Origin of the sequence: Glycomyces sambucus (assembly GCF_900102815.1) — a bacterium.
Lineage (GTDB): Bacteria > Actinomycetota > Actinomycetes > Mycobacteriales > Micromonosporaceae > Glycomyces > Glycomyces sambucus.
Window position 1 is genome coordinate 1 of the sequence record NZ_FNGF01000007.1, and the last position, 56,720, is coordinate 56,720.

50 protein-coding genes (1 of these 50 running past the window's edge) are annotated in these 56,720 nt (G+C 71.9%); 19 read left to right on the plus strand and 31 right to left on the minus strand.

Annotated features, from left to right (window positions below; genetic code table 11):
* Positions 1-397: 397 nt before the first annotated feature.
* A complete protein-coding gene (locus BLS99_RS20285) occupies positions 398-1,153 on the plus strand; it encodes an alpha/beta hydrolase (protein WP_176953457.1) in 756 nt (251 codons plus the stop codon).
* 7 nt (positions 1,154-1,160) lie between these two features.
* On the opposite strand, the gene recO is transcribed toward BLS99_RS20285, so the two are convergent.
* Positions 1,161-1,901: a DNA repair protein RecO gene (gene recO, locus BLS99_RS20290; RefSeq protein WP_218126755.1), complete on the minus strand. Its 741-nt coding sequence runs from the start codon at positions 1,899-1,901 to the stop codon at positions 1,161-1,163.
* 82 nt (positions 1,902-1,983) lie between these two features.
* Between recO and BLS99_RS20295 the strand changes: the two genes are divergently transcribed.
* Positions 1,984-2,625: an MOSC domain-containing protein gene (locus BLS99_RS20295; RefSeq protein WP_091053561.1), complete on the plus strand. Its 642-nt coding sequence runs from the start codon at positions 1,984-1,986 to the stop codon at positions 2,623-2,625.
* Positions 2,626-2,633: 8 nt separating this feature from the next.
* Here the strand turns inward: BLS99_RS20295 and BLS99_RS20300 are convergent, their stop codons facing one another.
* The 3 genes from BLS99_RS20300 to BLS99_RS20310 all read right to left on the minus strand — a co-directional run bounded on the left by BLS99_RS20300 (position 2,634) and on the right by BLS99_RS20310 (position 4,234).
* A complete protein-coding gene (locus BLS99_RS20300; protein WP_091053562.1) occupies positions 2,634-3,104 on the minus strand; it encodes a hypothetical protein in 471 nt (156 codons plus the stop codon).
* A 103-nt stretch (positions 3,105-3,207) separates the two neighbouring features.
* On the minus strand, positions 3,208-3,837 hold the full coding sequence (locus BLS99_RS20305; RefSeq protein ID WP_091053827.1) for an endonuclease V: 630 nt from the start codon (positions 3,835-3,837) through the stop codon (positions 3,208-3,210).
* 88 nt (positions 3,838-3,925) lie between these two features.
* Positions 3,926-4,234 (minus strand): hypothetical protein, encoded by a 309-nt coding sequence (locus BLS99_RS20310; RefSeq protein WP_091053563.1) that lies wholly within the window; start codon positions 4,232-4,234, stop codon positions 3,926-3,928.
* A 158-nt stretch (positions 4,235-4,392) separates the two neighbouring features.
* On the opposite strand from BLS99_RS20310, the gene BLS99_RS20315 reads away from it, so the two are divergent.
* Positions 4,393-5,475 carry an NAD-dependent epimerase/dehydratase family protein gene (locus BLS99_RS20315; protein WP_176953458.1) on the plus strand — a complete coding sequence of 361 codons (1,083 nt, stop codon included), beginning with the start codon at positions 4,393-4,395 and terminating at the stop codon, positions 5,473-5,475.
* 58 nt (positions 5,476-5,533) lie between these two features.
* Here BLS99_RS20315 and BLS99_RS20320 read toward each other — a convergent pair whose 3' ends face one another.
* The 5 genes from BLS99_RS20320 to BLS99_RS20340 all read right to left on the minus strand — a co-directional run bounded on the left by BLS99_RS20320 (position 5,534) and on the right by BLS99_RS20340 (position 11,738).
* Entirely contained in the window at positions 5,534-6,250 is a 717-nt protein-coding gene (locus BLS99_RS20320; RefSeq protein WP_091053564.1) for a hypothetical protein, read from the minus strand.
* A 75-nt stretch (positions 6,251-6,325) separates the two neighbouring features.
* On the minus strand, positions 6,326-7,474 hold the full coding sequence (locus tag BLS99_RS20325; RefSeq protein WP_091053565.1) for a uroporphyrinogen-III synthase: 1,149 nt from the start codon (positions 7,472-7,474) through the stop codon (positions 6,326-6,328).
* A complete protein-coding gene (gene nirD, locus BLS99_RS20330) occupies positions 7,474-7,830 on the minus strand; it encodes a nitrite reductase small subunit NirD (protein WP_091053566.1) in 357 nt (118 codons plus the stop codon). Before nirD ends, BLS99_RS20325 begins: the two co-directional genes overlap by 1 nt.
* Before the next feature lie 6 nt (positions 7,831-7,836).
* Positions 7,837-10,320 (minus strand): nitrite reductase large subunit NirB, encoded by a 2,484-nt coding sequence (gene nirB, locus BLS99_RS20335; RefSeq protein ID WP_091053567.1) that lies wholly within the window; start codon positions 10,318-10,320, stop codon positions 7,837-7,839.
* A complete protein-coding gene (locus BLS99_RS20340) occupies positions 10,317-11,738 on the minus strand; it encodes an FAD-dependent oxidoreductase (protein ID WP_091053568.1) in 1,422 nt (473 codons plus the stop codon). Before BLS99_RS20340 ends, nirB begins: the two co-directional genes overlap by 4 nt.
* A gap of 298 nt (positions 11,739-12,036) precedes the next feature.
* Here BLS99_RS20340 and BLS99_RS20345 point away from each other — a divergent pair, with 298 nt between their 5' ends.
* The 5 genes from BLS99_RS20345 (at position 12,037) to ispH (ending at position 19,386) form a co-directional block, all read left to right on the plus strand.
* The gene (locus BLS99_RS20345) at positions 12,037-14,493 is read left to right on the plus strand and encodes a terpene synthase family protein (RefSeq protein ID WP_091053569.1); all 2,457 of its coding nucleotides are present in this window, start codon (positions 12,037-12,039) and stop codon (positions 14,491-14,493) included.
* 502 nt (positions 14,494-14,995) lie between these two features.
* Positions 14,996-15,790: a bestrophin-like domain gene (locus BLS99_RS20350; RefSeq protein WP_091053570.1), complete on the plus strand. Its 795-nt coding sequence runs from the start codon at positions 14,996-14,998 to the stop codon at positions 15,788-15,790.
* A gap of 97 nt (positions 15,791-15,887) precedes the next feature.
* Positions 15,888-17,303 carry a family 2B encapsulin nanocompartment shell protein gene (locus BLS99_RS20355; protein WP_091053571.1) on the plus strand — a complete coding sequence of 472 codons (1,416 nt, stop codon included), beginning with the start codon at positions 15,888-15,890 and terminating at the stop codon, positions 17,301-17,303.
* A gap of 113 nt (positions 17,304-17,416) precedes the next feature.
* Positions 17,417-18,430 (plus strand): polyprenyl synthetase family protein, encoded by a 1,014-nt coding sequence (locus BLS99_RS20360; RefSeq protein WP_091053572.1) that lies wholly within the window; start codon positions 17,417-17,419, stop codon positions 18,428-18,430.
* Positions 18,431-18,456: 26 nt separating this feature from the next.
* A complete protein-coding gene (gene ispH, locus BLS99_RS20365; protein WP_245712340.1) occupies positions 18,457-19,386 on the plus strand; it encodes a 4-hydroxy-3-methylbut-2-enyl diphosphate reductase in 930 nt (309 codons plus the stop codon).
* A gap of 347 nt (positions 19,387-19,733) precedes the next feature.
* Here the strand turns inward: ispH and BLS99_RS20370 are convergent, their stop codons facing one another.
* From BLS99_RS20370 to BLS99_RS20380, 3 genes are all read right to left on the minus strand, one after another.
* Positions 19,734-20,873 carry an alpha/beta hydrolase family protein gene (locus tag BLS99_RS20370; RefSeq protein WP_091053574.1) on the minus strand — a complete coding sequence of 380 codons (1,140 nt, stop codon included), beginning with the start codon at positions 20,871-20,873 and terminating at the stop codon, positions 19,734-19,736.
* Positions 20,874-21,204: 331 nt separating this feature from the next.
* Positions 21,205-23,166, minus strand: a complete 1,962-nt coding sequence (locus BLS99_RS20375) for a molybdopterin oxidoreductase family protein (RefSeq protein WP_342761290.1) — start codon at positions 23,164-23,166, stop codon at positions 21,205-21,207.
* A 255-nt stretch (positions 23,167-23,421) separates the two neighbouring features.
* Positions 23,422-24,831, minus strand: coding sequence for an MFS transporter (locus BLS99_RS20380; protein ID WP_091053576.1), 1,410 nt, complete (start codon positions 24,829-24,831; stop codon positions 23,422-23,424).
* A 309-nt stretch (positions 24,832-25,140) separates the two neighbouring features.
* On the opposite strand from BLS99_RS20380, the gene BLS99_RS20385 reads away from it, so the two are divergent.
* Both BLS99_RS20385 and BLS99_RS20390 read left to right on the plus strand, forming a co-directional pair.
* Positions 25,141-26,058 (plus strand): ABC transporter ATP-binding protein, encoded by a 918-nt coding sequence (locus BLS99_RS20385; RefSeq protein WP_176953459.1) that lies wholly within the window; start codon positions 25,141-25,143, stop codon positions 26,056-26,058.
* A complete protein-coding gene (locus tag BLS99_RS20390) occupies positions 26,055-27,149 on the plus strand; it encodes an ABC transporter permease (RefSeq protein ID WP_143034888.1) in 1,095 nt (364 codons plus the stop codon). Before BLS99_RS20385 ends, BLS99_RS20390 begins: the two co-directional genes overlap by 4 nt.
* A gap of 84 nt (positions 27,150-27,233) precedes the next feature.
* On the opposite strand, the gene rsmI is transcribed toward BLS99_RS20390, so the two are convergent.
* Complete coding sequence (gene rsmI, locus BLS99_RS20395) at positions 27,234-28,097, minus strand: 16S rRNA (cytidine(1402)-2'-O)-methyltransferase (RefSeq protein ID WP_218126776.1); 864 nt, start codon at positions 28,095-28,097, stop codon at positions 27,234-27,236.
* A 298-nt stretch (positions 28,098-28,395) separates the two neighbouring features.
* On the opposite strand from rsmI, the gene BLS99_RS20400 reads away from it, so the two are divergent.
* The gene (locus BLS99_RS20400; protein WP_176953460.1) at positions 28,396-28,953 is read left to right on the plus strand and encodes a restriction endonuclease; all 558 of its coding nucleotides are present in this window, start codon (positions 28,396-28,398) and stop codon (positions 28,951-28,953) included.
* Positions 28,954-29,019: 66 nt separating this feature from the next.
* Here BLS99_RS20400 and BLS99_RS20405 read toward each other — a convergent pair whose 3' ends face one another.
* From BLS99_RS20405 to BLS99_RS20415, 3 genes are all read right to left on the minus strand, one after another.
* A complete protein-coding gene (locus tag BLS99_RS20405; RefSeq protein ID WP_091053580.1) occupies positions 29,020-30,441 on the minus strand; it encodes a S1C family serine protease in 1,422 nt (473 codons plus the stop codon).
* 161 nt (positions 30,442-30,602) lie between these two features.
* Positions 30,603-32,138 (minus strand): sensor histidine kinase, encoded by a 1,536-nt coding sequence (locus tag BLS99_RS20410; RefSeq protein ID WP_143034889.1) that lies wholly within the window; start codon positions 32,136-32,138, stop codon positions 30,603-30,605.
* On the minus strand, positions 32,135-32,854 hold the full coding sequence (locus BLS99_RS20415) for a response regulator transcription factor (protein ID WP_091053582.1): 720 nt from the start codon (positions 32,852-32,854) through the stop codon (positions 32,135-32,137). The genes BLS99_RS20410 and BLS99_RS20415 overlap by 4 nt, the downstream gene beginning before the upstream one ends.
* A 313-nt stretch (positions 32,855-33,167) precedes the next feature.
* Here BLS99_RS20415 and BLS99_RS20420 point away from each other — a divergent pair, with 313 nt between their 5' ends.
* The 5 genes from BLS99_RS20420 (at position 33,168) to BLS99_RS20440 (ending at position 40,892) form a co-directional block, all read left to right on the plus strand.
* Positions 33,168-33,521, plus strand: a complete 354-nt coding sequence (locus BLS99_RS20420) for an STAS domain-containing protein (RefSeq protein ID WP_091053583.1) — start codon at positions 33,168-33,170, stop codon at positions 33,519-33,521.
* Between the two features lie 227 nt (positions 33,522-33,748).
* Complete coding sequence (locus BLS99_RS20425) at positions 33,749-37,468, plus strand: multifunctional oxoglutarate decarboxylase/oxoglutarate dehydrogenase thiamine pyrophosphate-binding subunit/dihydrolipoyllysine-residue succinyltransferase subunit (protein WP_245712342.1); 3,720 nt, start codon at positions 33,749-33,751, stop codon at positions 37,466-37,468.
* Between the two features lie 244 nt (positions 37,469-37,712).
* The gene (locus BLS99_RS20430; protein WP_091053585.1) at positions 37,713-39,035 is read left to right on the plus strand and encodes an extracellular solute-binding protein; all 1,323 of its coding nucleotides are present in this window, start codon (positions 37,713-37,715) and stop codon (positions 39,033-39,035) included.
* A 23-nt stretch (positions 39,036-39,058) separates the two neighbouring features.
* The gene (locus BLS99_RS20435) at positions 39,059-40,000 is read left to right on the plus strand and encodes a carbohydrate ABC transporter permease (protein ID WP_091053586.1); all 942 of its coding nucleotides are present in this window, start codon (positions 39,059-39,061) and stop codon (positions 39,998-40,000) included.
* Position 40,001: 1 nt separating this feature from the next.
* Positions 40,002-40,892, plus strand: a complete 891-nt coding sequence (locus BLS99_RS20440) for a carbohydrate ABC transporter permease (RefSeq protein ID WP_091053587.1) — start codon at positions 40,002-40,004, stop codon at positions 40,890-40,892.
* A 110-nt stretch (positions 40,893-41,002) separates the two neighbouring features.
* Here BLS99_RS20440 and BLS99_RS20445 read toward each other — a convergent pair whose 3' ends face one another.
* Both BLS99_RS20445 and BLS99_RS20450 read right to left on the minus strand, forming a co-directional pair.
* Entirely contained in the window at positions 41,003-41,491 is a 489-nt protein-coding gene (locus BLS99_RS20445) for a hypothetical protein (RefSeq protein ID WP_143034890.1), read from the minus strand.
* Between the two features lie 179 nt (positions 41,492-41,670).
* Positions 41,671-42,636: a zinc-binding dehydrogenase gene (locus BLS99_RS20450; RefSeq protein ID WP_091053589.1), complete on the minus strand. Its 966-nt coding sequence runs from the start codon at positions 42,634-42,636 to the stop codon at positions 41,671-41,673.
* Positions 42,637-42,794: 158 nt separating this feature from the next.
* On the opposite strand from BLS99_RS20450, the gene sodN reads away from it, so the two are divergent.
* Positions 42,795-43,205, plus strand: a complete 411-nt coding sequence (gene sodN / locus BLS99_RS20455; RefSeq protein ID WP_091053590.1) for a superoxide dismutase, Ni — start codon at positions 42,795-42,797, stop codon at positions 43,203-43,205.
* A gap of 86 nt (positions 43,206-43,291) precedes the next feature.
* On the opposite strand, the gene BLS99_RS20460 is transcribed toward sodN, so the two are convergent.
* On the minus strand, positions 43,292-45,040 hold the full coding sequence (locus BLS99_RS20460; protein WP_091053591.1) for a D-glucuronyl C5-epimerase family protein: 1,749 nt from the start codon (positions 45,038-45,040) through the stop codon (positions 43,292-43,294).
* Between the two features lie 215 nt (positions 45,041-45,255).
* Here BLS99_RS20460 and BLS99_RS20465 point away from each other — a divergent pair, with 215 nt between their 5' ends.
* Positions 45,256-45,702, plus strand: a complete 447-nt coding sequence (locus BLS99_RS20465) for an ATP-binding protein (protein ID WP_218126758.1) — start codon at positions 45,256-45,258, stop codon at positions 45,700-45,702.
* A gap of 301 nt (positions 45,703-46,003) precedes the next feature.
* On the opposite strand, the gene BLS99_RS20470 is transcribed toward BLS99_RS20465, so the two are convergent.
* The gene (locus BLS99_RS20470; protein WP_091053593.1) at positions 46,004-46,267 is read right to left on the minus strand and encodes a WhiB family transcriptional regulator; all 264 of its coding nucleotides are present in this window, start codon (positions 46,265-46,267) and stop codon (positions 46,004-46,006) included.
* An 848-nt stretch (positions 46,268-47,115) separates the two neighbouring features.
* Positions 47,116-48,069, minus strand: a complete 954-nt coding sequence (locus tag BLS99_RS20475; RefSeq protein ID WP_091053594.1) for a diacylglycerol/lipid kinase family protein — start codon at positions 48,067-48,069, stop codon at positions 47,116-47,118.
* A 32-nt stretch (positions 48,070-48,101) separates the two neighbouring features.
* Here BLS99_RS20475 and BLS99_RS20480 point away from each other — a divergent pair, with 32 nt between their 5' ends.
* The gene (locus tag BLS99_RS20480) at positions 48,102-48,545 is read left to right on the plus strand and encodes a hypothetical protein (RefSeq protein WP_091053595.1); all 444 of its coding nucleotides are present in this window, start codon (positions 48,102-48,104) and stop codon (positions 48,543-48,545) included.
* 60 nt (positions 48,546-48,605) lie between these two features.
* On the opposite strand, the gene BLS99_RS20485 is transcribed toward BLS99_RS20480, so the two are convergent.
* The 10 genes from BLS99_RS20485 to lepB all read right to left on the minus strand — a co-directional run.
* Positions 48,606-49,343: a sirohydrochlorin chelatase gene (locus BLS99_RS20485; protein WP_091053596.1), complete on the minus strand. Its 738-nt coding sequence runs from the start codon at positions 49,341-49,343 to the stop codon at positions 48,606-48,608.
* The gene (locus tag BLS99_RS20490) at positions 49,336-50,046 is read right to left on the minus strand and encodes a phosphoadenylyl-sulfate reductase (RefSeq protein WP_091053597.1); all 711 of its coding nucleotides are present in this window, start codon (positions 50,044-50,046) and stop codon (positions 49,336-49,338) included. Before BLS99_RS20490 ends, BLS99_RS20485 begins: the two co-directional genes overlap by 8 nt.
* 6 nt (positions 50,047-50,052) lie before the next feature.
* Positions 50,053-50,277, minus strand: coding sequence for a hypothetical protein (locus BLS99_RS20495; RefSeq protein ID WP_091053598.1), 225 nt, complete (start codon positions 50,275-50,277; stop codon positions 50,053-50,055).
* Positions 50,274-51,947 carry a nitrite/sulfite reductase gene (locus tag BLS99_RS20500; protein WP_091053599.1) on the minus strand — a complete coding sequence of 558 codons (1,674 nt, stop codon included), beginning with the start codon at positions 51,945-51,947 and terminating at the stop codon, positions 50,274-50,276. The genes BLS99_RS20495 and BLS99_RS20500 overlap by 4 nt, the downstream gene beginning before the upstream one ends.
* A gap of 50 nt (positions 51,948-51,997) precedes the next feature.
* A complete protein-coding gene (locus BLS99_RS27815; protein ID WP_408612230.1) occupies positions 51,998-52,099 on the minus strand; it encodes a putative leader peptide in 102 nt (33 codons plus the stop codon).
* 148 nt (positions 52,100-52,247) lie between these two features.
* A complete protein-coding gene (locus tag BLS99_RS20505) occupies positions 52,248-53,681 on the minus strand; it encodes a choice-of-anchor A family protein (RefSeq protein WP_091053600.1) in 1,434 nt (477 codons plus the stop codon).
* Positions 53,682-53,787: 106 nt separating this feature from the next.
* Positions 53,788-55,266 (minus strand): sensor histidine kinase, encoded by a 1,479-nt coding sequence (locus BLS99_RS20510; protein ID WP_091053601.1) that lies wholly within the window; start codon positions 55,264-55,266, stop codon positions 53,788-53,790.
* Positions 55,267-55,323: 57 nt separating this feature from the next.
* Positions 55,324-55,626 carry a DUF2469 domain-containing protein gene (locus BLS99_RS20515; RefSeq protein ID WP_091053602.1) on the minus strand — a complete coding sequence of 101 codons (303 nt, stop codon included), beginning with the start codon at positions 55,624-55,626 and terminating at the stop codon, positions 55,324-55,326.
* A gap of 112 nt (positions 55,627-55,738) precedes the next feature.
* Complete coding sequence (locus tag BLS99_RS20520; RefSeq protein WP_091053829.1) at positions 55,739-56,365, minus strand: ribonuclease HII; 627 nt, start codon at positions 56,363-56,365, stop codon at positions 55,739-55,741.
* A gap of 26 nt (positions 56,366-56,391) precedes the next feature.
* Positions 56,392-56,720: the 3' portion of a signal peptidase I gene (gene lepB, locus BLS99_RS20525; RefSeq protein ID WP_245712344.1), read on the minus strand. Its footprint extends 370 nt past the window's final position; only the last 329 of its 699 coding nucleotides appear in the window; its start codon lies beyond the right edge, outside the window; it ends in the stop codon at positions 56,392-56,394.

Here is a 56,720-nt window from a genome sequence, read left to right on the forward strand (position 1 = left end):
GCCGCGAAGCGGCTCGGCCGTGCCGGACGCGCACACGCTCATGTACGCCGCCCCACGGCCTGGCTGCGAAGCCGCTCGGGCCTCACCCGGTCGTGCACACGCTGCCGTAGGCCGCCCGGTGCCCGGTGCCCGTTGCCCGTTGCCCGTTGCCCGTTGCCCGTTGCCCGTTGCCCGTTGCCCGTTGCCCGTTGCCCGTTCGCGTTCGCGTTCGCGTTCGCGTTCGCGTTCGCGTTCGCGTTCGCGTTCGCGTTCGCGTTCGCGTTCGCCAAGTATGGTGCCGTCCCGATGTCGGACCCTTCGGGCACTGTTAAACGGGGGCGACTGCGAATGCGCCGGGTCCTCGCGTTCGCCGCTGCGGGTCCTGGCGCCCGGGTGTGGGCTCTGTTACGTTCGGCGCGTGGAACCTCTCAACGTGGAGCACCGCGGCCGCACCCTCCGCGGCGTCCTCCACCTCCCCCATCCGCACCGCGAACCCGTCCCCGCCGTCGTGCTGTGCCACGGGTTCGGCGAGAACCGGATGGGGTCGCGCGACGAGTTCGTGCGCCTCGCCCGCATCCTCTCCGGCGAGGGCGTGGCCGCCTACCGCTTCGACTTCGCCGGGTTCGGCGAGTCCGACGGCGACCCGGTCGAGTTCGCCATCTCCGACCAGGCGTCGCAGCTCGACGCGGTCCTCGACCAGCTCGCGCGCAACCGCGCGCTCCTCCCCGAGCGGATCTCGGTCCTCGGCTTCAGCATGGGCGCGCTGACGGCGGTCCTGGTCGCGGGGCGCCGGCCGGTCCCGTCGCTCGCGCTGTGGGCGCCCTCGGGCGGCCCGCTCAACCTGCCGTACTGGAACCGCGGGCCCTACCGCGACCAGATCCGCGACTGGGGCTACGCCGACTACCGGGGCGTGCGCTTCGGCAGCGCGTTCCTCGACGACCTGCCGGGCCTCGACCAGTTCGCCGCCGCCGGGCGCCACGCCGGGCCGGCGCTCATCGCGGGCGGCACCGAGGACGGCCTCATGCGGGCCGAGTTCCTGGAGCCGTACCGGGAGGTCTGGGGCGACCGGCTCGAGATGCGCACCGTCGCGGGCATGGGCCACAGCCCGGGGACGCTCGCGCAGCGGCAGGAGCTGCTGGACCTGACCTCGGCGTTCCTGCTGCGGACGGTGTGAACGCGCGCTAGTGCGGCACGTACTTGAGCGTCCGCAGTGGACGTTCGGAGTGCCATTGGAAGTGCGCCGCGATGAGCCCCGCGGCCTCGCCCCGCTGGCGGGAGTCCGCGCCGACGGCGTTGGCCCAGTCGCCGGACTCCAAGGCGCGCATGAGGTCGAGCGAGGCGGTCGCGGGCACGGAGGCGCCGCCGGGGCGGCAGTCGCCGCAGACGGCGCCGCCGGCGGCGACGGCGAAGGCCCGGTGCCGCCCGTCGGCGCCGCACACCGCGCACTGGTCGAGCGAGGGCGCCCACCCGGCGGACTTCATGCCGCGCAGGAGGTACGAGTCCATGACGAGCACGGGCGGCAGCTCGGTCTCGGCGAGGGCCCGGAACGCGCCGAGGGTGAGCTGGAAGACGTCGATGTCGGGCTGGTGGTCCTCGGGGACGAGCCGCTCGGCGGCCTCGGCGATGACGCACGCGGCCGTGTACGTCGCCCAGTCGCCGCTGATGGCGCCGCCCGACAGGTGCAGGCCCACGGCCTGGGTGACGGTGTGGAGCTCGGCGCGGCCCTCGATGAGCTGGAGGTCGACGTGGCTGAAGGGCGCGAGGCGGGCCCCGAACTTCGAGGAGGTGCGGCGCAGGCCCTTGGCCATGGCGCGGTATCGGCCGCGGCCGCGGCCGAGGAGGGACACGATCGCGTCGGCCTCGCCGAGTTTGAAGGTGCGCAGGACCACCGCGTCGTCGCGGAACAGCTTCCGAGTGCTCACCCCCACCCGGCAAGCGTAGCCGGGACCCCCGACACCGCGAATCCGGTTGAGGCGCGCGCCCGGCGCCGATAGGCTCCGGCGCGTGAAGATCGTCTCCGTGAACGTCGGCCGGCCCCGGGAGAACCCGTGGAAGGGCCTCGCCGCGACCTACATCGACAAGCGGCCCGTCGCGGGCCCGGTCGCGGTGACCGCGCCGGGGCCGAAGGGCGACGGCTCGGTGGGCCTGGCGGGCGACCGGGTGGGCGACGTGCGGAACCACGGCGGCACCGACCAGGCCGTGTACGCCTTCGCGAGCGAGGACTACGCGCACTTCGGGGCGCTCGTGGGCCGCGAGTTCGGGCCCGGCGCGTTCGGGGAGAACCTGACGCTCGCCGGGTACGACGTGAACGCGGCGCTCATCGGCGAGCGGTGGGCCGGGCCCGGCGGGCTCGTGCTCCAGGTGACCGGCGCGCGCATCCCGTGCGGCACGTTCCGCGGCTGGATCGACGAGCGCGGCTGGCTGAAGACCTTCACCCGGGAGGCCCGGCCGGGCCCGTACCTGCGGGTCGTAGAGCCGGGCCGTGTCGAGGCCGGGGCGGACCTGGAGGTGGTGCACCGGCCCGGGCACGGAGTCACGACCGCGATGTTCTTCCGGGCGGCCATGGGCGAACGCGACCTCGTGGAGGAGGTCGCGTCCGTCCCGGACCTGGCGCCCGGCGACGCCGAGTGGCTGCGGGGGCGCTAGGACAGGCCCTAGGCCCCGACCGGCTCGGGGGCGGCGTCCTTGAGGGCGGGCCTGCGGAAGTAGGCGTTCGCGCTGGGGCTGAACATGACGGCGGTCGCGAGCAGCACGGCCGCGATGTGCGACATGCGGGCCACGAAGATGCCCATCATGAGGTCGCCGTCGCCGCCGAACGCCTCGATGAACGGGGTGCCGTCCATGAGGAGCCGGGCGGGCTCGACGACCAGTGAGGCGAGGCCGATGACGGACAGGAGCCCGGCGAGGGCCCAGCGGGCCCAGCGGCGGCCGGACGCGAAGATCAGGATGAGGACCATGACGGCGAGGTAGATCCCGCCGCGGACGGCCAGCGCCGTCCACGTGCCGGAGTCGATCCCGCCGTCGCGGTTCATCTCGCTGACGACGAACAGGGCTTCGATGACCCCCGCGACGACGGCGGTCGTCCACAGCAGGGCGGCGTTGGTGACTGAGTGGGGTTTCTGCATGCTCTCGACACTAGGGTCCAGACCCCCTGTTCTCGATCCTGCGGGCGGGCCGGTCCGGGGTGGGGTGGGCCCTACCCCCCCCGGGCGCCGCGGGGCGCGGCCGTCAGGCGGGGGCGGCTTCGGCGAGTCGCTTGCGCCCCAACTGGTCTGCGGCGCGGATCGGCTCGGGCAGGCGGTAGCGGGGGGCGAGTTCGAGGACGAGGTCGCGGGCGGTGGCGAGGGTCGCGCGGTGGCCGACCGACACGTACACGGGCTTGACGCCGTCCTGGGTGCGCAGGGCGCAGCCGACGGTCTCCTCCCCCGCGCTGATCGGGGTCCACGCGCCGCGGTCGGGCCCGGGGGCCTCGACGGGCAGGTGCGGGGGGTTCTTGGCGACGCCGATGGCGGGCGCGTCGAGGACGACGCCGAGGTGGCAGGCGAGGCCGAACCGCCGCGGGTGGGTGAGGCCGTATCCGTCGCACACGTACAGGTCGGGGGTGACGGTGAGCGCGTCGATCGCCTTGAGCAGCAAGGGGAGTTCGCGGAACGCGAGGAGGCCGGGCACGTACGGGAAGTCGGAGGTGCCGCGCACGACGGTCTGGTCGAGGACGGCGAGGTCGCCGCGGCGCAGGACGACCGCGGTGGCGACGGCGACGTCGGAGTCCTTGCCGTAGGCGATGTCGAGGCCCGCGACGGTGTCGATCGGCCGGTCGTCGTCGGCGACCACAACGCAGCCGGCGAGTTCGGTCTGCATCGCGACGGCCTCGGCCTCGTCGTGCGGCAGGCGGGTGTAGGGGGCGCGCTGCGGGGCTGTTTCGGAGTCGCTCACACCGGCAGCCTAGTCAGCCCTCGCCGCCGAGCTCGAAAGGGAAGTCGTCAGGGTCGAAAGCGCCGTCGAAATCGCCATCGGAATCACCGTCGAAAGCGCCGTCGAGGACGTCGCTGGAATCGTCACCGGCGGCGGTGTCCGCCTCGGCGCCGGTCTCGAAGCTGCCGTCGCCCTCGGCCTCGTAGTGGAACTCGCCGGGGCCGCCGGCGTCCGCGAGGAGGTCGTCCGCGGCGTCCTCGGCGGCGGGGTCCGGGGCCGCCTCCAGGGTCGCGAAGAAGTCCTCGCCGAACTCGTCGTCCCCGGTGTCCAGGTCATCGGTCATGGCGGCCTCCCCGCGTCTCCTTCCAGCATATTGAGCCCGCGCGGGCCCCGCCGCAAGTCCGCGCCCGCGGCAAGCGCCCGACCGCGCGCTGCCGAGAGCGGATATGCCGAGGGCGAACGGGGCTTGCCAGCCGACCGGCAGGCCGCCATGCTCAGGGCATGAGCACGCAACCGAAGCGCATCCTCGTCCTCGGCGGAACCGTCTACCTCTCCCGGACCATCGCGCAGCTCGCGATCGCGCGCGGCGACCGGGTGACCGTCGCCGCCCGCGGCTCCAGCGGCGAACCGCCCGCGGGCGCCGAGTTCGTCCCCATCGACCGCAGCGTCTCCGGCGGCGTCGATCCCCTGCGCGGCAGGGAGTTCGACGCGGTCTTCGACGTCGCGCGCATCCCCGCGCAGGTCGGCCCGGTCCTCGACGCCCTCGCCGACGGCGCCGGTCACTGGTCCTTCATCTCCTCGATCTCGGCCTACTCCGAGCACGCGGCCGTCACCGACGACCTGTACGAGCCGGCCCCGGACGACTCGACCGACCCGTCGGTGGAGGTCTACGGCGCCAGCAAGGTCGCCATCGAGAACAGGGTACGCGAGCGCCTGGGCGACCGCGCGCTCGTCACCCGGCCCGGCCTCATCGTCGGCGCCGGCGACCCCGTCGACCGGCTCGGGTACTGGCCGCTGCGCTTCAGCGAGGGCGGCGAGATCCTCGCCCCCGGCCCGAAGGAGCGGCCCGTGCAGTGGATCGACGTCGAGGACTACGCGAACTGGCTCCTCGACGCCGCCGACGCGAAGCTCACCGGCACCTTCGACGCGATCGGCGGCCACATCGGCATGGGCGCGTTCTTCGACGGTATCGCCGACGCGCTCGTCGACGAGGGCGTCATCGCCGAGCGGCCGCACCTCACGTGGGTGTCGCAGGAGTTCCTGCTCGAACAGGAGGTGACCCCATGGGCCGGGCACGAGTCGCTCGGCTTCTGGGTGCCCTCCCCCGACTACGACGGGCACGGCAGCCGCCCGCCCGGGCCCGCCGTCGCCGCCGGGCTCCGGCTCTCCACGCTGGAGACCACGGTCAAGCGGTGGTGGCGCGCGAACGCGGCCGCGCCCACGCTGCGGGCCGGCATGAGCCGCAGGCGCGAAGGCGAGCTGCTGGCCGCCTGGCACGGGACCGAGGCCGACACCGCGGCCCTGGAGCGGTACGACCGGGAGCGGGCCTTCGCGGTGCCGCCGGTGACCGCCCCGCCGGGGTAGGTCCCGCGGACACGGCAACGGCCCCGCCTTCCGGTGGGGCCGTTGCGATGTCGTGACGTTACTGCGCCGGGGGCGGGGGCGGCTGCTGCCCGTAGGGCGGCTGGCCCGGCTGCTGGCCGTACGGCGGCTGGCCGCCGTAGGGCGGCTGCCCCTGGTACGGGCCCGCGCCGAGGTCCTCCTTGCGGAAGAACTCGTTCGAGGCCGGCACCGCCAGCAGGATGATGATGATGAGCGAGCCGACGATGAACACGATGAGGGTCGCCCAGTCCAGAGCGGACACCCAGCTCGGGGTCGCGTCCTCGACCGCCTGCGTCATCTCGTCCTGGTACTCGGTGCCGTTGACGTTGTAGGTGGTCTCGCCGACCTGGCCGATGAGGCCGCCGAGGCCGCAGCACGCCAAGGCGATGCCCGACAGCACCCACGAGAGGATGCGCCCGGGGCGGTTCCCCTTGTTGTTCAGGATGCCGAGGATCACGTAGAACACCGCGAACAGCAGGTACACGCCCGCGACGGCCGCGAACGTGATCGTCATGATCGTGCCGATGTCGTCGGCGGTGATGCCCGAGCCCTCGAGGGACGGGTCGGTCTGGATCTGGTCGGTGACGACGTCCTTGACGCTCGCCTGGACCGCGAACATCGAGATGCCGGTGATGACGAGCAGTGCGGCGGTGAGGAACTGGGTCCACACCACCGCGGAGACCGTCGACGGCCTGGTCTTCGGGCCCGAGGGCAGGGGCTGCTGCGGCGGGTACTGCGGCGCTGGCGGGTACGCCATGGCGGCCTCCGATTCAGATTTCGCGTGGTGCGGGCTCCCTCATCGTACAAAGGGAAACCGGTTATCGCACGCCGCTCACACTTCGAGGTTCAGGCGGTAGCCGCGCTTGATCACCGTCTCCACACAGGACCGGAGGTGGACGGCGTCGCGCAGCCGCGTCACCGCCATCTCCACCGCGTGCCCGTCGGCGCCGCGCGGCAGGTGCCCCAGCAGCTCGGTGCGGGACAGGACGCGGCCGTTCGCGGAGGCGAGGGCCCGGATGACGGCCATCGGCGCGGGCGGCAGCTGGAACGGCTGGTCGTCGAGGAGGACCATGTGGCCGCGCAGCTCGATGTGGTGCCCGGTGGCCAGGAGCAGGCGCCGGGAGCGCTTGGGCAGCGCGGAGGCGACGGTGCGCACGAGCGAGCCGAGGCGGGCCCGCTGCGGCTGGGCCGTCTCGACCCCCAGGCGCTCCAAGGGGGCCGCGGTGACGGGGCCGACCGCGACGGGGAGGACGCCGTTGTCCTCCGCGGGCGCGCGGAACGCCTCCAGCATGTCGGCGGCCTGGTCCCCGGCGATGCGAAGGAGGGCGTTCGCGGCGGGCGCCGACGTGAAGGTGACCGCGTCGATGCGGCGGGCGCAGATCGCGTCCACGAGGCGCTGCACCGGCGTGATGTCGGTCGGGAGCGTCCACCGGTAGACCGGGACGGGGACGGCCGCGCCGCCGCCGGCGCGGACGGTGCGGATGAAGTCCTCGGCGGGGTCGCCGTGGAGCTGGATGGCGACCCGCTGGCCGCCGACGCCGCGTTCGCGCAGGTACCGGACGACCTCGTCGCCGGTCTCGGAGGGCGCGGTCCACTCCTCGGTGAGCCCGGCGGCGCGCACGGCGCCGAGGGCCTTGGGGCCGCGGCAGAGGATGCGGGCGCGAGCGAGGACTTCGAGGAGGTCCTCGCCCATGCCCCAGCCCTCGGCGGCCTCGAGCCAGCCGCGGAAACCGATGCCGGTGGTGGCGACGACGAGGTCCGGGGCCTCCCGGATGAGTTCGACGGTGGCCGCGCGGAGGGCCTCGTCGTCGGGGAGCGGGACGATGCGCAGCGTCGGGGCGACGATGGTGCGGGCGCCGCGGCGCTCCAGCAGGGTCGCGAGCTCGTCGGCGCGGCGCTGCGCCGTGACGGCCACGGTGTAGCCGGTCAGCGGCGCGAGCGACGTCCCGGCCTCTTGGACGGGGGCTCCGGCGGCGGCCATCAGGCGCCCGCTTTCGCTTCCGCGAGGGCGCCGACGCGGATCGCGCCGTCGGCCACCTCGACCGCGTAGACCTCCAGCGCGGCGGACTCGTCGTCGAGGCACGCGCCGGTCTTGAGGGAGAACGCCTGCTTGAGCAGGGGGCTGACGACGACCGGGTCGCCGCCGCGGTCGCCCACGAGGCCGCGGCTGATGACGTTGGCGCCGGTGAACGGGTCGCGGTTGGCGACCGCGTAGAGGCTGTCGTCGGGGAGCCGGAACACGGCGACCTGCTCGCCGCCGGGGAGGAGCGCGGCGACGCCGCGGCCGGGCACGAGCCGGTCGAATGCGCAGATTGCCTGGAGCGGAGGCGAGGTCATTGCGGATCACTTCCCTTGGGACGAGCGGATGACGGGCGTGCCGAGCAGGACCGGGCGCGAGCGCTCGGCGGACCCGGCCGGGAACTTCTGGCCGCGGACCTCTTCGAACTCGATCGAGGGGTCCGGGGTGTCGGGGGCGTTGACGAAGGAGACGAACCGCTGGAGCTTCTCGGGGTCGTCGATGACGCCCTTCCACTCGTCGGCGTAGGTCGCGACGTGCTTGGCCATCATGGCGTCGAGGTCCGCGCAGATGCCGAGCCGGTCGTCGACGATGACGCCGCGCAGGTAGTCGAGGCCGCCGTCGAGGCCCTCGACCCACTTGGAGGTGCGCTGGAGGCGGTCGGCGGTGGAGATGTAGAACATGAGGAACCGGTCGATGGTGCGCACCAGGGTCGCGGAGTCCACGTCGGACAGGAGCAGGTCGGCGTGGCGGGGCGTGAAGCCGCCGTTGCCGCCGACGTACAGGTTCCAGCCGTGCTCGGTGGCGATGACCCCGAAGTCCTTGCTGCGGGCCTCGGCACATTCGCGCGCGCACCCGGAGACGGCGGACTTGAGCTTGTGGGGGCTGCGCAGGCCCCGGTAGCGCAGTTCGAGGTCGATCGCCATCTTGACCGAGTCCTGGACGCCGTAGCGGCACCAGTCGGTGCCGACGCAGGACTTGACGGTGCGCAGGGCCTTCCCGTAGGCGTGGCCGGACTCGAAGCCGGCGTCCACGAGCCGGCGCCAGATCTTCGGCAGGTCCTCGACGCGGGCGCCGAACATGTCGATGCGCTGGCCGCCGGTGATCTTGGTGTACAGGTCGAAGTCCTTGGCGACCTGGCCGATGACGATGAGCCTGTCGGGGGTGATCTCGCCGCCGGGGATGCGCGGGACGACCGAGTAGGTGCCGTTGCGCTGCATGTTGGCGAGGAAGTGGTCGTTGGTGTCCTGGAGCGCGGCCTGCTCGCCGTCGAGGATGTGGCCGTTGGACAGCGACGCGAGGATCGAGGCGACGGCGGGCTTGCACAGGTCGCAGCCGGAGCCGGTGCCGTGGCGGGCGATGAGCTCGGAGAACGTGGTGATGCCGGTGACCTTGACGGTGTCGAACAGCTCGGCCCGGGACTGGGTGAAGTGCTCGCACACGGCCTTGGAGACCTCCACGCCGCCTTCGGAGAGGAGCTGCTTGAGCATGGGGACGCAGGAGCCGCAGGAGGTGCCGGCCCTGGTGCAGGACTTGAGCTCGGCGACGTCGTGGCAGCCTTCGTGGATGGCGCCCATGATCTCGCCCTTGGTGACGGCGTTGCAGGAGCAGACCTGCGCGCCGTCGGGGAGCCCCCCTTCGACCTCGCCGCCGCCGAGGAGGTCGGCGAGCTTGCCGGGGACCTTGCCGCCGACGCTGGCGCGCAGGAGCGGGTAGGGCTCGGCGTCGCCGACGAGCATCCCGCCGAGCAGGGTGGTGGCGTCGTCGGAGAGGACGAGCTTCGCGTAGGTGCCGTTCGCGGGGTCGAGGTAGGTGGTGGCGAGGGGGCCGTCGAAGGCGCCGAACTGGGCGACGTCGACGCCGAGGAGCTTGAGCTTGGTCGACATGTCGGCGCCCGGGAACGTCGCCTCGCCGCCGGCGAGCCGGTCGGCGACGACCTCGGCCATCGCGTAGCCGGGGGCGACGAGCCCGTAGCAGACGCCCTCCACGGCGGCGACCTCGCCGATCGCGTACACGTCGGGATCCGAAGTGGCGCAGGAGAGGTCGGTGAGGATGCCGCCGCGCTCGCCGACCGCGATCCCGCAGTCGCGGGCGAGCTGGTCGCGGGGGCGCACGCCCGCGGCGAAGACGATGAGGTCGGTGTCGTAGGCGACCCCGTCCTTGTTCGTGTCCATGCGCAAGCGCCCGTCGACCGCGTCGATGCGGGTGCCGCCGGTGCCGCAGTCGACGCCGATCCCGAGGGATTCGATGTGCTGCTTGAGGACCCCGCCGCCGGCCTCGTCGAGCTGGCGGGCCATGAGCCACGGCGCGAACTCGACGATCTGCGTCTCCAGGCCGAGGAGCTTGAGGGCGTTGGCGGCTTCGAGGCCCAGGAGGCCGCCGCCGATGACGGTGCCGTGGCGCCGTCCCGCGGCGCGGGCCTTGATGGCCTCCAGGTCCTCGATGGTGCGGTACACGAACACGCCGGGGAGGTCCCTGCCCTCGACCGGGGGCACGAACGCGTAGGAGCCGGTGGCGAACACGAGCTTGTCGTACGGGTACTCGCCCGTCGCGGAGCGGACCACCTTGGCCTCGCGGTCGACCGCGGTGGCGGGCTCGCCGAGGCGGACCTCGACGCCGGGGAGGTCCGAGGCGAGCGACAGGTCCTCGGCGCTGGCGCCGTCGAAGAACGCCGAGAGGCGGACCCGGTCGTAGGCGGGCCGGGGCTCCTCGCACAGGACGGTGACCTCCCAAGAGGGGTCGCGCTGGGCGACGGCCTCCAGGAAGCGGCGCCCGACCATGCCGTCGCCGATGACTACGAGTTCGCTCATGCTGACACCTCATCGAGTTGTGCCGCGGCCCGGCCGAGGCCGTCCGCGGTGCCGTTCAGCCACTTGCAGAGTCCGGCGACGTCCTCGGAGCAGGTCCCGCAGCCGGTGGTGGCCTGGGTGGCGTCGGACAGGGCTTGGGGAGTGCGCGCGCCCGCGAAGAACGCGTCGCCGAGCTCCCGCTTGGTGACGTTGTTGCAGCGGCAGACCACGACCTCGTCGGGCATGGACGCCGGCGTCGCGGGGGCCACCGAGACCGATTCGCCCGGGCGGCCCATGAGGAGGGTGCGGCGGTCGTGCGGCACCGGGTCGCCGGTGTCGAACAGCTGGACCACCCGGCCCACCATGGGGTTGTCGCCGAGCATGACCGCGCCCGCGAGGCGGCCCTCGGCGTCGATCACCAGCCGCGCGTACGTGCCGCGGGCGGGGTCGGCGAAGGAGACGACCTCGTCGCCCTCGACCCGGCCCATCGCGGCGAGCTCGATGCCGGACGCCTTGAGGCGGGTGACGAGCCGCGAGCCCTCGTAGGCGGCGTCGGGGTTGACCCCTGAGAGCCGGTCGACGACGACGTCCGCCTGCTCCCAGGCGGGCCCGACGAGCCCGTAGGGGATCCCGCGGTGCTCGGCGCAGTCGCCGACGGCGTACACGTCCGGGTGCGAGGTGCGGCAGTCGTCGTCGATGACGACCCCGCGCCCGCACTCGATCCCCATGGCGCGCGCCAGGTCCGTGTTCGGGCGGATGCCGCACGAGACGACCAGGAGCTGCCCGGTGACGGTGCGCCCGTCGGCGAGGACGAGCGTGAGCCCGTCGTCCCCGTGGAGGACCCGGGTGGTCTGCGCGTCGACCACCGACTCGACGCCGACCTCGGCGTAGGCGTCGGCGAGGACGCGCGCGCCGAGCGGGTCGAGCTGGCGGTCCATGAGGTGGCCGGCGGCGTGGACCACGGTGACGTCCATGCCGCGCTTGGCGAGTCCGCGGGCGGACTCCAGGCCGAGCAGGCCCCCGCCGAGGACGATCGCGGAGGCGCGGTTCGCGGCCTCGCCGAGGATCGCGCGGGCGTCCTCGATGGTCCGCAGGACGTAGGCGCCGGTGGGGAGCGGATCGAGGCCGGGGATGGGCGGGACGAACGCCTCCGCGCCGGTGGCGAGCACCAGCTTGTCGAAGGCGGTGCCGCCCACGGTCTTCGCGTCGAGGTCGACCGACTCGACGGCCTCGCCCAGGCGCAGCTCGACGTGGTCGGGCGGGACCGGCAGGGCGATCTCGGCCTCGGTCTGCTTGCCCGCGATCATGCTCGACAGCAGGATGCGGTTGTACGCGGCCTCGGACTCGGCGCCGAACACGGTGACGTCGACGCCGCGGCGCCCGAGCTCGCGGGCGATGCGGGCCCCGGCCATGCCGTAGCCGACGATGGCGACCTTCACGCGCTGGACCTCCAGGGTGCTGGGCTGACTGCGGACGCGGCTCCGGGGGTGCTTCCGCGCTCCCGGCGCCGCGCCGTCGGAGCGACGGCGCTGTCAGCCCCCGACTGGCGTCTAGGTTCACCCGGGCCTGTTTCGCGATCGAGCGGCCAATGTTTCGCGTGTGCTAAGTAGTCCGCACGCCCCGGGAGCCGCGCCTCGACAGCTCGTGCACGGCACCCGACTGGGGGTAGCGGCCCGGCCCGGAAACCCTTACAGTGGGACCGCCTGCATTCCACCGGTTTCGCCGATAGGGAGCGCTATGTCAAAAAATCACCCGTTCGTGTTGCCCACGTTCTACCTGCCGTATCCGGCGCGGCTGAATCCGCACGTCGAGGGCGCCCGCGTCCACGCGCGCGCGTGGGCGAAGGAGATGGGGATGCTCGACGCGCCCGCCGAGGGCGGCGGCGTGGTCTGGGACCTGGCCGAACTCGACCGGCACGACTACGGGCTGCTGTGCGCGTACACGCACCCCGACTGCGACGCGCCGGCCCTGGACCTGGTCACCGACTGGTACGTGTGGGTGTTCTTCTTCGACGACCACTTCCTCGACGCCTTCAAGCGCACCCGCGACAAGGCCGGCGCGAAGGCGTACCTCGACCGGATCCCCCTGTTCATGCCCGTGGACCTCGGCGGGACCCCCGAGCCGGAGAACCCGGTGGAGCTGGGGCTGCTGGACCTGTGGGGGCGCACCGCCCCGGCGATGTCGGCGGGCTGGCGCGAGCGGTTCCTGGCGTCCACGGTGAACCTCCTGTTCGAGTCGCTGTGGGAGCTCGACAACATCACGTCCGCCCGCGTGGCGAACCCGATCGAGTACATCGAGATGCGCCGCAAGGTCGGCGGCGCCCCCTGGTCGGCGGGCCTGGTCGAGTACGCCGTCGGGGCCGAGGTCCCGGCGAAGGTGGCCGCGTCCCGGCCCCTGGAGGTCCTGCGCGACACGTTCGCCGACGCCGTGCACCTGCGCAACGACCTGTTCAGCTACGAGCGGGAGGTCACCGACGAGGGCGAGAACGCGAACGCGGTCCTCGTCTTCGAGCGGTTCCTGGGCCTGGCGACGCAGCCGGCCGCCGAACTCGTCAACGACATCCTCACCTCGCGGCTGCACCAGTTCGAGAACACCGCGCTCACCGAGATCCCCGTCCTCAGCGCCGCCGAAGGGGTCACACCGCCCGAGCAGGCCGCAATCGCCCTGTACGCCAAGGGGCTCCAGGACTGGCAGGCCGGCGGGCACGAGTGGCATATGCGGTCGAGCCGGTACATGAACGACGCCGCGCAGCGGGTCCTGGGCGGCCCCAACGGGATCGGCACCTCGCAGGCGCGGATCGCGGCCTCGGCGCTCAAGCAGCACTCGCGGGCCCCGTTCCGCAAGGTCGGGCCGACCGCGATGCCGGCGTTCCGCCAGCCGTTCGAACTGCGGCTCAACCCGCACCTCGACGAGGCCCGGCGCCACGGCACCGAGTGGGCCGCGAAGATGGGCTTCCTCGCGCCCGACCCGGCCCTCCCGGGCTCGGGCCTGTGGCACCGCAAGCAGTTCGAGGGCTTCGACTTCGCGCTGTGCTCGGCCGGGATCGACCCCGAGGGCACCGCCGAGGAGCTGAACGCCTCCGCCGACTGGCTCGCGTGGGGCACCTACGGCGACGACTACTACCCCGCGGCCTTCGGCCGCGGCAGGCACCTCGGCGCCGCCGTCGCGCAGCACCGGCGCCTGCTGGAGTTCATGCCCGTGGACCTCGGCCCGGTCCCGGCCCCGGCCAACCCGGTCGAGCTCGGGCTCGCCGACCTGTGGGGCCGCACGGCCGCCGGGTTCGACGAGCGCGCCCGCGGCGAGTTCCGGCGGGCCGTGGAGAAGATGCTCGAAGGCTGGCTGTGGGAGCTGCACACCGAGGGCCAGAACCGCGTCCCCGACCCGGTCGACTACGTCGAGATGCGCCGCGACTCCTTCGGCTCGGACCTGACGATGTCCCTGGCGCGCCTGCGGAAGGGCCGCACGGTGCCCGACGCGGTGTGGCGCTCGCGCCCGCTCGTGTGGATGGAGGCCGCCGCGATGGACGCGGTGTGCCTGCTCAACGACGTGTGCTCGTACCAGAAGGAGGTCGAGTACGAGGGGCAGCTGCTCAACGGGGTCGTCGTGGTCGAGGAGTACCTGGAGGTCGGCCGGGAGGAGGCGGTGCGGATCACCGCGGCCCTCGCCGACGCCCGGATCGAGCAGTTCGAGATGGTCGAGGCCAACGACGTGCCGGGCCTGGCCGCCGAGCACGGCCTCAACACCGGGGCGCAGGCCGCGCTCGCGTCCTATGTGGCCGACCTGAAGAACTGGATCGCGGCGATCCACAAGTGGCACCTGGACGGGACCGACCGATACCGGGAGTCGTCGCTGCGGCGCCTCGGCGACGCCGGACCGGGCTCGACCGCGGCCCACGGGGTCGGCCGGTTCCTGGAGGCGGGGGCGCCCGACGCGGCCCCGGTCCCGGCCGAGCGCCGGATCCCGGGGCCCGCGACATGGCGCACCTACCTGCCGGCCCGGCCGGAGAACGCCGCCCCGGCGCCGATGGCGGCGACGAACGCGAGCACGGTGGCGGCGAGCCGCTTCTTCAAGGTCGCGGAGTCCTCGTCCTCCTCGTGGGGGACGGCGGCCGCGTCGTCCACCAGCAGCCCGTCGGGCAGCGGACCGGGGTCGGCAGCAGGGTCGGGGAGCGGCGCCTCGGCCGCACTCGACTGAGGCGCTTCGGAACTCGGTTCCGCGGCGGGATCGGGCGAGGGCGCCGGGGAGGCCGCCGCAGGGGACTCGGGCGCGGGCTCGGTCGTGACGGGCCCGGGCTCGCTCGGCTCGGGCGGCGAAGGCTCGGCGGGCGTGGTCGGCGGCTCCGGTGACGGGGGCGTCGGCGGCTCGGGCTCGGTCGGCTCCGGCGGCGGCGTCGGGGAGGGCGGCGGGTGCGACGGGCACTCCAGCAGCGGCGGCAGGTCCGGGAGGTCGATGATCGGCAGCTCGATGCAGATCGTGAGCAGGAGCCCCCGACCGCCGGTGCCGTGCTCGGGCTCGGCCTGGGACGCCTCGGCCTCGGGACCGGCGCCCGAGGCCAGCGCGAGTCCCGTGAAGACCGTCATCGCCGCCGCCGCGATGACCAAGGCCACTAGGCGCCGCACGTATCCCACCACAATCTTCTGCGTTGTTCATCACGATTCATACTCTTTATTCTGCTTTACGAAGTCTGGTGAGATCAATGGCCATCTGGCTCCAGGGACTCCTGTTCACCCTTACGGTCGTAGCGGCGGCGTGCGTCGTCATCGCGCTGCTCCAGCGGTTCGCCCCGCCGACCGACCGCGCCCACAACAACGAGCTCGGGACGACGATCTTCGAGCTCCTCACCGTCCTGTACGCGATCGTCCTCGCGTTCGTCCTCATCACCGCGTGGGAGAACAAGGAGGAGGCGGGGCAGGTGACCTACCGGGAGGCGAACGAGCTCGTCGACGTCTACTGGGCCGCCGCCGCGCTCGAACCCGACCAGCGCGACGAGGTGCGGGAGGCGGTGCGGGCCTACACCGACGAGGTCATCGAGGAGGAGTGGCCGGCGATGCGCGACCAGGAGCCGGTGTCCACCGAGGGGCTGATCCTGCTCGACGCGATGCGCGCGCCGGTGGCGGGGGCGCAGACCGACGACGACGTGGTGCAGGCGCGGCTGACGGCCGCGGAGGACGGGGTCCTGGCGATCACCGAGTACCGCACCGACCGGCTGCTCCAGGCCCAGCGGGGCCTGAGCGCGGCGATGTGGACGGTGCTGGTGCCGGGCGCGATCCTGGTGTTCGCGGTGATGCTGACGCTGGGGACGCCGACGCGGAAGTACCAGTACGTGCTGGTGGGGCTCATCTCGGGGATGGTGGCGCTCATGCTGTTCGCGACCTACCAGCTGGAGTACCCGTTCAGCCGGAGCGGGGCGACCGACCCGGTGGCGTACGAGACCGCGGTTGAGCGCTTCGACTACATAGACGCGAACTATGCGCACGATCAACTCTTTTGAGTGATTTATTGGAGTTTCGGCCCCAACAGGCAATATGATGCTAGTCGAGCCTTGACCGCCGCGAAGTGCGACCTCGTATCCAGAAGGACGTGTTCACATGACCGACGCCGTCGTCGTCCCCCAGCAGACCTCCAACGGACAGCACCCCCAGACCCCGACCAGCCTCAGCACCGCCGCCGCCCGCAACCTCGCCACCACCACCAAGTCCGCCCCCCAGATGCAGGAGATCACCTCCCGGTGGCTCCTCAAGGTGCTCCCGTGGGTGCAGACCCAGGGCGGGGCGTTCCGGGTCAACCGGCGCCTCACCCACACCGTCGGCGACGGCCGCGTCGAGTTCAGCACCGAGGGCGACGCCGTCCGCGTCATCCCCACCGAGCTCGGCGAGATCGCCCACCTGCGCGGCATCGACGACGAGGAGGTCCTGGCCGCGCTCGCCGACCGCTTCGAGCAGCGCGAGATCGGCGCGGGCGAGCACCTGGCGCAGCAGGGGGCGCCGGTCGACGGCCTGCACCTCGTCGCGCACGGCCGGGTCGAGCAGTTCGGGGAGGGCAAGTTCGGCGACCGGTTCTCCATGGGAGTCCTGGTCGACGGCGACCACTTCGGCGACGAGGTCCTCACCGAGGACGCCCCGGTGTGGGGCAACGACGTCATCGCCGCGACCCCGGTCACGGTCCTGACGCTCCCGGCCGCCGCGGTCGCCGAGCTCGTCGAGCGCATCCCCGCGCTCGGGTCGCACCTGGAGCGGTTCCGCGCGGGCCGCTCGGCGAAGACGAACAAGCACGGCGAGTCCGCGATCGACATCGCCGCGGGCCACACCGGCGAACCGCACCTGCCGACGACGTTCGTGGACTACGAGCTCGCCCCGCGCGAGTACGAGCTGTCGGTCGCCCAGACCGTGCTGCGCGTCCACACCCGCGTCGCCGACCTCTACAACCAGCCGATGAACCAGATGGAGCAGCAGCTCCGCCTCACCGTCGAGGCCCTCCGCGAGCAGCAGGAGGACCAGATGATCAACAACCGGGAGTTCGGGCTCCTGCACAACGCCGCGCTCAACCAGCGCATCCCGACCCGCTCGGGCCCGCCGACGCCCGACGACCTCGACGAGCTCATCTCCCGGCGCCGCGACACCCGCGTGATCCTCGCGCACCCGAAGGCCATCGCCGCCATCGGCCGCGAGCTGAACAAGCGGGGCCTGTACCCGCCGCTGGCGAGCTTCCAGGGCGGCGAGGCCGTCGCGTGGCGGGGCGTGCCGGTCCTGCCGTGCAACAAGATCCCGATCACCTCCGCCGGCACCACCTCGATCCTGGCGATGCGCCTGGGCGAGGACAACCAGGGCGTCGTGGGCCTGCACCAGACCGGCCTGCCCGACGAGTACGAGCCCGGACTCTCGGTGCGCTTCATGGGCATCGACGAGAAGGCCGTCATGTCGTACCTCGTCAGCGCCTACTTCTCGGTCGCGGTCCTCGTCCCCGACGCGCTCGGCATCCTCGAGCACGTCGAGATCGGACGCTAGCCCGCAGTTCGCACCGTCCGGGCGGCCGCGGACCGCACCCCCGCGGCCGCCCGGGCCCGACACCGGGGGTGCCCGAGCACCCCCGGGGACCCCATCGAGAGGGAGGCCCCCGCATGACCGTCCTGACCGACCAGTACGCCGCCGAGCGCGCGGCGATCGACGCCGGGCTCCGCGCGGCCGCGGCCCGGCTCCCCGCCCCCGCCGCCCGGATCACCGCCTATCACTACGGGTGGACCGACGAGGCCGGAGCGGCGGTCGACGCCAACTCCGGCAAGGCGCTGCGGCCGCTCCTGACGCTCCTCGCCGCCACGGCCGTCTCGGGCGACTGGCGCGACGCCGTCCCGGCCGCCGTCGCGGTGGAGATGGTCCACAACTTCTCCCTCATCCACGACGACATCATCGACCGCGACCACCTGCGCCGGCACCGGCCGACCGCGTGGAAGGCCTTCGGCGTCAACGACGCGATCCTCGTCGGCGACGCGCTCCACGCGCTCGCCTTCGAGTGCCTGGCCGAGGCCGGCGGCGAGCGCGCCGCGGCCGGGGCGGGGCTGCTCGCGCAGACCGTGCGGGCCCTCATCGAGGGCCAGCTCGCCGACACCCGGTTCGAGGACCGCGACCAGGTCGACCTCGCCGAGTGCGTGGCGATGAGCGAGGCGAAGACCGCCTCGCTCATGGGCTGCGCCACCGCGCTCGGGGCGCTGTTCGGCGGCGGGACCCCCGAGCAGGTGGAGGCGCTGCGGGACTTCGGGTTCCGGCTCGGGTTGGCGTTCCAGCACGTCGACGACCTGCTCGGGATCTGGGGCGACCCGGCCGTCACCGGCAAGGCCGTCTACTCCGACCTGCGCAACCGCAAGAAGTCGCTGCCGGTGACCGCCGCGCTCGGCTCGGGGCACGCCGACGCCTTGGAGCTGGCCCGGATCTACCGCGCGGACGGCCCCCTCGACGACCAGGGCCTGCGCCGCGCCGCCGACCTCGTGGAGTCCTGCGGGGGCCGCACGGCGAGCCAGCGCGCGGCCGAGTCGCTGACCGCGGCGGCCGCGAGGGGCCTCGCGGGCCGGCGGCTGCGCGACGAGGGCGTGGAGGCGCTCGCGAGCCTGGCGGCGAGCACCGTCGGCAGGGCCAGTTAATGGGCTCCGGTCCCGCCGTACCGAGGATGCGCCGGGTCCTGCTGCCCGCGCCGCGGTCGTTCTGCGCGGGCGTGGAGCGGGCGATCGAGATCGTCGAGCGACTGCTGGAGCGGCACGGCCCGCCGGTGTACGTGCGCAACCAGATCGTCCACAACGCGCATGTGGTGGCGGACCTGGAGGCGCGGGGCGCGGTGTTCGTCTCGGAGCTGGACGAGGTGCCCGAGCACGCGCTGGTGGTGTTCAGCGCGCACGGGGTCGCTCCGGCGGTGGAGGCGGAGGCGGCGCGGCGCGGGCTGGACGCGGTCGACGCGACGTGCCCGCTGGTCGCGAAGGTGCACGCGGAGGCGCGGCGCGCGGCCGACTCCGGGGACACGGTGCTGCTCATCGGGCACGAGGGGCACGAGGAGGTCGTCGGGACGATGGGGGTGGCCCCGGGCCGGACGCTCCTGGTGCCGAGCGCGGCCGAGGCGGCGGCGCTGCGGGTGGAGGACGAGGAGCGGGTCACGTACCTGAGCCAGACCACCCTGTCGGTGTCCGAAGTGGAGGAGATCGCGGCGGCGCTGCGCTCGCGGTTCCCGCGCATCAGAGGGCAAGGGGCCGAGGACATCTGCTACGCCACGAGCAACCGCCAGGCCGCGGTGGCCGCGGTGGTGGCGGAGGCGGACCTGGTGCTGGTGGTCGGGTCGGCGAACTCGTCGAACTCGAACCGCCTGGTGGAGCTGGCGGTCGCGAGCGGCACCGCGGCGCACCTGGTCGAGGACGCGGCCGCGGTGGACCCGTCCTGGCTGGAGGGCGCCGCGGTGGTCGCCGTGACGGCGGGCGCCTCGGCGCCGCCGCGCCTGGTGGACGAAGTGGTCGCGGTGATCGCCGCGGCCGGCCCGATCGAGGTGGTCGAACGCCCGGTGGCCGAGGAGACCCAGGAGTTCCTGCTCCCCCAGCGGCTCAGAGGAGCGTGACCTCACGACGGCCGTGCCTGCGAACGAGATGAGGCCCGCCCGAGAACGGACACGAGGTCGCCCGGCCGCGCGATGCGCGGCCGGGCACTCTGGTTCCCCTTGCGGGTCTTGGGTACGGGCGCGGTCGAAGGTGAAGCTCGATCACGGCGCTCGGCGCGGTCGAAGGTGAAGCTCGATCACGGCGCTCGGCGCGGCCCGTGCTCCAGGCACTCCCCTTCGGGATCGGCCCCGGGCCGCTTGCGGCACGGCCGGCGATGCGCACCCGTTCAGGGCGGGTTCACCGGCCGCTCGCGGCCCCGCCGGAGGCGGCGCGCCCCCGATGCGCTCGCGCCGCAACTCTTCCTGCCCTAGTACTTGTGGAACTCGAGCTCGGGCCAGTCGGTGCTCGGGTCGAGGACGGGTTCGGTCTCGCCGCGCAGGTGCGCGTCGACGAATCCGACGATGAGGGCGCGGGCGATCTCGTTAGCGCGGTACCCGTCGAGTTCGTCGGCGTTCTGTCCGGCCTGCTCGCCGAGCGGGCCGAAGTCGGTCAGGGAGCTGTGGGTGGTGCCGTCGACGGTGATCCAGCGCTTCCAGCCGCGGAGCTTCTCCCACGCCTTGTCCCAGCTCTTGTCCTCGCCGGGCTGGCCGTGGACCTCGGCGCCGACCATCATGAACGGCCGGTCGAGCTTGTGCGGGTCGAGGGCGAAGAAGGTGCCGTCGAGGTTGAACCCGGCGTCGAAGCGGTCGTCGGCGGCCATGGCGCGGTGGCTGCCGGCGCCGCCGATGGAGTGCCCGCCGACGGCCACGCGGTCGGCGTCGATGACGCCCGCGTCATCCCAGGCCGGGTCGTCGCCGGTGAGCTCGTCGAGCACGAAGGACAGGTCGGTGCCGCGGGTGCGGGCCACCTCGTCCACGTTGTCCATGTCGCAGGCGAGGCATTCGGTGGTGCGGCCGTCGGGGAAGGTGATCGGGGCTTCGTAGTTGTGGCCCACGGCGGCCACGGCGTAGCCGTTGCTCGCGAACTCCTCGGCGAGGCCGGTGAGCGTGGCGCGCGGGAACGAGAACCCGGGCGAGAGGATCACGAGCGGGAGGGTCCCGTCGTCGGCGAGCGGTTCGGCGTCGGCGACGGAGTTCGTCGTGACCGAGGAGAGCAGTTCGCCGGGGAGGTTCAGCTGCGCGCCGAACAGGGCCCCTTCCTCGGGGGACATGTACGGGGCGGTCGGCCCGTCGGTCTCGGCGGTCGGGTACCACATGGTGACCATGAGCTCCCGGTCCGTGCCGGGGACCCACGGGTCCTCGCGGCCTTCGTCCACGAGGTGGAGCCGGGTGGTCCCGGTCGCGAAACCACCGCCGGGAGCGGGGACGTCGAGGACCGGGACCGCGGCTTCGGCGGCGCCCGCAGCGTCCCCTCCGGTCGTCTCGGCGTTCGCGGTGGAGGCGGTGAGCGCGCCCGTGACGGCCAGCGCGGTGGCGGCGAGGAGTGCGCGTTCGACGTGTCGTTGCAAGGCAGGGCTCCTGATCTGGTGCGGTCCGGTCCGGTCCGGTGTGGCCCGAGCGCGGCGCGGTGCGGTGCGGTCTCGATGGCCTGGTCGGCCGGGCCGTGTGGCCCGGCCGCCGTTCAACCGTAGAAACCGGAGCGCCTGTCCCGCATGGGTCTTTCGACCGGACCGTCTCCGTCCTAAGACCGATCTTTCGCGGCCCGGAACCCTGACGAAAGTCAGGTCCGGCCGCACCCACCACACGACCGGATTCGCTGTCTTCCCCTTGGGGCTAACGCATCTCGAAGATGCGAACGGCCAGCCGTCGGCCCGGCCGCCGCACAGATCCTGCGGCGCGCTACCGGGGCGCGGGGGCGATCTTGACGGCGCAGACCTTGAACTCGGGCATGCGGCTGACGGGGTCGAGGACGTCGGAGACGGCCGCGTTGGCGTTCTCGGCGCCGGGGAAGTGGAAGGGGCTGAACACGGTGTCGGGCCTGATGTCGGCGCTGAGCAGGGCGGGCGCGGTGTAGGAGCCGCGGCGGGAGGTGACGCGGACGAGGTCGCCGTCGCCGATGCCGTGGCGCACGGCCGTGTCGGGGTGGATCTGGAGGAACTGGCCGCCGTCGAGGGAGCCGATGCGGCGGGTCTGGGCGCCGGACTGGTACTGGGTGAGGATGCGGCCGGTCGTCAGGTACAGGGGGTAGACGCTGTCGCGGCGCTCGGCGGGGTGGCGGTGGTCGACGGCGATGAAGCGCGCCCGCCCGTCCGGGGTGGGGAACGTGAGGTCGGTGAACATGCGGGGCGTGCCCTCGTGGTCGGCGGCGGGCACCGGCCACTGGAAGGACCGCTCCTCCAAGCGCGCGTAGGAGAGTCCGGAGTAGTCGGCCTTGCCGCCCGCGGAGGCGCGGCCGAGTTCGGCGAAGATCGCCTCCGGGTCGGTGGAGTAGGTGCCGGGGGCGTCGAGGCGGGCGGCGAGCTCCTTCATGATCCACAGGTCGGAGCGGACGCCGTCAGGGGCGGGGCGCAGGGTGCGGCGGCGGATGACGCGGCCTTCGAGGTTGGTCATGGTGCCGTCCTCCTCCGCCCACTGCGTCACCGGGAGGACCACTTCGGCGAGGCGGGCGGTCTCGGACATGACGAAGTCGAAGGAGACGAGCGAGTCGAGGTCCTTGAGCCGGTCGGCGACGCGGGCGGCGCGCGGCGCGGACACGACCGGGTTGGAGCCGAGGACGAACAGCATCTTGACCTCGTCGCCGCACTTGCGCAGCAGTTCGACCGCGGAGACGCCCGCGCCGGGCAGGGTGCCGGGGTCGACGCCCCACACGGCGGCGACGTGCTCGCGCGCGGCCGGGTCGGTGATCATCCGGTACCCGGGGAGCTGGTCGGCCTTCTGGCCGTGCTCGCGCCCGCCCTGGCCGTTGCCCTGGCCGGTGAGGCACCCGTACCCGGAGGAGGGCCGGCCGGGGAGTCCGAGGGCGAGGGCGAGGTTGATCCACGCGGTGACGGTGTCGACGCCCTTCGCGTGCTGCTCGGAGCCGCGCGCGGTGAGGAGCACGGTGCGCTTGCCGGCCATGAGGCGGGCCGCGGCGTACAGGTCGGGGACGGACACGCCGGTGATCCGCTCGACGAACGCGGGCCAGTACCCGGCGGCGGTCTGGCGGACCTCGTCGAACCCGGTGGTGTGCGCGCCGATGTAGTCGTGGTCGAGGTAGCCCTGCTCGATCGCGATGTGCAGCAGGCCGTTCGCCAGCGCGAGGTCGGTGCCGGGCACGGGCTGGAGGTGGAGCTGGGCGGTCTCGGCGGTGGCGGTGCGGCGCGGGTCGACGACGACGAGTTCGGCGCCGGTGAGGAACCGCATGAACGGCGGCATGGTCTCGGCGGGGTTGGCGCCGACGAGGACGACGACCTCGGCGTCCTTGAGGTCCTCGGCGGGGAAGGGGAGGCCGCGGTCGATCCCGAAGGAGCGGTTGAGAGCCGCGGAGGCCGAGGACATGCAGAAGCGGCCGTTGTAGTCGATGTGCTTGGTGCCCAGTGCGAGGCGGGTCCACTTGCCGAGCTGGTAGACCTTCTCGTTGGTGAGCCCGCCGCCGCCGAAGACGCCGACGGCGTCCTCCCCGTGCTCGGCCTGGACGCGGCGGACCCGGTCGGCGACGTGGTCGAGGGCGGTCTCCCAGGAGACGGGTTCGCCGCGCAGGAGGGGCCGCGTGATCCGCTCGGGGTGGTCGAGGAGTTCGGGGGAGGTCCACCCCTTCTTGCACATGCCGCCGCCGCGCGGGGCCGCGGTGACGGTCCCGTCGGCGTCCTCTTCGAGCCGCATGCCGCACTGGAGGGCGCAGTAGGGGCAGTGGGTGTCGGCGGTGCGGAGCACGGGGAGCCGGGTGCGCGAGGGGTCCTGCGGGGCGGGGCCGTTCGCGTCCGGGGAGACGAACGGTCGGGCGGAGCTGGGGGTTCGCGACATGGAGCGAGTGTGCCCAGGAGTCGTTTCAGGGGCGCGTGAGCGGTGTTTCCGGGATGCTAAGTGGCCCGCAATCACCGGTGTGCGGCGATTGCGGGCGCGGACACCGGCGCCGGGTCAGACCTTGGCGTAGGCGAGGCTCGGGGCCTTCGCGACGAGGACGGTCCGCTGGTAGCACCACCAGTTGAGGGCCAGGAAGAAGGCGTACGCGCCGACGAACGCCCACATCGCGGGGACCACCGAGCCGGTGGTCTCGTTGGCGATGCGGAAGCCCTGGTTGACGAGGAACCCGCCGAACGCGCCGATCGCGGAGATCCAGCCGAGCGCGGCGGCGGTGAGCTTCTTGGCCCGGAGCACGTCGGCCTCGCCCGGGCGCCCCCCGGCCGCGGCTGCGGCCTCGGCCTGGAAGATCGCCGGGATGGACCGGTAGGTGGAGCCGTTCGCGATGCCGCTGGAGACGAACAGGAGCATGAACGCGGTGAAGAACAGCGGGAACGACCCCGTGTTGATCCCCCAGACGGCGCCCATCGCGCCGACCGCCATGAGGGCGAACGCGGCGGAGGTGATGGGGGCGCCGGCGAGGCGGTCGGCGAACCAGCCGCCGACCGGGCGCACCAGGGACCCGACGAGCGGGCCGAGCGCGGCGATCCACAGGGCGTTGAACTCCGGGAACGTCAGTTTGATGACGAGCGGGAACGCGAACGAGTAGCCGATGAACGACCCGAACGTGCCGATGTAGAGGACGCTCATGATCCAGGTGTGCTTGCGGGTGAGCGCGGGCAGCTGCTCGCGGATCGAGGTGCGCGAGACCGACAGGTTGTCCATGGCGCGCCAGGCCATGACCGCGGCGAACACGGCCAGGACCAGCCACAGCAGCGGCACGTTGTGCAGGTAGAACGGCTGCCCGGCGTCGTTCGAGCCCTGGGAGGAGCCGAGGATCGCGGCGCCGATGACGAGGGGCCCGAAGAACTGGACGGCCGCGACGCCGATGTTGCCGCCCGCGGCGTTGACGCCGAGCGCGGAGCCGCGGTGGCGCTCCGGGTAGAAGTACGAGATGTTCGCCATCGAGGAGGCGAAGTTCCCGCCGCCGAACCCGGCCGTGACCCCGGCGACGATGAACATCCAGTAGGGCGTGCCCGGGGTCATGACGCAGTACGCGAGGAGCCCGGTGGGGACGACCAGGAGGCCCGCGGAGATCATCGTCCAGTTGCGGCCGCCGAAGACGGCCACCGCCGCGGTGTAGGGGATGCGCAGGAACGCGCCGACCAGGTTCGGGACCGCGGTGAGCCAGAACAGCTGGCCGACGCTGAAGTCGTAACCGGAGGCGGCCAGGTACGGGGTGATGATGCTGAACATCGTCCACACCGAGAAGCCGAGGTGCTCGGCGAGCACCGACCACACCAGGTTGCGCCGGGCGGTGCGGCGGCCGGTCGACTGCCAGAAGCCCTCGTCGTCGGGGCGCCAGTCCGAGATCCAGCCTCTGCGGGGGGCGGCCGTGCCGGCCGGGGGCGTCAGTGTCGATGTCATGCGGCCACCTTCGGCGAGCGGCGTTGCCTGGACGTGCGGCCTCCGTACCGGGCCCGTGAAGATCGCCTCACGGTCCTGTTACGGAGGGTGTGAAAGCGGCAGGCCGGTCCCGTCCGGCGAGGCCGCCCCACCCTTCTCGCACCGTCGTACCCGTCGGGCACTGTTGAGCCGGGGGTGCCTGCGAACGCCCGACTTGCCCCGGAACCGCCGTTCATATTCAGCCCGCACCGCCGCACCCCGCCCGGTCGCGAACACCGTCCGCCCGGCCGAGAACCCGGTCACATCGCCCGATCCTCTAGGTTTGCCTGTATGGACGCCGCCATCGAGGTCGCCGACCTCCGCAAGACCTACCGCGGCCGCCGGACCGGCGAGGTCCGCGCGGTCGACGGCGTGAGCTTCCGCGTCGAGCGCGGCGAGTTCTTCGGCATCCTCGGCCCCAACGGGGCCGGGAAGACCACCACCCTCGAGATCGTCGAGGGCCTGCGCCGCCCCGACTCCGGCGAGGTGCGCCTCCTCGGCCGCTCGCCGTGGCCGCACTCCCCCGACCTCACCCGCCGCCTCGGCGTGCAGCTCCAGGCGTCCGCGTTCTTCGAGTTCCTCACCGCCCGCGAGCAGATCGAGACCTTCGCCGAGCTCTACGGCGCCACGAAGGCCCGCGCCGCCGAGATGCTCGAGACCGTCGGGCTCGCCGAGCACGCGGCCGTGCGCTGCGAGAAGCTCTCCGGCGGCCAGCAGCAGCGCCTCTCCATCGCATGCGCGCTCGTCGGCGACCCCGAGCTGGTGTTCCTCGACGAGCCCACCGCCGCCCTCGACCCGCAGGCCCGCCGCAACCTCTGGGACCTCATGCGCGCCATCAACGCCGAGGGCCGCACCGTGGTGCTCACCACCCACTACATGGAGGAGGCCGAGGCGCTGTGCGACCGGGTCGCCATCATGGACGCCGGGCGCGTCAAGGCCGTCGACTCCCCCGCCGGGTTCATCCGGAAGCTCGACGCGCCCACCCGCGTCACCATCGCCTCCGGGCAGCTCACCGACGAGCGGATCGCCGAACTCGCCTCCGGCGAGACCGTGACCGGCGGCGACGGCACCGTCGTGTTCGAGACCCGCGACCCCCGCAAGCTCCTCACCGCGCTCGCCTCCGACGGGGCCCTGGAGGGCCTGGCGGTGCGCACCGCGAACCTCGAGGACGTATTCCTGCACGTGACCGGACGGGAGTGGCGCGGATGACCGCGACGGCAGAGCGCGAGGCGGTGCGCGCGCCGCGCGGCCGCGCCTTCCTGAGCCTGTTCAAGGCCCTCGGCCGCGGGTGGATCCGCGACCGCAGCCAGATCTTCTTCACGATCCTCCTGCCGCTCATGTTCATGGTGCTGCTCGCGAGCGTGTTCGGCTCCGGCGACACCGCGGCCTCGCGGATCGTCGCGGTCGGCGACGTGGCCGTGCTCGACGGCGCCGACGCCGACGAGTTCGCCGTCTCCTCCGCGCCCGACCTCGACGCGGCGCTGGCGATGCTCCGCGAGGGCGACGCGGACGCCGCGGTGGTCCAGGACGGCGCCGTGGTGCGGATCTACCCGTCCGCGACGAACGCCACCGGGGGCGCCATCGCCGAAGGGCGGCTCTCGGCGCTCGTCGACGACGTCAACGTCGAGGTCCTGTCGGCCGCGGCCCCCGGCGAGACGGTGCTCGCCACCGACGTCGAGGAGGCCGACGGCGGTGCGCTCCAGCCGATCCAGTACCTCGCGCCGGGCATCCTGGCGTGGGGCGTGGCGATCTCGGGCGTGTTCGGCGCGGCCGGCACGATCGTGGACTGGAAGCGCGACAAGCTCCTGCGGCGCCTGCGGCTGACGCCCGCGTCGGTGAAGACGTTCCTGGGTGCGAAGGTCTCGGTGAACCTCGTGGTCGCGATCGGCCAGACCGCGGTGTTCCTCGCGGTCGCGGCCGTGGCCTTCGGACTGCGGTTGTCGGCGTGGACGTGGTTCGCGGCGCCGCTGGTGCTGCTGGGGACGTTCGCGTTCCTCGCGATCGGCGTCGTCATCGGCGGCATCGCCCAGACCAGCCCGGCCGCGGCCGGGCTGAGCAACCTGGTGACGATGCCGATGGCGTTCGTGTCGGGCGCGTTCTACCCGCTGGCGCTCTCGCCGCAGTGGGTGCAGTGGCTCTCGTACGCCTCGCCGATGCGGTACCTCAACGAGGCGCTCCAGTCGGTCGTGGTCTACGGCGAACCGCCCTCGGCGGTGCTCCCGCAGATCGGCTTCCTCGCCGCCTTCGCGGCGCTCGTCGGCCTCATCTCGTGGAAGACCTTCAAGTTCGACGAGTTGTGAGCTTCGCTCGCTTCCGTTGCGGCACAGGGAATGTCATACCCTGCGGGTACTTTTGTGCCAGGGGTCCCTTAGGGGACATATCCGTCATTCCGGATTTGCGGCCTTCAGGACCGCGTCGTAGACGTCCCGGCGGCTCACGCCGTAGCGGAGGGCGACCTCCTTCATCGCGGCCTTGCGGTCGGTGCCGGCGGCCTCCAGGGCGGCGACGGCGGCGGCCATGGCCTCCGGGGTCGCCTCGCTCGCGTCCGGGCCGGTCCAGCCCGAGACCACCAGGGTGATCTCGCCGCGCGGCGGGTCCGCCTCCGCGCCTTCGGCGAGGTCGCCGAGGCCGCCGCGGCGGACCTCCTCGTGGGTCTTGGTCAGCTCGCGGCACAGCGCCGCGGGCCGGTCGGCACCGAACGCCTCCGCCATGGCGCGCAGCGTGTCCGCGACCCGCCGCGGGGACTCGAAGAACACCATCGTGCGCCGCTCCTCGGCGAGCTCGCCGAACAGCCGCCGCCGCTCGCCGTCCTTGCGCGGGGCGAACCCCTCGAAGCAGAACCGGTCGCACGGCATCCCCGACAGCGCCAGCGCCGTCGTCACCGCGCTCGCGCCCGGCGCGCAGGTCACCGCCACTCCGGCGTCGATCGCGGCGCGCACGAGGCGGAAGCCCGGGTCCGAGACCGACGGCATGCCGCCGTCGGTGATGACCGCGACCCGCTTGCCCTCGCGCAGCTGTTCGAGCAGGGTCGCGGTCCGCCCGGTCTCGTTGGCCTCGAAGTACGAGGTGACCTGCGCCCCTGGGACCACATCCAGCTCACTGAGCAACCGCCGCAGCCGCCGGGTATCCTCTGCGGCGATGACGTCCGCCAGGCCGAGCTCGGTCCGGAGGCGAGACGAGGCGTCCTCTGGATTTCCCAGTGGCGCACCGAGAAGCACCAAAACGCCCGAAGTTGAAGTCGACACCAGGCCAGTATCCCCCACCAACGGCGGCGGGGGCGGGGCCCGGTGAACGCGCCGCGACGGGCCGCACATGCAAGATGCCGCGTCATGCTGTCGGGTACCGGACATTGCCCTTACGCGTGAGCGAACGGTAACGGATACTTATAGTCACAACACAGGCGACATAACGCTAACCGCAAGCCCTCTGAACCTAATGGAGGCCGCCTTGTCCGTGATCCTCAGAGTCGGAGCGGGTCTCGCCGCTCTCATCATCGGCTACTACGTTCTGGGATTCATAGCGGACCATTGGGCATGGTTCGCGTCGGTGGCGATCCTGTTGGGGGGCACCGCACTCGCGGGCTGGTTCCTCTTCCGCAGCCGCGGCCACGAGCACCGGGACCGCGCGCTCACCGCCGAGCGCCACGAGCTCATGCGCGGCGTCGACCGCATGAACATGCCCGACTTCGACGTCATGGTCGGCCAGCTCCTGGTCGGGCTGGACGCCAAGCGCGTCAAGAAGTTCGGGCACCGCAAGAACGACCTGGGCTGCAACTTCGTGGTCACCTTCACCAACGGCAAGCGCATCATCGTGCGCGCCAAGAAGGACGACAAGCAGCTGCGCCGCCGCAACGGCAACCGGCACGTCCAGATCCTGGGCGGGGAGATCAAGGCCCGCTGGGACTGCGACGCCGGCGTCATCATCACCAACGCGAACCTGCACTGGATGCACCACGCGGCGCGCAACGAGGCCGTCGCACGCCAGCTGGGGGTGCTCATCGTCGACCGCGACCGCCTGGCGGAGTGGATCGACACGGGCCAGCCGCCCGCCGAGCTGCGCCCGGTGCGGGCCGCGATCCAGGCGGGCACCGCCGCGCCGCAGTAGCGGACCGCTGGAGACGAGACGACCGCGGCCCCGGGCATCCCGCCCGGGGCCGCGTCGCGTGCGCGTCTACGAGGCGGAGAGCGTCGCGCTGGTGCTCTCCTCCTTGCCGTCGCGCGTGTAGGTGATGGCGACCTCGGTGCCCGAGGCCGTGCCCTGGACCGCGGCGACCACTTCGGAGGCGCTGGTCACGGGGTTCTGGTCGACGGCGGTGATGATGTCGCCCTCCTGGAGCCCGGCGGCCTCGGCGGGCGAGCCCGCCTCGACGCTGAGGACCATGGCGCCGTTGCCGTCGGTGTCGGCCACCGAGACCCCGAGGTAGCCCTGCTCGACCGAGCCGCCCTCGATGAGCTGCTCGACCACGCTCTGGACGGTGTTCGAGGGGATCGCGAAGCCGAGGCCGATCGAGCCGGAGTCGGTGGTCGCGATCGCGGTGTTGATGCCGATGAGCTCGCCGTTGCCGTTGACGAGGGCGCCGCCGGAGTTCCCGGAGTTGATGGCCGCGTCGGTCTGGATGAGCCCGGTGAGCGTGGAGCTGGACTGCTGCTGGAAGCCCGGGGACTCCTCGCCCGCGACGGTCATGGACCGGTCGAGGGCTGAGACGATGCCGGTGGTGACGGTGCCTTCGAGGCCCAGCGGGGAGCCGATGGCCACGGCGGCGTCGCCGACCTGGATGGAGTCGGAGTCGCCGAAGGCGACGGGCGAGAGGTCGTCCACGCCCGAGACCTGGATGACGGCGAGGTCCTGCGTGGAGTCGGTGGCGATGATCTCGGCGTCGGTGGTGGTGCCGTCGGAGAAGCGGACCTCCACGGACTGGGCGCCGTCGACGACGTGGTTGTTGGTGACGATGTAGCCGTCGTCGGAGTAGACGACGCCCGAGCCCTCGGCGGCGTCGGTGACGATGGTGACGACCGAGGGGCTGACCTTGTTGACGATGTCGGTGTAGGTGAGGCCCTCGCCGGCGTTCATCGACACGGACTCCACGACGGTGGTGCCGCCGTCGCGGTCGGCGAGGAACCAGCCGCCCACGCCGCCGGCGCCGCCGGCGATGAGCGCGAGGGCGAGCGCCCCGGCGACGAGCCGCCCGCGGCCGCGGGGCCGGGGCGGGGCCACGGCGGCGCCGTGGCCCTGGTACATGGGCGGGACCTGCGAGGGCTGCCAGCCCGGGGCCGCCATGTGCGGGGCGCCGTGCGGGGCCGGCGCGGGCGCGCCGGCGGGCAGGACGCGGGTCTGGTCGGTGGGCAGGCCCCCGGTGGGGTGGCCCGGCTGCTGCGGGTGCGGGGCGTGGGCCTGGTGCGAGTCGGCCTGCGGGACCGGACCGGGCGCGACCAGCGCTGCCGGGGGCAGGCTCGGCTCGGGGTCGCGGCGCTCGGCGAGCGGCTGGTCGGGGTCGTCGTGAAGCGGCTGCGGCGCCGGAGGGTTCGTCGGAGCCCCGTCGGGGCCCTTGGGTTCGGTCCCCTCGGGGCCCTTGGTGCTCTCAGTGTTGCTCATGTAAGGCAGCATGCCGGGCCCAGCTCTCGGTCCGCTGCGAAAACGCCTTAAAACCCTTTAATGATGAGCAGCCGGTCCAGATGCGGGCGCACTGGTCAGACGGGTCGGGCGGCGCCGCGCGGGCGGGGGCCGCGGACGCGGACCTCAGAGGTTTCCGAGGTTCAGGCCCCGGGCTCGTCCTCGGCGTCGGGCTCGCCGTCCGGCTCCGCGGTGGGCTCGGCCGCGAGGCGCACGGTGAACGCGGTGCCCTCGCCGGTCCGGGAGGCGACCTGGACGGTCCCGCCGTGGGCCTTGACGATGGCCGCCACGATCGACAGCCCGAGCCCCGAGCCGGGGTGGACGACCGCGTCGGAGCGGAAGAACCGCTCGAAGACCCGGTCGGCGGTCCCCTGCTCCATGCCGGGGCCGTCGTCGGCCACGGTGAGCAGCACCGTGCCGTCCTCGGAGGCGAGCTCGACGCGCACGTGCGTGCCCGCGGGCGTGTGCCGCAGCGCGTTCGACAGGAGGTTGTCGAGGACCTGCCGCATGCGGGCCCGGTCGGCGGCCACGACCGTGGCCGAACCGGGGACGCACGTGAAGCTCAGCTCGTGGTCCTCGGCCATGACCGCGTGCGCGGTGACCGCCTCGTGGGCGAGCGGCGCCAGGTCCACCGGCTCGGTCTCGACCGGCCGCTCCTGCCCGAGCCGGGCCAGGTGCAGCAGGTCACCCACGAGCAGGCCCATGCGCTTGGCGGCCTCCTCGATCTGGCGGATGTAGTGCTGCCGGTCGGCCTCGGGCATCTGCGGGTTCGACCGCACCAGCTCGGCGTAGCCGCGCACGCTCGTCAGCGGCGTCCGCAGCTCGTGAGAGGCGTCGGCGATGAACTCGCGCATCCGCTCCTCGGAGTCGTGCGCGCGCTGCTCGGAGTACTCGCGGGCCCGCAGGGCCCCCTCGACCTTGGTGAGCATCGAGTTGATGGCCCGTCCCACGCGCCCGACCTCGGTGGCCGGGTCGTGCTCGGGGACGCGCCGGGAGTAGTTCCCGGCCGCGATCATCGCCGCGGTGTTCTCGATCTGCCGCAGCGGCGACAGGCTCGCGCGCACCAGGCCCACCCCGATCGCCGCGAGGCCCGCGAGGACGCCCGCGCCGATGAGCAGGTCGACCCAGACGAGGCCGGCGACGGTCTTGTCGAAGTGCGCGAGCTTGTAGGACAGCACGTAGTAGGCGTCGCCCTGGAGGTTGTGGTCCTCGGGGTCGTAGTCGGGGTCGTTCGTGCCGACCATCGAGCCGGTCAGGCCCAGGACCCGCCACCGGGTGGTGCCGTCCGCCGAGAGCGCCGTGAACGCCTCGCCGTCGGCCGCGACCAGGTCGTCGTAGTCGAACACCGGGTAGTCGGCGCGGTCGGTGGGCCGGTCGAAGCGGTTCCCCTCCCCGTACAGGATCGAGAACACGTACTGCTCGGGCCGCACCGCGGGCGTGCCGTCGTCGTCCTCCATGTCCTCGGGGTCGAAGACGTCGGGGCTGAAGTTGAGGAGCTGGGCCTCCAGCTCCTCGTCGACGGTGCCGAGGAAGTAGGAGTGCAGCGCCAGGATCGTGGAGACGCTGATGAGGATGAGCGAGCCGGCCACGAGCACGAGCACGGCGGCGGTGAGCCGCACCCGCAGCGGGGTGCGGTCCCATTTGTCGCGGACGCCTTCCATGACGCGGGGCGTGCTCAACGATGCTGCTCCCGCAGGACGTACCCGATGCCGCGGAGCGTCTGGATGAGCTTGGGCTCCCCGGTGTCGATCTTGCGGCGCAGGTAGGAGACGTAGGACTCGACGATGCCGTCGTCGCCGCGGAAGTCGTAGCGCCACACGTGGTCGAGGATCTGCGCCTTCGACAGGACCCGCCCGGCGTTGATCATGAAGTAGCGCAGGAGCTTGAACTCGGTGGGCGAGAGCTGCACGGCCTTGCCCGCGCGCCACACCTCGTGGGTCTCCTCGTCGAGTTCGAGGTCGGCGTACTGGAGGCGCGAGGGCCGCGGGAGCTCGCCGGAGGAGCGGCGCAGGACCGCGCGGATGCGGGCGACGACCTCTTCGAGCGCGAACGGCTTGGTGATGTAGTCGTCGCCGCCGACCGACAGGCCGGTGACGGTGTCGGCGGTGTCGTCGCGGGCGGTGAGGAAGAGCACGGGCGTGTGGTCCGAGCCCGAGCGCATCCGGCGCACCACCTCGAAGCCGTCGAAGTCGGGCAGGTTCACGTCGAGGACGACCAGGTCGGGGCGGTGCCGCGCGACCGAGCGGAGGGCCTCGTCGCCCGAGCCCACGGCGTGGACGGCGAACCCGGCGTACCGCAGCGACGTGGCGAGCAGCTCGCAGATGTTCTCGTCGTCCTCCACGACCAGGAGGGTCGCTTCGGTCTCGGCGCTCGGCTGGCTGGTCGAAAGCGGCATGGCCTCATCTTCACGGTCGGGGCGGACCGGCGCGTCGGCCGGGGCTCCGCAGGTCGCAAGTGATTCCGAAGCATACGCCCGACCCCCCGGCGTGCCAAGCCGTCGCGGCCGGTCCCGGCCCGCCTCGGCGCCGGCGGTGACCGGCCGCATTGACATGGATCACCTTCGTGTGACCTTTTTCCGAAGAGTGCGTTGATTCGGGCATGTCCGGCGCGCGCAGGCTGTTTCCACTCGGAGCCGTCGGATAGACTTTGTGTCGCAGCCGTGCACGTCGAGTGCGCGGGCAGGGAACCCTACCGGATCAGGTGAGTTCATGACGCTGTCAATCGAGACCGCCACGACCGACGCCGGAGTCGTCACCGTCGAGCTGGCCGGGGAGGTCGACTACGCGACCGCCCCCCAGATCCGCGAGACGATCACGAACGCCCTCGAGGCCGGCGGTGCCACCGCCATCCGGGTCGACGTCGCCAAGGTGACGGTCCTCGACTCCACCGGCATCGGCACCATCGTGGTCGCTTACCGGATCGCCCGCGAGATGGGCGTGGCGCTGGCCGTCGTCAACCCCAACCGCTTCATCACCCGCCTGTTCACCGTCGTCGGCGCCGAGGAGCTCCTGGAGGAGCCCACCGAGACGTTCTCCGGCAAGGAGCGCAGCGCGGCGGGATAGCGCGCCGCCGGAGCCCGCCGAGCGGCCCCGGACGGGGCGCGAAACGCCGGTGTGGCGAACGAGACTTCCACCCGTATCCACCTGCTGCGCAGCACATTCGCGGGGGTCCGAGTGACCGGCCCCGCAGAGGCGTTACCGGTACTACACTTTCTCCTCCCCCCGGTTACCCTTGAGTCCGGGGACTGCCGTCCCCGTCCACGCAGCGTCAAAGAAGAGGCGATTCAGTCGTGTCGAGTGCGACTCCGGGCAATCCGCTGACCGATTTCGGTGCCAATGAGTGGCTGGTCAACGAGATGTACGAGCGATACCGCGAAAACCCCGACAGTGTGAGCGCCGGCTGGCGCGAGTTCTTCGGGGGCGATCCGACGACCGCGCACCTCAACGGCGAGAAGCCGGCCGCCCCGGCCCCCGAGCAGGCCGCGCCCGCCCCTGCACCGGAGCCGGTCGCGCCCGCGCGCGCGAAGGCCGCCCCAGTGCAGGCCGCTCCCGCGAAGGCCGAGCCGGCCGCGGAGCCGGCCCCCGCCGCGCCCGCGCCCGCTGCCGTGGCACCCGAAGCTTCGACCGAGAAGGCGACCCCAGCAGTGAGTGAACCCGGTACCAAGCCGCTCAAAGGCGTCGCGGCCAAGGTAGCCCAGAACATGGACGCGTCCCTGGAGATCCCGACGGCCACGTCCGTCCGCGCGGTCCCCGCGAAGCTCCTGTTCGACAACCGGATCGTCATCAACAACCACCTCAAGCGCGGCCAGGGCGGGAAGGTCTCCTTCACGCACCTCATCGGCTACGCGCTGGTGCAGGCGGTCAAGGCCCACCCGGGCATGAACGCCTCCTACAAGGTCGTCGACGGCAAGCCGCAGCTGGTCACCCCCGAGCACGTCAACCTCGGCCTCGCGATCGACCTCGCCAAGCCCGACGGGACCCGCACCCTCGTGGTGCCGTCCATCAAGCACACCGAGTCCATGGACTTCCGCGAGTTCTGGCAGGCGTACGAGGACCTGGTCCGCAAGGCCCGCAACGGCAAGCTCACCATGGAGGACCACGCCGGGGCGACCCTCACGCTGACGAACCCGGGCGGCATCGGCACCGTCCACTCCGTCCCCCGCCTGATGAAGGGCCAGGGGCTCATCGTCGGCGTCGGCGCCATGGAGGTGCCCGCCGAGTTCGCCGGGGCCTCCGACGAGACCCTCTCGGACCTGGGCGTCTCCCGGATCATGACGGTCACCTCGACCTACGACCACCGGATCATCCAGGGCGCCGAGTCCGGCCAGTTCCTGGCCACGCTCCACCGGCTGCTGCTCGGCGACGGCTTCTTCGACGAGGTCTTCCGCTCGCTGCTCATCCCCTACGAGCCGGTCCGCTGGGTCCGCGACGTGTCGAAGACCCACGAGGGCCAGATCGACAAGAACGCGCGCGTCATCGAGCTCATCCACGCCTACCGGGTCCGCGGCCACCTCATGGCCGACACGAACCCGCTGCACTACGAGATCCGCCGCCACCCCGACCTCGACATCCTGTCGCACGGGCTCACCCTGTGGGACCTCGACCGGACGTTCCCCGTCGGCGGCTTCGCGGGCCAGCAGCGCATGAAGCTCCGCGACATCCTCGGCGTGCTCCGCGACTCCTACTGCCGCCGCATCGGCGTGGAGTACATGCACATCCAGGACCCGGAGGAGCGCGCCTGGCTCCAGCGGCGCATCGAGGTGCCCTTCGAGAAGCCGAAGGTCGAGGAGCAGAAGCACATCCTCGGGCGCCTGAACGCCGCCGAGGCGTTCGAGACGTTCCTCCAGACGAAGTTCGTGGGCCAGAAGCGCTTCAGCCTCGAAGGCGGCGAGTCGCTCATCCCGCTGCTCGACCGGATCCTCAACGAGGCCGCGGGCGCCGAGCTCGACGAGGTCGTCATCGGCATGCCCCACCGCGGGCGCCTGAACGTCCTCGCCAACATCATCGGCAAGAAGCTCTCCAAGATCTTCACCGAGTTCGAGGGGCACATCGACCCCAAGAGCATCGGCGGCTCCGGCGACGTCAAGTACCACCTGGGCATGACCGGGAAGTTCACCTCCCCCGACGGCAAGGGCGAGACCACGGTCTCCCTGTGCGCCAACCCGTCCCACCTGGAGGCCGTGAACCCGGTCCTGGAGGGCGTGGTCCGCGCCAAGCAGGACCGCCTCAACCTCGGCGAGGACGGCTTCACCGTCATGCCGGTCGCCATCCACGGCGACGCCGCGTTCGCCGGCCAGGGCGTGGTCGCCGAGACCCTGAACCTGTCGCAGCTGCGCGGCTACCGCACCGGCGGCACCGTGCACGTCGTGGTCAACAACCAGGTCGGCTTCACGACCGCGCCGACGCACTCGCGCTCCTCGCTGTACTGCACCGACGTCGCCCGCATGATCCAGGCGCCGATCTTCCACGTCAACGGGGACGACCCCGAGGCCGTGGCCGAGGTCGCCAAGCTCGCGTTCGCGTTCCGCCAGCAGTTCCGCAAGGACGTCGTCATCGACATGGTCTGCTACCGGCGCCGCGGCCACAACGAGGGCGACGACCCGAAGATGACCAACCCGCAGATGTACCAGGTCATCGACGGCAAGCAGTCCGTGCGCAAGCTCTACACCCGCGCGCTCATCGGCCGCGGCGACATCACCATGGAGGACGCCGAGGAGGCGCTCGCGGACTACCAGGCCCAGCTCGAACGGGTCTTCCGCGAGACCAAGGAGGCCCTGGCCGGGCAGACCGGCCCGCTGCCGTGGCGCCACCAGCCCGAGCCGGTCGCCGACGTCGACACCTCGGTGGACGCCGAGACGATCGCGATGATCGGCAAGGCCCACACCACGCTCCCCGAGGGCTTCGCGCCGCACAAGGCGGTCCGCAAGGTCCTGGAGAAGCGCAGCGAGATGTCGACCTCCGGCCACGTCGACTGGGCGTTCGCCGAGACGCTCGCGTTCGGCTCGCTCCTCATGCAGGGCAAGGCGGTCCGCCTCGCCGGACAGGACTCGCGCCGCGGCACCTTCGTGCAGCGCCACGCGGTCGTCATCGACCAGGCCACCGGCGACGAGTACACCCCCGTCGCGCACCTGGGCGAGCACACCGCGAAGTTCTTCATCTACGACTCGCTGCTCAGCGAGTTCGCCGCGCTCGGCTTCGAGTACGGCTACTCGGTGGAGAACCCCGACATGCTCGTGGCCTGGGAGGCCCAGTTCGGCGACTTCGTCGACGGCGCCCAGACCATCATCGACGAGTTCATCTCCTCGGGCGAGGCCAAGTGGGGCCAGCACTCCGGTGTGACCCTGCTGCTGCCGCACGGCCACGAGGGCGCCGGCCCGGACCACACCTCCGGGCGCATCGAGCGCTTCCTCCAGCTGTGCGCCGACGAGAACATGCGCGTCGTCAACTCCACGAGCCCGGCGAACTACTTCCACCTGCTGCGCCGCCAGGGCCTCGACCCGGTCAAGAAGCCCCTCGTGGTCTTCACGCCGAAGTCGCTGCTGCGCCACAAGGCCGCCGTCAGCGAGCTGGAGGACTTCACCACCGGCCGCTTCCAGCCGGTCCTGCACGACCCGGCGCTCGCCTCCGGCGAGATCCGGCCCGAGAACGTCAAGCGCGTCCTGCTGTGCTCGGGCAAGGTCTACTACGACCTCGCCGCGGCCCGCACCGCGCGCGGCGTCGCCGACACCGCGATCCTGCGCGTCGAGCAGCTGTACCCGCTGCCGGCCGAGGAGCTCAAGGCCGCCCTCGGCGCGTTCCCGAACGCCGTCGAGACCGCCTGGGTCCAGGAGGAGCCGGCCAACCAGGGCGCCTGGTCGTTCATCGCGCTCAACCTGCTGGAGCAGCTCGGCGGGGTCCACCTGCGCCGGATCTCCCGCCCGGCCGCCGCCGCGCCGTCCACCGGCTCGCCGAAGGTCCACGAGGTCGAGCAGCAGGCGCTCATCGACGTCGCGGTCCCGCAGCCGCAGTAAGCGAACGAGACCCGGAAGGGGGAGGCCGCCCGGCCTCCCCCTTCCGGCGTCTCCGGGCCCGGTGAACCCCCGAGAACCGACAAGAATCCAACGAGTCGGAACGCCACACCAGTATCAATGGCTGCAATCCACACAATCCATGCCCTCGCGCCCTTGACTCCAAATGTGATAGCGATAACAATGTCAGGACGGCTCACCCTTCCACCGGCCGCCCCGACAACGCTCACATTGGAGTGATGCATTGATGCCGAACCCTCCCTCGCCACCTGGGGCCCTCTCCAGGCGGGCGCTCCTCACCGGCACAGCGGCAGCGGCCGGGATCGGCCTCGCCGGATGCGACTCGATCACCGGCGGCCTCAGCGGCGGCACCACCGTCAAGCAGTGGAACCTCCTCGCCGGATCCGACGGCGCCATCATGACCAGCATGCACGAGGAGTTCATGGCCGAGACGGGCGTGAACCTCCGGGCCACCACCTTCACGTGGGGCACCCCGTTCTACACCAAGCTCGTCATGGGCGCCTCCGGCGGCAACGCCGCCGACGTCGCCACCATCCACCTCTCCCGCCTCGACAGCCTCTCGCCCTCGACGCTCCTCGACGCGATCGAGGTCGACGAGCTCGTCGACGCCGGGCTGAACCCCGAGGACTTCCCGACCGAGATCTGGGACCGGTGCTTCTCCGACGACCGGCTCTACGCCGTCCCGCTCGACACGCACGCCCTCGTCAACTACTACAACCGCACGATCTGCGAGCAGGCCGGGGTCCTCAACCCCGACGGCACCCTCCTGGAGACCCACGGCGTCGAGGAGTACTTCGACCTCCTGCGCGCGGTCAAGGACGTCACCGGCGAGTACGGCACCTCCCTCGACACCAACGCCGGATGGCGCCAGTTCTGGGCCTGGTACCGCCAGCAGGACGGCGAGTGGATCTTCCACGACGACGGCTTCGAACTCGACGACGACAAGGCCCTCAACGCCATCGACACCATGTGGCGCATGGCCGACGAGGGCCTGTGCCCGCGCATCTCCGACGGCGGCGCCACCGCCGCGAACTTCGAGAACGGCGCCGGCGGCCTCGTCCAGGTCGGCAACTGGGAGATCACCCGCTTCCGCGCCTTCAACGAGGCCCAGGGCCTCGACTTCTCCATGGCCGAGATGCCGGACTTCTTCGGCAACCGCCGCACCCAGGGCGACTGCCACGCGTTCGTCCTCCCCCGCCACAACAGCTGGGACGACGAGGTGCGGGCCGCCACCGTCGAGTACGTCTCCTGGATGCTCCGGCACAGCCTCGAGTGGGGCGCCGGCGCCGGCCACACCCCCGCCTACCTCCCGGTCACCGAGAGCGCCGAGTTCCAGGAGCTCGAACCCAACGCCGAGTACTCGGGCGTCGTCGACAACGTGCAGTTCGACCCGAAGGTGTGGTTCGCGGGGTCCGCCGCGCGGCTGCCCGACGAGGTCGGCCAGATCTTCGCCGGGGTGTACTCGGGCGCGAACGACCCCGAGACCGCGCTCGCGGGCATCAAGGACGTCGCCCAGACGCTGGTCGACCTGCCCAACCCGATCGACTGAAACGATGCAAAGGGACCTCTCTGATGTCTACTGACACCGCGACGCCCGCAGCGGCGTCCACGGCGGACCGCCCGCCGTCGCCGGCGCCCGCGCGGGCGCCGAAGCGCCGTTCCTGGCTCGGGCTGTGGTTCGTCCTGCCCTTCCTCGCCGTCTACGCCGTCTTCATGCTCTGGCCGATGCTGCTGGGCCTGTACTACTCGTTCACCGACAAGAGCCTCACCGGCCGCCCCGTCGAATGGATCGGCCTGGCCAACTGGGCCGAGGCGTTCGGCGACCCCGCCGCCATGGACTCGCTGTGGAACACCGCGCGCTTCACGGTCCTGTCGACCCCGCCGCTGGTGATCCTCGGCCTCGCGTTCGCGCTGCTCGCGCACCGCGCGCGCCGGATCGGCTGGTTCCTGCGGCTGTCGTTCTTCGCGCCGTTCGTCATCCCCGTCTCCGTGGTCACCATGATCTGGCTGTGGATGTACCAGCCCGCGGGCGGCCTCATCAACCACTACCTCGGGGAGTGGGGCCTCGGCGGCGACCGGCTGTGGGCGTTCCAGGAGGACGCCATGGGATCGGTCGTGGCCACCACCGTGTGGTGGACGCTCGGGTTCAACTTCCTGCTGTACCTCGCCGCGCTCCAGACCATCCCCGCGGAGGTGTACGAGGCGGCCGACATCGACGGCGCGAACTCGCTCCAGAAGCTCTGGGGCATCACGCTGCCGCTGCTCAAGCGCACGACCGCGCTGGTGATCGTCCTCCAGCTCATCGCGTCGCTGCGGATCTTCGACCAGTACTACCTGATGGCGGGCGGCGCCGCGAACCTCGCGACGGAGAACGTCTTCATCCAGTACATCTACAACTCGGGCTTCGTGGGCTTCCGGATCGGCTACGCCTCGGCGCTGTCGTACATCCTGTTCGTCTGCATCATCGTCATCGCCCTGATCCAGTTCCGTCTGCTGTCGAGGAGGGAGGACTGACATGACCGCTCTGCAAACGAGGCTCGAAGCCTCCGAGGACGCGCCCCGCGCCGCCAAGCGCCGGCGCCGTCCGCGCGTCACGCCCGGCTCCGCCCTGGTCTACTTCGCCGCCTTCGCGCTGGCGCTGCTGTGGCTGGTGCCGTTCCTGTGGGCCCTGACCACGTCGTTCAAGCCCGAGACCGAGGCGAGCCTCGGCCAGCCGATCCACTGGATCCCGCGGGAGTGGTCGCTGGAGGGCTACCGCATCCTGTTCGAACGCGGCGAGCACGTCACGTGGATGGTCAACTCGACGGTGGTCTCCACGATCGTCACCGCCCTGACGCTGGGCATGTGCGTCCTGGCCGCCTACGGGTTCTCGCGGCTGGACTTCCCGGGCAAGAAGGTCGTCTACGGGGTGGTCCTGGCCGGGATCATGGTGCCCGCGGAAGCGCTCATCATCCCGCTGTTCGACGTCGTCAGCGCCCTGCGCCTGGTCGACACCTACTGGGGCCTGGCGCTCCCGCAGACCGTCGCGCCGGTGATGATCTTCATCCTCAAGCGGTTCTTCGACGCGATCCCGCGCGACTACGAGGAGGCCGCGCGCATCGACGGCGCCGGGCACCTGCGGGTCCTGCGGAGCGTCATCCTGCCGCTGTCGGGGCCGATCCTCGCCGCGGTCGGGATCTTCACGTTCATCGGGTCGTGGAACAACTTCCTGTGGCCGCTCCTGGTCGCCAACGACCCGTCGATCATGACCCTCCCGGTCGGCCTCGGCGTGGTCGCGCGCGGCTACGGGCTGCTGTACGCGCAGAACATGGCCGCGGCCGTGCTCGGTGCGCTGCCGCTGCTCATCGTGTTCCTGATCTTCCAGAAGCAGATCGTCAAGGGCGTCGCGGGCGTCGGCCTGAAGTAAGGCAATGGGGCGGGACGCGGCCGATGCCGCGTCCCGCCCGTCCGTCTTCATCCGGCGGCCCCGTCAGTCGCGGGCCGCCCGTTCCGGCACTGCCGTCCGATTCGCTGCCGTCATAGGACCCCTTCCTTGACGAGGCACGAGGCCGGGCTGTAGCCGACGGTGTCGCCCGACTGCACCCGGATCCAGCCGGTCTCCCAGCGCAGACCGGCGCAGCCGATCGTCCTGCCGCCCTGGGTCGGCTCGCAGGCCCCGTGGACCTCGGTCTTGTTGTGCAGGCGGAGCAGGCGCCGCGCGCCCATGTCGGTCTCGGTGAAGACCGAGACCCCGAACGTGGCCTTCACCGTGTAGGTGCACGAGAGGTCCTGCTCGTGGGTCCACCCATCCGAGAGGATGGCGTGCTGGGCCGCGATCGGGCGCGCCTCGGTGCCCGCGACGCCCGCGGACTCCGACGCCGCGCTCTCCCCGTTCCTCGCCAGTGCGATGGCGACGACCATGATGGCCGCCGCGATCGCGACTCTGACCAGGAGTTTCTTGGTCACCGCCCACGTGCTCCCCGCGGCGGTCTTGAGACCGCCCCTGACCCGTCCCAGTACCGACATGGCCGCTTCTCCCCTGCCCTCGGCGCCCGTGTGGTCAAGGCGCTCGGCGTGCGATGCCGGGGCCGCGTGCCGGCCCGAGAGTGACATCCATTACAGGGTGAGGGCAGGCGGGGCCGGCCGGGGGCGAACCCGCCAGAAACCGGCCCCACTGTCGTACTTACGACGGTGTCGCGGGGCCGCTAGGCGGTGACGACGACCTTCCCGAAGGCGTCGCCGGAGGCGAGGCGGCGCAGCGCCTGCTCGGCGTCGGCGAGGGCGTGGGTGGAGTCGATCAGGGGCCGCAGGCCGCTCTCGGCGCAGAACAGGATCAGTTCGCGCAGTTCGGCGAGGGTGCCCATGGTCGAGCCGACGATCTCCAGCTGCTTGAAGAAGACGTGGCGCAGGTCGACCTCGGCGACCGGCCCGCCGGTGACGCCGCAATTGACGAGGCGCCCGCCGGGCTTGAGGGACTTGATCGAGTGGGCCATGACGGGGGCGCCGACGGAGTCGACGACCACGTCGACGCGCTCGGGGAGGCGCCCGCCGGCCTCGACGGGGACGGCGCCGAGTGCGGCGGCCTTCTCGCGGCGCTCGGGGGTGCGGCCGGTGGCGTACACGCGGGCGCCGAGGGCCTTGGCGAGGACGATCGCGGCGGTGGCGACCCCGCCGCCGACGCCCTGGACGAGCACCGCGCTGTCCTTCGCGGCGCCGAGGCGGCCGCGGCTGGTGAGCATGCGCCAGGCGGTGAGGTAGGCGGTGGGCAGGCAGGCGGCCTCGGCGGCGGTCCAGCCCTTGGGGGCGGGCACTAGGTTGCGCGCGGGCACGGAGACGTACTCGGCGAGGGTGCCCGGGTGGAGTTCTGAGAGGAGGGTCCGCTTCGGGTCGAGGGTCTCGTCGTCGAGGGAGGGGTCGGCGATGACAGGGTAGACGACGACCTCGTCGCCGTCCTCGGTGCGGCCGACGGCGTCGGTGCCGAGGATCATCGGGGTCTGCTCGGCGCGCAGGCCCACGCCCGCGAGGGACCAGAGGTCGTGGTGGTTGACGGAGGCGGCGGTGAGCCGGACCCGGGTCCAGTCCTCGGGGACGGCGGGCGGCTCGATCTCACCCACCGAGAGGGCGTCGAACGGGTCTTCGGGATTCACGTTGCGGGCGTAGGCGGCGAGCATCGGGACTGACCTCCGTCTCGGGTGTTTCTCTGGCCGGCATGGCGTTCGGTGACCACCGGTGTCGGTCTCCCAACTCTAGGGGCCGGGCCACGCAGGGCCGCCGGAGAGGTAGGGTCGGCGGTGGAATCACAACCCACTGAAGGAAGCTGGAGGGGCGCATGTTCAAGCCTCTGTTCAAGCGGCTGCTGCCGCAGATCTCGGCTTCCGCTCACTGCGACCTGCCTTGCGGGGTTTACGACCCGGCCCAGGCGCGCATCGAAGCGGAGTCGGTCAAGGCCATCTGCGAGAAGTACCAGGCCAACGAGGACCCTGAGTTCCGCACCCGCGCCCTGATCATCAAGGAGCAGCGCTCCAACCTGGTCAAGGAGCACCTGTGGGTGCTGTGGACCGACTACTTCAAGCCGCCGCACTTCGAGAAGTACCCGCAGCTGCACTCCCTCGTGAACGAGGCGACGAAGCTCGCGGGCGCCTCGGGCGCGAAGGGCTCCGCCGACCCGAAGGTCGCCGAGGAGCTGCTCGCGAAGATCGACCAGATCGCGGAGATCTTCTGGGAGACCAAGAAGGCGTAAGCGAATGCAGCGAAGCGCCCGTCACCGCATCCGGCGGTGGCGGGCGCTTCGCCGTGCGGGGCCCGCGGATGCGGGTCCCGCGGCGGTCAGCGTCCGTCGGTGGTGATGTCCCCGGCCCAGACCCAGTAGCCGGTGAGCGAGCCCCCGGCGATGCGGTACATGGCGCGGCCGTTGACGATCGAGCGCCGGTCGAACGGGGCGTTCGAGGGGTTGGTGAAGCTCACCGTGCGGGGGCTGGCGAGCTTGCCGTCGGTGCCGACGAGGTAGCAGGTGACCTGCTTGGCCGCCGGGAAGGTGAGCGTCCGGTTCGGGTGGCAGACCGTGGCCAGGTACTCACCGATGAGGTAGGTGTTGGGGTAGTACTCGCCGATCCACCAGCCGGTGTAGGCGCCGGCGTTGATGCGGTAGTAGATCCCGCGGTTGTGGATGCGGCGGCGCTTGTTCGCGGGCGCCTGGGTGGCGCGGGCGAAGGTGACCGTCTTCTTCTCCAGTTCCTCGTCGTCCTTGGAGGCGACGTAGTCGCCGTCGGCGTCGGTGTCGAACCGGTAGAGGGTGTGGGTCCCGGCGGCGAACGCGATGGTGGCGCCGGTCGGGGTGTTCGGCGACGGGTAGTCGTCGGTGAGCTGGTCGGTCATGCGCGCGAAGCGCGGGCCGCCGGTCTGCCAGTGGAGCTGGCGGAACAGGTTGATGTGGTGCTGGTGGTAGGACGCGGTGGGGATGCGGTGCGTCTGGCAGTAGAAGGAGATCCAGCGCTCGTTGCGCAGGAGCGGGAAGTACCGGTCGATGGTGGTGCAGCAGCCGTCGAAGAGGGCGGCGGCGAGCTCGTTGCCGGTGGCGCGGATGTAGTCCCACAGGCCGAACATCGCGAAGACCATGCCGTTGTAGGTGTAGTCGCCGGTGCCGGGCTCGTTGCCGGGGTACTCCTGGATCCAGAGGTAGCCGGCGCTGTTGCGGTTGACGGCCCAGGGGGTGCCGTCGTCGGCGCGCAGGAGCGAGGCGAAGGCCCGGTCGGCGGCGGCGAGGTAGAGCAGGCGCTCGTCCTCGGTGACGTCGTCGAGCTCGGAGAGCTGGATGAAGAGGCTGATGGCCTCGCCCTGGGCCATGCCGGAGTACCAGGGGGCGCGGTAGTCGACGCCGCTGTGGGTGGTGTGGGTGAAGTCGAAGGGGTAGGGGAAGTACCAGGCGCCGCGGGCCTCGACGCGGGTCTCCAGGAGGCGCCCGGCCTGGGCCTTGGCGCGGGTGAGGAACAGCGCCTTGCGGGTGGGGTCCTGCTCGCTGCGGTAGCTGGTGACGCAGCCGAGGCCGAACTGGATCTGGGTGACGGGCTGGTCGTAGCCGGGCACGTCCCAGTCGGGCCGGTACTGGATGACGCCGGCCTCGTCGAGGTAGGTGTGCTGGGTGTCGGGGGTGACGTTCTCCCACTTGGTGGCCCGGTCGCGCCAGGGCATCATGTGCTCGGGGATCTCCAAAGCGGCGGTGTAGCCGTCCCGGTTGAACTCGAACGGGAGGACGTCCGGCAGGGGCTCCTCTTCGAGCAGGGCCTCGATCTCGGGGGCTTCGCGCGGGGCGGGCACGGTGCGGCTGGGCGGCGCGACGGTGCCGCCTTCGAGCTGCTCGGGCAGCGGCGGGAGCGGGATCTCGGCGGCCGAGGCGCTGCCGGGCGCCTTGAGGAGCACGGAGGGGGCGGCGGGCGCCGTCCCGATCGTGGTCACGGCAGTGGCCGCGCCGGGTGCCGCGGCCGCGCCGAGGGCGCTGCCGGTGGCGGCGGCGACCGCGGCGCCGCCGGCGAGGTGGAAGAACCGCCTGCGGTCGACCGCAGGGCTCGTTCCGGTCATGTTCGAACCTCCGGGGGGAAGATGAAGATGACTAAGAATCTAGGGCCGGGGGCCCATATTGGAGCGGCGGGGTGACACGGACGTGGTGCGCGGGACGCCTGCGGTCCGGGGTGATTCCCCCAGGGTGGTACCCGCACCCCCGGTGGCCGCACTATCCTGTACAGGCGGGGAGGGCGGAAGCCTCCCCTTCACAGTCACAGAGAGCGGCGATGCCGGTGAGCGATGAGCGCGACGACGTGCTGCTGCTCGACGTGCCCACGGCGGGCGACTACCTGTCGGTCCTCCCCACGGCGACCGCGGCGGTGGCGACCCGCCTCGGCTTCTCGCTCGACGAGATCGAGGATCTGCGCGCGGCCGTGAACGCGGCGGTGGCGCTGCTCATCCCGCCCGAGCCGGGCCGTCCGCGCCCGTTCCGCCGCAAACCCGGTGACGAGCCGCTGCACTGCCGGCTGGAGGTCGGCGAGGAGGCGCTCCAGATCGTGCTCAGCCGCCCCAAGGGCGAGCCGCTGCCGGACGCCGGGTCGTACCAGTGGCAGGTGCTCAAGGCCCTGACCGACGAGGTCGACTCCGAGGTCGAGGGCGCCCTGACGACGATCCGCATCCGACAGCGCCGCCCGGCGACCGAGGCCGACGCGGACACCGAGCGCCACCAGATCCACTAGAGCGGCGAGGCGGGTACTCCGGGCGGTCCCGCGTCGTCGGGCCGCTCACCGCTCCGCCGCCGGGCGCACACCCAACGTTTCGCTGCCACTCCCGCATCCGCCGGCCGCTCCCTGGCCGTGCGGGACTGTCGTACCCCTCGGGCACCATCGAGACCGGGGGCCCTTCCCAGCGCGTCGGGCGGGTCTTCCGGGTGCCCTGCCGGGGCCGGGCAAGCCTGAAGGCCCGGCGGTTCCGCCGGGCCTTCCAAGCTTCTGTTGTCACAAATTCGAGGGATGAGTCACATCAAGGGATTGCGCGGTCCTAGCCGACGACCTGGGTGGCGAGCGTGCGGATCGCACCGGAGCGGCGCTTCAGCTCCCGGCGTTCGATCTCGCTCATGCCGCCCCACACGCCCGCGTCCTGACCGCTCTCCAGCGCCCACCGCAGGCACTCCTCGGTCACGGGGCAGCGCCGGCAGACGTTCTTGGCCTGCTCGATCTGTACCAGTGCCGGACCGGTGTCCCCGATGGGGAAGAACAGCTCGGGGTCCTCGTCGCGGCAGATGGCCTCGTGGCGCCAATCCATCAAAACATCTCCTTGCTAAGCATCAAGCATCTTGCTTTCACGGTGTTATGAATTAGGTTCTTGCGGTTCGGGCGTCGCGAGCCGGTGGGGCCTCGCGCCGGGCGTTCAGGCCGCGCTCCGCTCGCGCGCCGCCTCCGTGTTCCGCCGCTTGGGAACTTCACTGCGGCGGTCGCACCCCACGGATGGCGCATGCGGGCACTGCTCGGACGGGACTCGCTTCCCTGCAAAGGGAATCGTTGTCGCCGTGAGCGTGGAGTGCCCTCGCGCGGCGCCAGCACCCTTGCTGAACGCACCGGGCCGGGGAGGCACACCCGCCTACGGCGTCGGCCGCCCGAATGGCGACTGCAAACGTACAGCTCCGCGAGCGGATCTGCGACAAGTCCGCACCGTGACCCGGGCCCTTGTGAAGACTTTCACAAGGTCGTGGAATGTCAAGGGTTCGACTCCGGAATTCAGCACGAAGTGAGTGAACTCACCGTGCTACCTCGAAGAAGACTCGGGGAACTCGTTCCGCGGCTTCGCCGGGACCCCTACCGCGGGCCCTCGGGCGATGCCCGCCACACGTTCCCTCCCTGCCGCCCGAAACCGTTGTCCGGCTTGCGGGCTTCGTAAAGGAGGGGGTCGGTGACAGCGAGTCGAACCGGTTTGACACACTGGTACTCAAGGTTGGCAGACACACCTTACGAGAAGTCCGCCAGGGCAGAAGTACCCACGACACCCGGTCTATAACGCACCGAAAAGACGATATTCGGTTGTAAGTCTCGCGCCGTCCCGGTAGGGATGGCGAAATCAACCTTGCCTGCTCACGGGCGACTTGTCAACACCCACCTAGAGGTTTTCCCAAGTTGTTAGCAGGCCACCCGCAACGCCTTCGGCACCGAGCTGAGTTCGAGTTCGGTGCGCTCTCCGAGATAGTCCCCGTCGAGCTGGAAAGCCTGCGGGAGCGACGCGCGCAACCGGATCCTGGAGAGATCGTGATGCGTCACCGCGTGCTTCCCGTCGGGTCCGTCCCGGCCCACCAGCAGTGAAGCGGCGGTCCGCGCGGCGTCCGACAGACCCAGTTTACGCAGAATCAGGACATCAAGTCCAGCATTAAAGGACGCCCGCGCGTTGAGATTCACCGGCAGGGCGCCGAGATAGGTCCACGGCGCGCAGTTCTGCACCACGACCATCCCGGTCGACTCGACCACTTCCCCGGTGGAGAGGGACACTTGGATCGAATCCCCTTCCACCCCATGCTCATTCAGTTCCGCCATGACGGCCCGCGCATAGTGCGCGCCGAGATTGCGCTTCTTGCGGTACGACTCGACCTTCTTGATGATCGACGCGTCCCATCCGAGTCCGGCGCAGAACGTGAAGAGGCGGTCGAGGTCGTCCCCTTGCAGCCGCCCCAGACTCACCGTGCGGGTGCGGCGCTCCTCCAGTGCGGCGACGATCGCCATCGAGGCCCGGCGGCGGTCCCACGGCAGTCCCAGGGCCCGCGCGAACACGTTGGTGGACCCGGCCGGGATCGGCGCGAACAGCGGCGCCTCCGCGGCGGGCCGCCCGCCTGCGACCAGGCCGTTGACGACCTCGTTCACCGTGCCGTCGCCGCCGAGGCTGAGGACCACGTCGTATCCGGCGTCGGCGCCGCGCCGTGCCAGCTCCTCGCCGTGGCCGCGGTCGCCGGTCTTCTCGACGGTCAGGTCGAGGACCGCGTCGAGCTTCTTGACGACCCACCGCGTCCGCCGGCGCGAGCCGGTGGACGCCTTCGGGTTCACGATGAGCAGGCCGCGCTGTGGCGCTGCTTTCAGGTCGCGCATAGGCGCAGAGTAGCCCGGGATACGGTTGCGGTGTGAACGAAACCGACGCCGACATGGGCGCGGTCACCGAAAGTCGCGGTGACGGCGCACGTCCGTGGACCCTGACCGCCGCCGCCGGCGTGTTCTGGCTCCTCACAACGGGACTCGTGGCGGCCGGGGCCTGGGCGCTGATCCAGATCGCCACCGGCGACGTCGACACCGCCGGCGGCGCCGTCGGGATCGCCCTGATCGCGTGGCTGGCGGCGCTGTACTACTGGTTTATCGGCCGGCGGCTCCTCGCGAGCCGCGACGTCGTCGCGCAGGCGGTGTTCCAGGCGCTCCTGTGGGCGCCGGTCGGGTACTACCTGCGCGAGGCCGCGCACCCGGTCCTGGGCGTCGCCGCCTGGGCGCTGGCGGCCGCGATGCTGTCGCTGGTCCTGTGCGGACCGAGCCGGCGGGCCGTGGGGTTCGGGGAGCGCCGGCCCTTCGGGGAGTGATCCGGGACGTGCTTGAACCCGCGAACTCCTGGACCACGACCAGGCGGTCGGCCAGCTGAACTACGCCTCCGCGGCGCGCTTCGCGATGAGGTCGAGGAGTTCCGGTGCGGCACCGAGCGGTTCACCCGTGTGGACGACGCCGGCCTCGCGCGCGGACGCCAGCGCGGTGTCGCACAGGATCCCCGGGGCGATGAAGTAGCAGACGGCCGCGACGCGCTGCGCGCCTCCGTCCCGCAGTCGTGCGACGGTCTCCCCGGCCTTGGGGCCCGGCCCGGAGGCGAAGCCCGGTCCGGCGGGGACGCCGAGCAGGCGGCCCGCCTCTTCCGCGACGGCCGCGACGTGCGCGCGGCCCTCGTCCACGCGGGTCCCCGCGGCGCAGACCACGAGGCCGTCGATCCCGTACGGCAGGTCGCGCACGAGCGCGGCCGCGAGCGACAGGTCCCCCACCGGCCGCGCCAGCGCGACCGCGAGGCCCGGGCGGGCCTCCTGGACGCGCCTGGCGACCTCGGGGAGGTCCGTGCGGGAGTGGTAAGCGTCGGTGAGGAGCAGGGGCAGGGCCACCGCGGCGGGGACGCCGGTGTCGGCGATGCCGCGCAGGACCTCGACGGGGTGGGGGTCGTTGAACTCCAGGAAGCCCGCGTCCGCTCCGGCCGCCCGCGCGATGGCGCGGACGGCCTCCGGGGAGCGCGGGTCGGGGCTGCCGTGGGCGACCAGGACGATCGGCCGCGGCGGCTCCGAGGGCGCCGGTCCCGCCGCGGTGTGCGCCGCGACGGGTTCCGGCACCGGGTGGTCAGACATGCAGTCCGCACTCGGTCTTGTCGAACGCGGCCCAGCGGCCGGCGCGCGGGTCCTCGCCCGGCGCGGTCCGGCGGGTGCACGGCCAGCAGCCGATGGAGCGGAAGCCGTCCTTGAGCAGCGGGTTGACCGGGATGTTGTACCGCTCGATGTACGCCTCCTGGTCGGCCTCGGTCCACTTGGCGATCGGGGAGACCTTGACCTTGCGCCGCGAGAGGTCGAAGTCGACGACCTTCGTGCCGGCGCGGGTGGGGCCCTCGTCGCGGCGCAGGCCGGTGGCCCAGCCGTCGTAGTCGGCGAGGGCGGCGTTGAGCGGCAGGACCTTGCGGAGCGAGCAGCACTCGTCGGGGGCGCGGTTGAACAGGCGGGGGCCGAACTCGGCGTCCTGGGAGAGGACGCTCTGGTCGGGCTGGATCGAGCGCACGTTGACGTCCATGGTCGAGGCGACGAAGTCGCGGACCTCCAGGGTCTCCGGGAAGTGGAGGCCGGTGTCGAGGAAGACGACGTCGATGCCGGGGGCGACCTCGCTGGCGAGGTGCACGACGGCGGCGTCGGCCATCGAGGAGGTCACGCAGAAGCGCTCGCCGAACTCGCCGACCGCCCACTCGATGATCCGGTGGGCCGTGGCGTCCTCGAGGCGCTCCCCCGCTGCCATGGCGAGGTCACGGAGTTCGAATGGGTCTCTTCCTATCCCGTTGCTGCTCATGCTGCTTCACTCCGATCGGGGTGTTCGCTCCGGCTGGGTGCCGGGGGTGGGGGGCGGCGCGTAGACCGGTGCGGCCGCCATCCCGTGGTATTTGACGGCGAAGACGCGGGTGCAGTCCGCGCAGTGCCATCCGCCCTTGATCTCGACGTCGCTGTCGGTCTCGGACACGTAGGGTCTGAGGTCTTCCTCCCCGCAGTACGGGCAGTGGTAGGGGACGACGCGGCCGCTCACTGGAGCTCGGTCTCGTCGGCGCGGTGCACCCACTGGGCGAAGGTCTCGCCTTCGGTGCGGCCGGAGAGGTAGCGGCGGGTGACGCGCTCGACGTAGTCGCCGAGGTCCTCGGAGGCGACCTTGAGGCCGCGGGACTTGCGGCCGAGGCTCGCCCCGGCGGCGTGGCCGCCGCCGAGGTGGACCTGGAAGCCCTCGACCTGGAGGCCGTCCTTGACCACGAGCTGGCCCTTGAGGCCGATGTCGGCGGTCTGGGTGCGGGCGCAGGCGTTGGGGCAGCCGTTGACGTGGATCGAGACGGGGGTGTCGAGTTCGGGGACGCGCTTCTCGAGTTCGGCGACGAGGTCGCGGGCGCGGTCCTTGGTGTCGACGATCGCGAGCTTGCAGAACTGGATCCCGGTGCAGGCCATGGTGGAGCGGCGCCACGGGGACGGGTGTGCCTCCAGGCCGATCGCGCGCAGGTCCTCGACGGCGTCGTCGACCTTGTCGCCGGGGATGTCCAGCAGCAGGAGCTTCTGGAGGGGCGTGGCGCGGACGCGGTCGGAGCCGTACTTCTCGGCGATGTCGGCGAGCTGGTCGAGCACGGTGCCGGAGACGCGGCCGGCGACGGGGGCGACGCCGATGAAGTAGTTGCCGTCGCTCTGCTTGTGGACGCCGATGTGGTCGAGGAGCTTCTCGGGGACCGGCGGCTGCTCCAGGTCGGGGAGCCTGCGGCCGAGGTAGGCGTCGGACTCCAGGACCTCGCGGAACTTCTCGGCGCCCCAGTCCTTGACGAGGAACTTCAGGCGGGCGCGGGTGCGCAGGCGCCGGTAGCCCCAGTCGCGGAAGATGCGGACCACGTTGACCCACACGTCGACGATGTCGTCCTGGGAGACCCACACGCCGAGGCGCTGGGCGAACATCGGGTTGGTGGAGAGGCCGCCGCCGACGTACAGGTCGAAGCCGGGGCCGTGCTCGGGGTGGTGCGCGCCGATGAGGGAGATGTCGTTGGTCTCGTACGGGCTGTCGGGGAGCCAGCCGATGGTCGACTTGAACTTGCGCGGCAGGTTCGAGAGGCTGCGGTCGCCGATGAACCGGTCGTAGATCTCCTGGATCTGCGGGGTGGCGTCGATGACCTCGTCGACGGCGACGCCGGCGACGGGCGAGCCGAGGATGACGCGCGGGCAGTCGCCGCACGCCTCCTGGGTGTCGAGGCCGACCGCTTCGAGGCGGCGCCAGATCTCGGGGACGTCCTCGACGCGGATCCAGTGGTACTGGACGTTCTCGCGGTCGGTGACGTCGGCGGTGTCGCGCCCGAACTCCTTGGAGATCCCGGCGACGGTGCGCAGCTGCGCGAGGTTGAGCTGGCCGCCGTCCATGCGCACGCGCATCATGAAGAACTTGTCGTCCAGCTCCTCCTCTTCGAGGACGCCGGTCTTGCCGCCGGCGATGCCGGGCTTGCGCTGCGTGTACAGGCCCCACCAGCGGAAACGGCCGCGGAGGTCCGCCGGGTCGATGGAGTCGAAGCCGCCGTGGGCGTAGATGGTCTCGATGCGCTGCCGCACGTTGAGCGGGTTGTCGTCCTTCTTGGACTGCTCGTTCTTGTTCAGCGGCTCCCGGTGGCCCATGGCCCACTGGCCTTGGCCTTTGGGGCGGGACGGTTTGCGCGTTGGCGTTGGCACGGTACTCCTCATCGCGGACACAGGTGTGGCGTGGAATTCGACGGCGAAAAGCCTGAAGCGAATTAAGCGCACATGAGACACATGGCGCTGTACACACGGCAGAGGTCGACGTGGCGGCGTGCCACCAGTCGGAGCCCGTGTGCGCGAGACATGCCAGCAAGCATGACACACGTTCCGGGTGCGCGCACCGCTCGTCCCGCTCCCTGGACAGCAGGTCACATGAAGGTGACACGCGTACGGCCGGGCCCGCGGTCGCGGGGCCCGGCCGTACCGGTGTGCGGGACGTTTGTTACGTGCCGTGCACGTCGCCGGTCACTCCTCGGCGGCGCGCCGGCTCGCGGCGAAGGCGGCGATGGCGCCGACCGCGGCGAGGGCCGCGCCGATGCCCAGCGGCAGGGCCAGGCGCTCGCCCGTGGCGGCGAGGCCGCCGGGGCCGCCGCCGTCGACGGGTGCGGCGGGCTCGGTGGTGGCGGCCGAACCGGACGGGCCGGTCGTCGTGGGGCCGCCGGAGGTGGGCTCGTCGCTGGTCGGCTTGTCAGTGGTCGGCCCGTCGGTGGTCGGACCGTCGGTCGTGGGCGAGTCCGTGGGCTCGTCCGTCGTCGGCTCGTCGGTCGTGGGGCCGTCCGTGGTGGCGTCGTCGGTGGTCGGGACGTCGGTGCTGTTGATCGGGACCGTGGAGGGGTCGACGTCCTCGCACTCGGGCAGGTCGCCCTCGAACGGGTAGGCGTGCACCTCCTGGCCGGAGCCGCCCTGACCGCTGGAGCCGTGGACGAGGTTCCCGGTGAGGTACATGCGCCCGTTCGTGCCGGACATGGTGACCTCGGTCGTGCTCGACTGCTCCCCGGCGAGCACCGAGCCCTGGAACTGGGTGGTGCCGCGCAGGTTCACCTCGGCGGCGTCGGGGAAGTTCCACAGCAGGCGCGGGCGGAACTCGGCCTGCGGTCCGGAGTTGACGTTCAGGGTCCGGGCGTCGCCGTACAGGTTGACGAGGATCGTGGCGCCCGCGGGGATGCCCGCAAAGCGCAGCGACTGCTGGCCGCCGGTGCCCGAGACCAGGTCGGCGTCGACGGCGAAGACCTGGAGCGCGGAGGTGCCGTCGCCGGTGAACACGGTCTCGAAGCCGGCGTTCACGACGGTGCCGGTGGTCGTGCGCCGCACGCCGTCCTCGGGGTAGGCGTAGCAGTGGCTCGCCTCGGACAGGTCGTCGCGCAGGTGCGTGTACTCGTCGATCGCGGCGGGGTCGAGGACCGCGTCGGGGTTCACCTCCCCGGTGGCGGTGCCGCCGACACGCACGACGCCCGCGTGGGCGCCCTCCTCGGCGAGGAGCCGCTGCTCAGTGGCGACGGTGAGGTCGCCGCCGGTGACGAGGTAGTCGGAGCCGTCCGGCGGGGGCACGCGCGAGCCGACGCCCGCGATGCCGACGTTGTAGACGGCGCCGCCGGAGGACTTGTTCTGGTCGAAGTCGCCGAGGACCACGTTGCGGCCCTCCGATTCCGCGGCCGAGCCGCGCACGTGGAAGTACCCGCCGACGAAGACGTTCACCGAGTCGTCGAAGCCGATGATCCCGCCGTTGTTGTTGTCGTCGGGGTACTCGTCCGGGCAGTCGGGGCCCGCGCAGGGGCCGAGGTCGCCGGGCAGCGGCGCCGCGAGGGCGCCGGGGAGGACGAGCGCGTACGCGGCGCCGGCGACCAAGACCGCGGCGGCGGCCACGGTGGCGCGCAGGGCGGCGGTTCGGGTCGCGGGCATGGCGTCCTCCGGTCCACAGCAGACGATACTGCGACTGTTGTAGCAGTTCCGGAGGGCGTTCCGGTGGAGAACGGCGCGCGATCCCGCTCCCGTGCGCCGGACGGGGTCACTGGAGCGCGAAGTCGACGACGGCCTCCGTGCCGCCCTCGGCGCGCGGGCGCATGTCGATCGTGCCGCGCAGCTCCCCGGTGACGAGCGTGTGGACGATCTGGAGCCCCAGCCGGGTGGAGTCGGCGATGCGGAAGCCCTCGGGCAGGCCCTTGCCGTGGTCGGAGACGGTGACGCGGAAGTGGTCGCCGTCGCGCTCGACGCCGATGACGACCTCGCCCTCCTGGCCGGGCGGGTAGGCGTGCTCGACCGCGTTCTGGATGAGCTCGTTGACGACCATGACCAGCGGGGTCGCGTACTCCGAAGGCAGGACCCCGAAAGTGCCCTCGCGGCGCAGCGTCACCTTGGACTCGGCCACGGAGACCTCGACGGCCATCGAGGCGACCCGGTCGACGATCTGGTCGAAGCCCACGGACTCGTCGCTCGACTGCGACAGCGTCTCGTGGACGAGCGCGATCGAGGCGACGCGGCGCACCGACTCCTCCAGCGACAACCGGGCCTGCGGGGAGCCGACGCGCCGGGCCTGGAGGCGCAGGAGCGCGGCCACGGTCTGGAGGTTGTTCTTGACGCGGTGGTGGATCTCGCGGATCGTCGCGTCCTTGGTCACCAGCTCGCGGTCGAGCCGGCGCACCTCGGTGATGTCGCGGACGAGCACGAGCGCGCCGGCGGCCTTGCCGCCCGGGCGCAGCGGCAGGGCGCGCATGAGGACCGTGGCGCCCTTCGCCTCGATCTCCTTGCGGCGCGGGGTGCCTCCGGCCAGCGCGTCGGCGATGCGGCGGGCCGCGTCGGCGCCGACGTCGGGGCTGGAGGGGAGGCTGCGGGTGAGCTCGGCGAGGTCGCGGTCGCGCAGGTGCCCGGTGACGCCCATGCGCCGGTAGGCGGAGAGGGCGTTCGGGGAGGCGTAGCGGACGAGGCCGTCGGCGCCGATGCGGACCAGGCCGTCGCCGATGCGCGGCGCGGTGGTCGGCTCGCCGGGCAGCAGCGGGGGCGGGAAGCCGCCGTCGGTGAGCATCTGCACCAGGTAGTCGGCAGTCTTGAGGTAGTTGAGCTCCAGGTGGGAGGGGCTGCGGGTGTCCGAGAGGTTGGTGTCGCGGGCGGCGACGGCGATGACCTGGCTGCGGTCGCGGCGGCGCACCGGGATGGCCTCGTGGCGGGCGGCGACGTCGCCGCGCCAGACCGGGTCGCCCTCGCGGAAGATCCGGCCCTCGGTGTAGGCGACGCTCAGGTGCTTCGCGTCCTCGCCCTCGAGGATGCGGCCGACCTGGTCCTCCTCGTAGGCGGTGGGACCGGTCGTGGGCCGGACCTGGGCGAGGCACACGTACCGGCCCGGGTGGTCCTTGACGGCGCCCCAGAGGAGGAAGTCGGCGAAGGAGAGGTCGGCGAGGAGCTGCCATTCGGCGACGAGCCGCTGGAGGTGGGCCGCGGAGTTCGACGTCAGGTCGGTGTGCGCGCTGATCACGTCACGGAGTGTGGACACCGGGCCAATGGTACCGGCGGGTCGGGCGGACCACCCCGTGCTCGGGCGCGGCCCCCGCTACGGAAGGGTCATGTCGGGCTTGTCGAGTTCTTCGACGTTGACGTCCTTGAACGTCAGGACGCGGACGTGCTTGACGAAGCGGGCGGGGCGGTACATGTCCCAGACCCACGCGTCGCTCATCTCGACCTCGAAGTAGGTCTCGGCCTCGGCTCCCCGCACGTGGACCTCCACCGCGTTGGCCAGGTAGAACCGCCGCTCGGTCTCGACGACGTAGGTGAACTGCCGCACGATGTCCCGGTACTCCCGGTACAGCTGCAGCTCCATGTCGGTCTCGTACTTCTCGAGGTCCTCGGCGCTCAACGCTCCTCCTTCTCATGCGACGGTAACCACGATAGTGCGCGCATGCCCCGCCGCGGACGCGGCTTGCCTTGCCCGCCCCGGATTCACGCCGGGCGGACCCGGTCCGCCCGGTTCAGACGGCTGCGGGTACTGCCGCGGCGGCGACGTTGGCGTACGAGAGCCGGTGCTGCTCGCACGGCCCCCAGCGGCGCAGCGCCGCCTCGTGCGCCGCCGTGCTGTATCCCTTGTGGACGGCGAACCCGTAATCGGGGTGCCCGCCGTCGAGTTCGGCCATGATGCGGTCCCGGGTCACCTTGGCGACCACGCCCGCCGCGGCCACGCAGGCGGCCGTGCGGTCGCCCTTGACGACCCCGAGGCTCCCGGGCAGGCCCGGGACCGGGAACCCGTCGGTGAGCGTGTAGCCGGGCCGCTCGGGCAGCCGCGCGACGGCCACCCGCATCCCTTCGAGGTTGCACACCGCGATCCCGCGCCGGTCGATCTCGCGCGGGCCGTAGCTGACGACCGAGACCAGGGCCCGGGAGCGGCGCAGCCGCTCGAAGACCCGCTCGCGCGCGGCCTCGGTGAGGAGCTTGGAGTCGTTCAGCTCCTCGAGTCGCGCGCTCGGCGGCAGGATCACCGCCGCGACCACGAGGGGCCCGGCGCACGCGCCGCGGCCGGCCTCGTCGGCGCCGGCGACCGGGCCGAGGCCCCGCCGGGCGAGCGCCGCCTCCAGCGCGTACAGGTCGCCGTCGCGCCGCATGCGGGAAGGGGTCGGCCGCAGCACGGTCAGGAGGGCTCCGGGACGTCGTCGAAGGTCTCGGGGACCGAGAACCAGGTGAAGTCGTTGAAGGGCCAGAACAGGACGAACGCCTTGCCGATGACGGCGTCGACCTCGATCGTGGACGCCTCGACGTTCCCGCCGGTGCGGATGAACCGCTCGCGCGAGTCGCCCGAGGCCGAGCGGTGGTCGCCCATGACCCACAGGCGGCCCTCGGGGACGATCACGTCGAACGGGTCCTGCGAGGGCTTGTCCTGCTCGCCGGTGAGCGGGTTGGTGAACAGGTACCCGTCCTCGTCGAGGGCGACCCCGTTGACGGTGATGCGCCCCTGGTCGT

Bases quoted from the DNA above. Each gene is read 5' to 3' on its own strand.
- BLS99_RS20300 (WP_091053562.1), bottom strand. From the start codon at position 3,104: ATGCAGAAACCCCACTCAGTCACCAACGCCGCCCTGCTGTGGACGACC.
- BLS99_RS20305 (WP_091053827.1), bottom strand. From the start codon at position 3,837: ATGCAGACCGAACTCGCCGGCTGCGTTGTGGTCGCCGACGACGACCGG.
- BLS99_RS20310 (WP_091053563.1), bottom strand. From the start codon at position 4,234: ATGACCGATGACCTGGACACCGGGGACGACGAGTTCGGCGAGGACTTC.
- BLS99_RS20315 (WP_176953458.1), top strand. From the start codon at position 4,393: ATGAGCACGCAACCGAAGCGCATCCTCGTCCTCGGCGGAACCGTCTAC.
- BLS99_RS20320 (WP_091053564.1), bottom strand. From the start codon at position 6,250: ATGGCGTACCCGCCAGCGCCGCAGTACCCGCCGCAGCAGCCCCTGCCC.
- BLS99_RS20325 (WP_091053565.1), bottom strand. From the start codon at position 7,474: ATGGCCGCCGCCGGAGCCCCCGTCCAAGAGGCCGGGACGTCGCTCGCG.
- nirD (WP_091053566.1), bottom strand. From the start codon at position 7,830: ATGACCTCGCCTCCGCTCCAGGCAATCTGCGCATTCGACCGGCTCGTG.
- nirB (WP_091053567.1), bottom strand. From the start codon at position 10,320: ATGAGCGAACTCGTAGTCATCGGCGACGGCATGGTCGGGCGCCGCTTC.
- BLS99_RS20345 (WP_091053569.1), top strand. From the start codon at position 12,037: ATGTCAAAAAATCACCCGTTCGTGTTGCCCACGTTCTACCTGCCGTAT.
- BLS99_RS20350 (WP_091053570.1), top strand. From the start codon at position 14,996: ATGGCCATCTGGCTCCAGGGACTCCTGTTCACCCTTACGGTCGTAGCG.
- BLS99_RS20355 (WP_091053571.1), top strand. From the start codon at position 15,888: ATGACCGACGCCGTCGTCGTCCCCCAGCAGACCTCCAACGGACAGCAC.
- BLS99_RS20360 (WP_091053572.1), top strand. From the start codon at position 17,417: ATGACCGTCCTGACCGACCAGTACGCCGCCGAGCGCGCGGCGATCGAC.
- ispH (WP_245712340.1), top strand. From the start codon at position 18,457: ATGCGCCGGGTCCTGCTGCCCGCGCCGCGGTCGTTCTGCGCGGGCGTG.
- BLS99_RS20375 (WP_342761290.1), bottom strand. From the start codon at position 23,166: ATGCGGCTCGAAGAGGACGCCGACGGGACCGTCACCGCGGCCCCGCGC.
- BLS99_RS20380 (WP_091053576.1), bottom strand. From the start codon at position 24,831: ATGACATCGACACTGACGCCCCCGGCCGGCACGGCCGCCCCCCGCAGA.
- BLS99_RS20385 (WP_176953459.1), top strand. From the start codon at position 25,141: ATGGACGCCGCCATCGAGGTCGCCGACCTCCGCAAGACCTACCGCGGC.
- BLS99_RS20390 (WP_143034888.1), top strand. From the start codon at position 26,055: ATGACCGCGACGGCAGAGCGCGAGGCGGTGCGCGCGCCGCGCGGCCGC.
- BLS99_RS20405 (WP_091053580.1), bottom strand. From the start codon at position 30,441: ATGAGCAACACTGAGAGCACCAAGGGCCCCGAGGGGACCGAACCCAAG.
- BLS99_RS20415 (WP_091053582.1), bottom strand. From the start codon at position 32,854: ATGCCGCTTTCGACCAGCCAGCCGAGCGCCGAGACCGAAGCGACCCTC.
- BLS99_RS20420 (WP_091053583.1), top strand. From the start codon at position 33,168: ATGACGCTGTCAATCGAGACCGCCACGACCGACGCCGGAGTCGTCACC.
- BLS99_RS20430 (WP_091053585.1), top strand. From the start codon at position 37,713: ATGCCGAACCCTCCCTCGCCACCTGGGGCCCTCTCCAGGCGGGCGCTC.
- BLS99_RS20435 (WP_091053586.1), top strand. From the start codon at position 39,059: ATGTCTACTGACACCGCGACGCCCGCAGCGGCGTCCACGGCGGACCGC.
- BLS99_RS20440 (WP_091053587.1), top strand. From the start codon at position 40,002: ATGACCGCTCTGCAAACGAGGCTCGAAGCCTCCGAGGACGCGCCCCGC.
- BLS99_RS20445 (WP_143034890.1), bottom strand. From the start codon at position 41,491: ATGTCGGTACTGGGACGGGTCAGGGGCGGTCTCAAGACCGCCGCGGGG.
- BLS99_RS20450 (WP_091053589.1), bottom strand. From the start codon at position 42,636: ATGCTCGCCGCCTACGCCCGCAACGTGAATCCCGAAGACCCGTTCGAC.
- sodN (WP_091053590.1), top strand. From the start codon at position 42,795: ATGTTCAAGCCTCTGTTCAAGCGGCTGCTGCCGCAGATCTCGGCTTCC.
- BLS99_RS20460 (WP_091053591.1), bottom strand. From the start codon at position 45,040: ATGACCGGAACGAGCCCTGCGGTCGACCGCAGGCGGTTCTTCCACCTC.
- BLS99_RS20470 (WP_091053593.1), bottom strand. From the start codon at position 46,267: ATGGATTGGCGCCACGAGGCCATCTGCCGCGACGAGGACCCCGAGCTG.
- BLS99_RS20475 (WP_091053594.1), bottom strand. From the start codon at position 48,069: ATGCGCGACCTGAAAGCAGCGCCACAGCGCGGCCTGCTCATCGTGAAC.
- BLS99_RS20485 (WP_091053596.1), bottom strand. From the start codon at position 49,343: ATGTCTGACCACCCGGTGCCGGAACCCGTCGCGGCGCACACCGCGGCG.
- BLS99_RS20490 (WP_091053597.1), bottom strand. From the start codon at position 50,046: ATGAGCAGCAACGGGATAGGAAGAGACCCATTCGAACTCCGTGACCTC.
- BLS99_RS20500 (WP_091053599.1), bottom strand. From the start codon at position 51,947: ATGAGGAGTACCGTGCCAACGCCAACGCGCAAACCGTCCCGCCCCAAA.
- BLS99_RS27815 (WP_408612230.1), bottom strand. From the start codon at position 52,099: ATGCTTGCTGGCATGTCTCGCGCACACGGGCTCCGACTGGTGGCACGC.
- BLS99_RS20505 (WP_091053600.1), bottom strand. From the start codon at position 53,681: ATGCCCGCGACCCGAACCGCCGCCCTGCGCGCCACCGTGGCCGCCGCC.
- BLS99_RS20520 (WP_091053829.1), bottom strand. From the start codon at position 56,365: ATGCGGCGCGACGGCGACCTGTACGCGCTGGAGGCGGCGCTCGCCCGG.